Genomic DNA, 41,063 nt, shown 5'->3' with positions numbered 1-41,063 from the left:
CCACCGTCTCGCTGCTCCGCAGCGACCAGAATCCGCCTCAAGGCTGGACACCAACCGCCGCTGGTGTGCAGGCTTCAGCCCAATACCGCTAAGTTAAGCGTCGTTTCTTCAGATGAGGGCCCGTAGGCTCGCGCCAAACGGCTAATATTCGTTTGATATCAGCCGGTTCGCGCCAGCGTCCGGGCCCCCACATTCATGTTAACTTAGCGGTATTGGGCTTCAGCCGCCCAGTGTCGCTGCTCCGCAGCGAGCGGGAAACGCCTCAACGCTGCATACCAACGGTTGCTGAAGCCCGGCCCCTTGGTCCCTGCCCCTTTTTCGCTTCAAAAACGGCACGATCTGCAATTGGGAAGAAATTCGCGTTGCTACGGCCGACTATTCTTCCCTCAACGTGCGTTAATCACGCCTCTGGCTAAAGATTGATTCAACTGCCCTTTCGGCATCGCCGATATTCAACTATCGAGCACTTAGGAAAGATCGGAAACGTTCAATTTCGGTCTTCGAATGTGCAGATCTTCACGTGGTCATTCGCGTGAAAAGGATCGGTGAAGCGATGAGGTACCCTTACCTGATTGCATTGGCCATCTTGATGGCGGTGCCGACCGTGTCGACTCCTGCAGACGAGCCGACCGCCGATCAACGTCTCAAGGCGACAGGGCCGCCAGCACCTTGCCCCAAGAAACAGCGGGCCAGACGTCAACCGCCCGGCGTGTTTTCTGAATCTGGGCTTGCCCGATTTCGGCTTCGCTCCGGGCGTCTCGAAGTCGACCCGATGCGGTACCGAAAAGGCTCGCAACAGCACCAGACCGATCGGTTCCGCGAATCGATCACCGTTTCGTCATCGTCCGGTGTGCCCTCGGTCTATTACAGCTACGCGGACGATTACCAACGTGTCCAACTCGTTGCCGAGCACGGCAAGAGTTTGCGGATGGAATCGACGCTTGTCGCCACCGGGGAGCAAGCGGTCTTGGAGCAACAGGGGCGCGGTGCGATTCGGTGGCACGTTCGTCGCGACCCGGCTGCCGAAAGTGAACTGGATCGCCATGTCACCGGCCCGACGTTGCTGCACATCGTGGGGCAGGACGAAGCCGGGTTCGAGATTCATTTCGATCTTCTGATCGCGCGCATGCTGTTGGGCCGCAGCGTGATCGAATTGACCCACCGAACCGAAGCCTTCTTGCAAGACAACGCGACCACCCTGGCCGTCGTCTCATCGGACGAAGTCGACCGATTGATTGACCAGCTGGGTTCGGGAAAGCATTCCCAACGTCGCGGCGCAGCGGTCGCGTTGGCCGGTCTGGGGACCAGTGCGATCCCGTACTTGACCACCGCGCTGCAGCGCCGTGACTTGGATGTGGAGCAACGGGCACGGATTCGCATGCTGATTTCACGTTGCCCGCGGACCGACGAAGACACGCCTTCGTCGCTGGCTTGCCTGTTGTCGACCGACCGCGATCATTGGCAGATCATGGCTAAGAAAATGAACCAGACCCAGTGGATTGCGGCCAACGCGCACATCCGTCGCTGTGGCCTGGACGCATTGACACGATAGGCGGATTCGGGGCCGCCGATTCGGGGCCGCCGATTCGGGGCCGCCGATTCGGGGCCGTTGCCTGCCCGTGCCGGACAGCAGGCTGTTTTGGGCCTTGGTGGCAACGGGGCTTTGCCGTTAGAGTGGTTGCATCGATGGCGTCTCGGCGCGAAATCCGCGGCGAGCGGACTGTCGATTCAATTGACAGGCCGCGATCACCGTTCGGCACCCTTTCGTTCTCCCCCTCCAAAAAATATGGCACCTTCAAAATCTCGACGAGGTTGGGTTCTGCTGATCCCCGCACTGCTGGTGGGCACGGTCGCCTTCGCATCGGTGATGCGCAGCAAACCCGATGTCCGCCAGGACGTCGCACCGACCATCATGCAAGAACCGCCGGCCGACGAGACCGACCAAACGCCGCGGACCCGCCAGGCGTCGATCGCCGAAGTCCTGGAGCTTGCCGATCTAGCGTTGGCGTCGATGGATGATTCACTGCAAGACTACACCGCACGATTCATCAAACAGGATCGTAGCGAGTCGGGCGTCTTGAACGAGCGCAGCGAGATGGAGGTCAAGATCCAGACACGCCATCGAAACGAAACCAATGATGCGCCGATTCGAATCTATCTAAAATTCTTGGTCCCCGACGCCACCGCGGGTCGGGAAGTGATCTGGGGCAAAGATCTCTACGACGGGCAGATGGCCGTCCACGAAGTCACGATGTTGCTCAGTTGGAAAACCCTTTGGCTGGACCCGACCGGGATGCTCGCCATGGCCGGCCAGCGCTACCCGATCTACGAAATCGGGATCACCGGGCTGGTCGAGAAACTGATCGAACGCGGCCAAAAGGACTTGGACAATCCGGATGTCACCGTGACGATCACACGCGAATACGAATTCGACGGCCGGATGTGCGAATTGATCAAAGCCCAACGCAGCCAACCCGGCGGGGGCGAGGACGACTTTTCGCTCGCCGAGATCGTTTATGACCCCGAGCGGTTGTTGATCCTCAGCTATCGCAGCTTCGGTTGGCCCGATCCCGATTCTCCGGACGACCAACTGCCGCTGGTCGAATCGTACGAGTACCGCGATCTGGAAACCAACGTCGGCCTGACCGACAAGGACTTTGACATCGCCAACGAAAGTTACACGTTCCCGTAGCATTCCCTTGTTCCCGGGCTCCGCCCTACGCCGTGAACGATTTGTTAGCGGTAGGGCGCGAGCCCTCCGGTCTTTCACGCTGTTTTTGAACCGCGACCGGACGGCTCGCGCCGTTCCGCTAACAGCTTTCCTCGCGTTCCAAGGCGGAACCTTGGAACGAGTTGGCGGGATGTCGTCGGTCACTCAAAGTCGATGATTTGCAGCGACTCGTTTGCCTCTTCCAACTCATCGAGCGCGTTGTAGCTGATGTTGGTGTTGGCCACATTTAATTTTTTCAGGTTCGGCAGTTTACCCAACCGGACGAACCCTTCGTCGGTCATCTGTTGAACGCCGGCGACATTCAGATCCTTCAGTTTCTGGAACTTCAATATCGTCTCGACTGCGACATCGCTGATGTCGGTCGCTTTGACGTCCAGTATTTCCAAATTGACCAAACCATCGAGTGCGGCGAACGCTTCGTCGTTGAGCTTGGTTTCCCAGAAACCCAGGTCGGTCAAACCGGTCGCCACGCCGAGTTGCTTGATGCCATCGGGGGTGATCAAGCGGCATTCCCCGAGGTCCAGATACGTCAGTTTGGGATACTTGGCGATGATCGCCAAACCCTCGTCATCGATCGAGGTGTCACGGAGTTCCAACCGCGCCATTTCCTTCGCACCGGCGATCTGCTGGATCCCTTCGCCGGTCACATCGCAACCGCGGATGCGAAGACGTTTCAGTTTCTTCAGCCCCGCCAGCGATGCCATGCCTTCGTCGTTGATCTTGGTGTAGTCGAGCTGGATTTGCTCGAGCGTCGGGATCTTGGCAAAGACATTGAGGGTGGCGTTGGTCAACGACGTGCAATAGTTGGCGTTGAAGGATTTCAGAGGCAACCCGGCCAGCTGTTTGACTCCCGTGTCGGTCACCTTTGATTTTTCCAGCTGCACGTCTTGCAGCGATTTCAGCTTGGCGAGCGCCTTCATGCCTTCGTCGCTGATGTTGCTGTTGCGCAAATCGATCGCTCGTAGCTTTTGCAGCGGCGCCAGTTTTTGCAAGCCTTCGTCGGTCACGCCGACGCGGCGCAAAAACAGCACCTGCAATCCGGGCAGCTTGGCGACGACATCGAGAGTTTCGTCGGTGATCGCCGAATCGGTGAAATCCAGTCGCTCCAGGCGTTTCATTTCCGCGAGCACGCCCAAGCCCTCGTCGGTGATACCGGGACCGCTAAATCGGGCCTCCGTCACGTGGGGAAGCTCGGCCAGACTGGCGAACGTCTCGCTGACGTCGGTGTCGCTGACGACCGAAACGTAGGCGACCGCACCGTCGCTGTTCTTCTCCAGCAGGTAGCCGGCCGCTTCCAGTTTGGCCACCGCGGCCGGATCGTCTTTCTCCACCACCGGCTTTTGGGCGGCTGGGGCGGCGGCTGGCTTCTCTTCCGCCGCTGCCGTTGCTGCCACGTCCGGTTCTTGGGGCGGCATCACGTCGGGGCCGCATCCGATCAGGCCCAGGCTCGTCACCGCGAGTCCGAGCGTGCAAGACAGTCGGGAGGGAAGGCTGCGTTTCATGGTCTTCAAGGGGTTCGAAGGGCGGGGGGATGAGCGTGGCGGATTCCTGTTCGACCCTCCAATGTGACAAATGGAACGCAAATTGACAACGAAGCCACAGGGGTTCGCGTTCTTAGGGTGAGCCGAGACGATCCTTCTGCTGCATTTCCCTTGTTCCCGGGCTCCGCCCTCCGCCGTGAACGATTTATTTCCTGTGTTTGACGAGGTTTTAGCGGCAGGGCGCAAGCCCTCCGGCTTGCGCATCGTTGCCAACACACCGGAGGGCTCGCGCCCTACCGCTAAAAAGTCGTTCACGGCGTAGGGCGAAGCCTGGGAACACACTGTCTCGGAGGCTCCCGCCTCCTGAGCATGAACCGCGTGTGGCAGAGCCACACCGACCCCGCGTTCCAAGGCGGAGCCTTTGGAACGAGTTGAACGGGGCATGCCCCCCGAAACGGACTGGCGATCGTTGTTTGTTAGCGGGCTTCAGGTTATCCTTGCGGGGGTGTTAAGTCTTTCATTATGCGCATTCGTGAGCGTTGTGTCGGCGAGGATCCTTCTTCGCCCCCAGCGCCGATCGCTTTGTCGCTTCGCAATCAAGTCATTTCCAACTGAAGGAATTTTTGCATGACCAAACGGACCAATCGCCGTGGTTTCCTCGGTCGCACCGCTGCTGCCGGTGCGGTCGGTGTCGGGTACTGGACTGGCACCTCCCCCGTCCTCAAGGCACAAGAATCGGCTCTGCAGGGTCTCAGTGCCGGCTGCATCGGCGTGGGCGGAAAAGGCGGTAGCGACACCAGCCACATCGCCGAGAACGGGGTCAACATCGCAGCCTTGTGCGACATCGATGGCGACACCGTCAACAAGAAAGCCCGCGAGTTTCCCGATGCGGAAAAATTTAGCGACTTCCGCGAAATGCTCGACAAGGTCGGCGACAAGATCGACATCGTGACCGTCAGCACGCCCGACCACACCCATGCCGCAGCCGCCGTCCGTGCGATGCGGATGAAGAAGCACGTGTACTGCCAAAAACCGTTGACCTGGTCGATCAGCGAAGCCCGACTGATGCGTGAAACCGCCGAGCAGATGGGCGTCGTGACGCAAATGGGCAACCAAGGCACCAGCGAAGACGGGCTGCGAACCGCCGTCGAAGTGATCCAGAGCGGTGCGATCGGCGACGTTTCCGAAGTCCATGTCTGGTCCAACCGCCCCGTTTGGCCGCAAGGTCAGGGACGCCCCGAAGGCGAAGACCCGATCCCCGAAAACCTGAACTGGGATGCCTGGATCGGACCGGCACCGATGCGGCCGTTCAAGAGCGGCGTGTACCACTCGTTCAATTGGCGCGGCTGGGTCGATTTCGGAACCGGTGCCCTCGGCGACATGGCCTGTCACACTACCAACATGCCCGTCATGGCACTCAAGTTGTGGGACCCGGTCGCCGTCACCGCCATCAAGAACCCCGGGATCTTCGAAGGCGAAACCTTCCCGGCCAGCAGCGCGCTCATGTTCGAATTCCCCGAACGTGAAGGACTGCCGGCCTGCCAGTTCTATTGGTACGACGGCGGTGAATTGCCGCGTGAAGACCTGATCAGCAAGCTTCCCAAACGATTCCAGGAACGAATCGCCAAGCAGCGTGAAGGCGGTAGCAAGACCAGCGGCGCGTTGGTCGTCGGCAGCAAGGGCATGGTGTTCTCGGCCAACGACTACGGTGCCCAGTTCGACATCTTGCCCCAAGAAGATTTCAAGGATTACAAGAACCCCGAACCCTGGCTGCCGCGGATCCCCTTCAAGGCCGGAAACGATCAGCGTCAAAAGTGGGAGTTCGTCAGCACCATCAAGGGCGAATACGAACCCGGCACGATGTCCAACTTCGGTTACGCCGGACGTCTGACCGAAACGATCCTGGTCGGCAACCTGGCCCTGCGTGCCGGTGAAGGCAAACGCATCGAATGGGATGCGAAAAACCTGAAGAGCACCAACGTTCCCGAAGTCAACGAGTTCGTCGGCCGCGAGTATCGCAGCGGCTGGGAACTCTAACGGATCGCAGCACACGCTGCGTTTCTGATGATTGCTGTGCAACCCTCCCGCGCCCCGGGAGGGTTTGCCGTTTCAAGTCGCCCTCCCGTGTGCGGGAGGGTCGAGCGCAGCGAGGGGAGGGTTCCCGTCTTAAGTCACCCTCCCTGGCAGGGAGGGTCGAGCGCAGCGAGGGGAGGGTCGAACGGCGTCCGCGATTAACGGAATCGCGAATCGCGTACCGCCCGGGCGGCCGAGGCCCCGTTGCGAGCCACGATTTCTTTGAGCGTGGGCACCGCGACACCCCGCTTGGCGGCTTCGACACGCAGCGCCCGTTCGTAGACGGGCAGCGGGAAATACGGGCTCTTGCGGCGTGCGTAACGCTCCAACGCCAACACCAACCGTTTCTCGAGCTTGTTCTGGTCGACCAGTTTGACGATCTCCCGCACGTAGTTGCGTTGATCGTCCGTGGTCGCACGCAGACGGCTGATCAGGTAATCATCCAGCGCCGCCCCTTGCGTCGGCGCGACGATCGCGGTGTTGGTGATGCCGGTTTGCGCCGTGACGCCGGGCGCGAGTCCGGCGGTCGCGAGCAGCAGTGCCGCGGCGATCACGGTCATCCTGTGTGACAGTTTCATCAGTCTTGCTGGGGTTCAAGGAATCGGGTGGCCGGTGGTGGCTACCAGATTTGCCCCCTGCGACACAAGACAGACTCGACGCCGCGATGGCCTTGGAGCGGCTTTGGCGGGTGTCCAGGCACCGTATCTCAGATTGCTAGCAACACCTGGGTAATCTACGGGTTTTGTTCGTTTGCGATTTTGAAACCCTGGTACGGGTCGCAGGGATTGTGTGTACCGAGCCGATCGCAACGTCGATGGAAGACGTGTACCAGAGAATCCCGCTGTGGGCTGCAAGGGTGAAGCATCCGTCGATGGTTCACGAAAGCGGCCTGCGACTCTGGTCAAACACATCAGAGGGCGTCGTCAGATCTCGAATCACGTTTCGTGCGTTTGGCGCAGCCACACAAGCAAGATGCCCAAAAGGACTCGGCGATGAACCGTTGGCTATGGATTGGATCGTTGGCCGGTTTGCTCATGGTAAGCACCGGATGTTTACACAATCAAACACGCAAAGGTTGCTCGACCGGTGCCTGCGGCTCGGGCGCTTGCTCCAGCGGCACCGGCTTGCTCGGCAAGATGAATGTCGGCGGCTGCAATTCGTGCGGCACTGGCTGTCGAACCGGCTGTGTGCCTGGCAAACTCGGCTGGCAGCAGGGCGGGCTCGACTACAGCTCGCATCTGGGATCGGGCATGTTGGGCAATCGCGCCAACGCGACACAGACGTACACCCCCGGTCCACCGACCGGTCAAACGGCCTATCCGTACTACACCGTGCGAGGCCCCCGCGACTTTTTGCTGAACGATCCGCCGACGATCGGTCGCTAGGAAGCGAGCCGGACGCCAACGGCTGGGTCCATGCCACCTGCGATGACACCAAACGGGTGGCTTATTTGTTAGCGGAAGGGCGCGAGCCCTCCGGTGTTTCAAGGTGTCTTCAAGCTGAAACCGGTCGGCTCGCGCCGTTCCGCTGAACTCTTCCCCGCCAAACCAGGTGGAATGGGGGCGTCAGCCCACGGGCGCGGCGGTCACGAACGGGTCGCCGGTAAGCAACGGGTTGCCGTTCCGCAACAGGCATCGGGCGACGATCGGGACCTGCCCGGTCGATTCTGCCCGAGACATTCGCTACCGTACCACCTCGCGGGTCCAGCCACGATTGCCGCGAACCCGTTTGCCGCGAACCATGCGTCGCCGCGGGTCCTCCTGACCGATTGGCGTGGACCCTTTGATTCCAAGCACACGCGAGACAATGTTGTGGCATCCGACGTCCGATTGAAAGAACAGCTGCCGCGTTTGACGGAACGTATCGTCGCGACTTACACGCCCGACGATGCGATCAATCACCTCGGCCATTGTGCGCTTCCCAGTTATGAAGCGATCATTGCGATCCTGTTGGACATCAAGGACATTCTTTACCCGGGCTATCGGCGCAAGGTCGGATTGCATGCCGGCAACATCGCCTACCACGTCGGCAGCACGATCGATTCGCTGCACGACCAGCTGACGACACAGATCGCTCGGGCATTGCGTCACGAAGATCGCGTCCGCAACAAGCACAACGACTGCGAGAGCGAGACGGATTTCGAAGCCAAGGGCCAGACCATGGCGATCGAATTGCTGGAGCGGATCCCGTCCTTGCGGAAGACCTTGGCCACGGATGTCCAAGCAGCCTATGAAGGCGACCCGGCCTGCCAGACGACCGATGAAGTCGTTTTCTGTTACCCCGGCATTGAAGCGATCACGGTGTATCGGATCGCCCACGAGCTGGTGCGATTGGACGTGCCGTTTATCCCGCGGATGATGACCGAGTGGGCGCACAAGCAAACCGGGATCGACATTCATCCCGGTGCCACGATCGGTGAGTACTTTTTCATCGATCACGGGACAGGTGTCGTCGTCGGCGAAACCTGTCAAATCGGGAACCACGTCAAGCTCTATCAAGGGGTGACGTTGGGTGCGCTGAGTTTCAAGACCGATGACAGCGGCGAATTGATTCGCGGCCAAAAACGGCATCCGACGATCGAGGACGGTGTGGTGGTTTATGCCAACGCGACCATCCTGGGCGGTCGAACGGTCGTCGGGCACGATTCCGTGATCGGATCGAGCGTGTGGATCACCCGCAGTGTGTCCCCCAACACCACCGTGGTGCTTGAGCAACCGTCCTTGCGGGTTCGCGGCGGTCTTTCCGCCGACTCGGTGGACGAACACGCCAACTATCAGATTTAGCGTTGGCGGGTTGGCGTTGGCGGGTTGGCGTTGGCGTTGGCGGGGCAAACCCGGAAAAAGGCATCCCTCCGATGACAGCAAGCCGACACTCCGTGGGTTCGCGCTGCCATCGGCGGACTCAATCGACAGCCGCAACACGGAAAACCCTGAAGTTGACGCAGCGCCTGGGTTACCCCATCGACTAAAATCGTTCGTGCCGTTTTTTGCCGCCCTTTCGCCGATTCGCCTGAGATCGATGACCAAACTGCCCCCCTTCGACGCCACAACACGCACCCGCATTATTTTTGGGCAGGGCGTCTTTTCACGGATCGGTGAGCTGGCGGCGGGATTTCGGCCCAGATGTGTGTTGGTGGTCAGTGATTCCGGCTTGGTCGATGCCGGCCACTTTGGACACGCCGTCGATCACCTTCGTGCGGCGGGACTGCACGTGGAGTCGTTTCATGACTTCGCCGAGAATCCGACCTGCGCGATGGTCGATGCCGGTGTCGCCAAGGCGGCCGACGTGAATCCGGATCTGTTGATCGGGCTGGGCGGCGGCAGCAGCATGGATTGCTGCAAGGGCATCAATTTCGTGTATTCCGGTGGCGGCTCGATTCACGATTACCATGGGGTGGGCAAAGCGACCGCGGACATGTTGCCGATGATCGCCGTGCCGACGACCAGCGGCACCGGTAGCGAGGCGCAATCGTTTGCCTTGATCAGTGACACCGACACCCACGTCAAAATGGCCTGCGGCGATCCCAAGGCCGCGTGCAAGATCGCTTTGCTCGATCCGGAACTGACGCTCACGCTGCCCCGCAGCGTGACGGCGCTGACGGGCATCGACGCGATTTCGCACGCGATCGAAACCTATGTCACCAATCGACGCAATCCGATGTCGATCACCTATTCGCGACGTGCGTTCGGGTTATTGGCCGAAGGGTTTTCGCGAGTCCTGGAAGCCCCCGACGACATCGACGCCCGCAGCCAAATGCAACTCGGTGCCTGTTTCGCCGGAATGGCGATCGAAACGTCGATGCTCGGTGCCGCCCATGCGACTGCCAACCCACTGACCGCACGGCACGACATCACACACGGCCAGGCGGTCGGGTTGATGTTGCCCGCCGTCATCCGGCTCAACGGCCAGCAGCATCCCGACTGGTATGCCGAACTGTTGCGTGACGTGGACCCGACGGTGACCGAATCGGAGGCGCCCGATCGGCTGGCATCGATGGTCACCCGCTGGCTGGAACAGGCCGACTTGGCGACCAGCTTGAATGCGCTGAAAATCCCCGCCAGTGGGATCGAGAGTTTTGTCGAAGAAGCCCTTCAGCAATGGACCGGCACCTTCAATCCCGTGCCGCTGGACAAAACCAACGCCGAACTGCTGTATCGCTCCGTCGCGTGAGCCGCGTGGGGTAAGCATCCTGCGTGCCACCCTCGTCGGCAAGGTGTGGGGTAAGCATCCTGCTTGCCACCCTCGTCGGCTCCGCCGGCGACCCCCATTGCCCGCCAGGAGGCCGAAGCCTCCATGACAGCGTGTTCCCAGCCAGGAGCCCGTGAACAAGGGAGCGCTCGTTTACCGGCTTGTTGATTCAATCAGCCGTTTGGCGCGAGCCTACGGGCCTCGGTGCATTTACGTGGTGATCGATGCCCGTACGCTCGCGCGATACGGCTAATCCCGCGTGTGATCCGATACGTGTGATCCGATTCCACCAACAGCTTTCCCGCTGGAAGGCAATCCGTTCTAAGCGGCGTGGGTGGCAAAGGCCGGCGTCTCCTCGACGCCTGATTCGCGATGGATCAAACCGTCTTGCATCCGCCAACAGACATCGGCCGAGCCGGCGATCTCGTCATCGTGGGTGATCATCAGGATCGTCAGGTTGTCGCGTTCTTTCAGATCGGCCAACAAACGCAGGATCTCCTGACCGGTCTCGGTGTCCAGGTTGCCCGTCGGCTCGTCGGCCAACAACAACTTCGGATCGGTCATCAGGGCTCGAGCGATCGCGACCCGTTGCATCTCCCCGCCGCTCATCTCACACGGACGATGCTTGGCGCGGTGCAGCAAACCCACGCGATCGAGCATCGCTTCGGCACGGCGACGATTTTCCGATCGTGATTTGAAGTAGCTCCAAACGCTCTGCCCGATCATGGCCGGGGCGAGAACGTTTTCGATCGCCGAGAGTTCGGGCAACAGGTGATAGAACTGAAAGATGATGCCGATCTCGTGATTGCGATAGCGATCGCGGACGACACGTGGGGCGTTGTCGATTCGATTGCCACGAAAGAAAACTTCGCCTTCGTCGGGGCGGTCCAGCGTGGCCAACAAGTGCATCAGCGTACTCTTGCCGCTGCCGCTACGGCCGACCAACGCGGTGACCAGACCCTGTCGGACGTCAAGATCCACGCCCCGCAAAACAGGGACATCGATGCGGTCCTTGTGATAGCTCTTTTTCAATCCGCGCGCGGTCAGAACGATGGGGGTGGGCATCAAACGGTCTCAAGGCAGGGGAAGGGAGTGGGGCAACGCAAATTCGCCAGACTACCAAAAAGGTGTCGGACACCTTTTTTATTCGAAACGCAGCGCTTGCACGGGATGCATTCGCGCCGCCCGCATGGCCGGCAAGACGCTCGCGAGCACGGCGATGGCGACGGCGCCACACATCACCCAAACCAGTGTGAAGGGGTGCACGATCGTGGGGATTTCGGTGAAGTAGTAAACCGTCGGATCGAACACTTCTTGGCCGGTAAACATCTCCAGCAACTCGGCGATGTCATTGATGTAATGCACGAACACGAGCCCACCGATCAAACCGGCACCGCTGCCCACGAATCCGAGCAACAGTCCATAGGTCATGAAGATGCTGCTGACGCCGCGGCCGGACGCTCCCAATGCCTTGAGCGTTCCGATGTCACGCGTTTTTTCGACCACGATCATGAAGAACGTGGCCAAGATTCCGAAGCCGGCGACGGCGATGATCAGAAACAGCAGGATGTTCAAGATCGTGGTTTCCAAACGCACCGCCGACAACAGTGGGCCTTGCAGGTCGCGCCAGGTCTGGATGTTGTAGGCGTACAACTCGGGCGGAAAACGATCGCGCAAGGCGTCGCGAATGGCGTTCAGGTCCGTGCCTTCGGCCAGTTTTAATTGAATCGTGGTGACGCTGCGGACGCCGGTTTCCGGATCGATCATGCCGCGTGCCTCTTGCAGTTCATCCAAACGGACGAACGCGAACGTGCTGTCGTATTCACTCATTCCGGATTCATACAAATCGACGACGGTGAATTTCTGGTTGATGACCTTGGTTTCGCTCGCGGCGTTGGGAAACATCATGCGAACGTCGTCGCCCGGCTGGGCGTAATAGTGGTCTTGGACCTGGCCGTCGTCGTCGCGATGACGGACGCTGCAGGTTGAAATCCCCAAGATGATGCCGGAAAATTGATCCTCCATCGGATCGACGGACGGCTTCAACTGTCCGTCGGAACCTGGCATCAACGCCTGAGAGAAGGAGGGGCCGAAGGATGGTCCCTTGGCGGCGTTCGCGGCGGCTTCGTCTTGCTCGGACGGCTCGCTTTGGCCATTTGCCTTGCGATGCAACTCGGCCATCATCTGTCGCTCTTGGGCGACCATTTTTTCGATGCGACGTTCTTCGCTGACACGGTCACGGCGGTGACTCCAACCGGCCGCGGCGAGTTCCTTGCGGTCGGGGGCATAGCCCGAATCGCGGAGCTTGAAGCTGGCTGATTTCTGGTTTTCCGGATGCAACAGGTATTTGCCGAAGTCGCTGACACTGTCATAGGTCACCGGGTCCAGTCCGATCAAATTGACGTGTCGGCCGATTTGTTGGCCGCGGAAATCGATTCCCAGCATGGCCGGGACGCTGACGCTGACCGAGGAACCGACCAGTGCCGGGCCACAGATCCGCTCGATCTCACGCAGGTGGGCGTCGGGATCCGGCATGCCTCCGGTGGCATGACATTCGATCATGACATCCGATGCCAGCCCGTGCAGCCGTTCATGCATTTCGGTCGAGAATCCGCTCATCACGCTGTTGACGACGATCAACGTCGCCACGCCCAGGGTGACACTGATGATCGATGCCAGTGCGATGTAGCGTGTTTTGAGATAACGAAAGCAGAGTAACCAGCGATACATTTAGCCCATCCTTTGGCTCGTGTCGGTGCTGCGGCATCCGTTTGACCGTTTGCCGCCGGAGTCTAAGGGACCGACGGGTTCGGCGTAAAGATGAAGTCTAGAACCCGAATCCGCCCGTCGTCAGCCAAAACGTGACGATCATGCAGACCCAGACAAGATCGAGAAAGTGCCAGTAGTGGGCGGCGAAATCGACCGGCCAGTGCCGTTCATGGTCATACCTCCCGATTCCCGAGCGGGTGGTGACGATGCCGAGCGCGATGATCCCCCCCAGCACGTGCAGGGCGTGCAAGACGGCCAGCACCACGACCATCCCCGCCACGCCGCGACCGGGACCTTCAAACGTCGCCGGTCCGAGCAGGATCTCGGTCATCGCAAGGCACTGGACGACCGTAAAGACCACTGCCGCGGCGGTGCTGATCCCCAGCAACCAAGCCGTCGCATGAAACCGATCGCGACGCACCGTCCGCGTCGCGGCGTGGACCAGAAAACTGATCGCGATCAGGCAAACCGTGCTGACCAGAAAGGTCTTGGGAAGCGGCACCAGTTTCAGCGGATCGTCGCTTCGCGAGACCGCGTAAATGGCGTAAAGCAGCAGCGTGGCGCCGAAAAAAACGAAGAGCGAAAGCAAGAACAGCCACCCCCCCTGCTTGACCCGGCGGTCCACCGGTAGCAAGGGGCGAGAAAGACCAGCGTGGTCGTCGAGTGAGTCGGTCACACTAATTTCTGAGGCCATGTGTCTTGAACGCCGGTAACGTTTTTCTTGTGCAGGCGGTATGCTTGGCAATCATAGTCTGGCGGACACCGCTCCGCTGTTCGTTGTGTTTTAGCATCCCAGCGCTTTAGCATCCCACTTCCCGCGCCCCTTTCCAACCGCACCTTGCCTCCGGCAGACAACTCCCCCACGAGGCGCCGTTGCCCCCCATGAGCGAAGTACGCGACTTTTGCAATGCCGATTTACCCGGGCTGGCCAGGGTCTGGAGTGAGCATTGGACGGCCGCCCAGTCGCCGCCGCCGATCAGTTCGACCATCATCGAGCGCGCGATCCTGTCGCGTGCCTTTTTCTCGCCCAAAGACCTGTTGGTCGCGACCATCGACGGCCGCGTCGAGGCCTGGTGCCATTTCAGCCGACCGGGTGACCATGGTGATGAATGGTCGGGCATGCCTGCCAGTGACGTCGCGATCCTTTCGGCGATCTGCTTCACCCACGCGGGACTAAAATGCTGCGACGACCTGCTGACGGCGGCCGAGAAACGGATCCGACAAGAAGAGTGCCACTCGATCTTGGCCGGCCCGATGCGGGATCAGCAATGTGGTTACGTCGGCTTGGCCCCCATCGGTCACGGCATCGGGATCCCCGATGTCGATGTTCGCGCCGCATCGCTATTGAGTCGGCATGGCTATTCACCCGAACATAGCTTTCAGCGGATGGTGGTCACCACGGCACCCTATCGCCCGCCCGTCAGCCGCGAAATGATGCAGTTTCGTCGCACCACCCGGGCTGAACGGTCCGCGGTCGTTCCCCAACAAGGTCGCTATGCGTCGGCGATGGCCCACATGGACATCGAACACCATCAATTGATCAACCACCGCAACGGGGATCGTCTGGCCAACGTCCGGTTGTGGTTGAGTGACCCCGAAGCCCAGGTGATGAGCTGTTCGGAGGCGATCTTGGACTTGTCCGTCACCGAAACGCCGGGCGAATTAACTTCGGCCGAAACCTTTCTCGTCGCGGCGCTGATCCAGTCCATGGCGACGCGTTGTATCTTCCGGGTCGAAACGGCGATCAACGGCGAACATTCGGTGCTGAAAGAACAACTCACTTCACTTCATTTTGAAAACACACAGCGCGGCCAGCGGTGGACCAAGGAGCTTTAGGCGTGTCACGCAAAGAAAAGATTTTGGCGATGCTCCAGGACGACCCCAGGGACACGTTTTTGCGTTACAGCTTGGCGATGGAATTGCGGACCGAGGGGGATCACCCCGGCAGCCTGGAGAAGCTCGACGAGCTGTCGCGCGAGACGCCCCCCTACGTGCCGGCTTTTTTTATGGCCGCCCAACAACTCGTCGATTTGGGACGCGTCGATGAGGCGCGGACCCGCCTGCGGGATGGAATCGACCAGGCGCGAGCCCAGGGCGATGGCCACGCCGCGGCTGAAATGAGCGAATTGCTGGCAACGCTCGGCGAATTGGGCGAAGAAGACGACGAGCTCTAAATGGCCGCCGAGCAAACCACGGCGGTGGTCCTGCGGACGATCGAATTCAGCGAAACCAGCCTGGTCGTCACACTGCTGACCCGCGATTTTGGCCAAGTTTCCGCGCTAGCCAAAGGCGCTCGCCGTCCCAAGAGTTCCTTCGAAGGTTCGCTTGACCTGTTGGCCGTTTGTCGTGTAGTGCTGATTCGGAAATCCTCCGATGCGCTCGATTTGTTGACCGAGGCAAAGCTCCAGCGTCGTTTTCGCGGGGCGGAAAAGTCGTTGGATCGCGTTTATGCCGGATACTATATCGCCGAAATGCTTCGACTGTTGACGGACAACCACGATCCCCACCCCGGGCTCTACGACCTGACGCTCAGCGCGCTCGGGCAGATCGACGGGACGGGCAATTCCGCTCTGGCGCTACTCGGTTTTGACACCGCGGCGCTGCGATTGCTCGGCCACGCACCATCGACGCGCGGCTGTGTCGACTGCGGTGGCCCTGTCAGCGGTACCCCACGGGTCGCGTTCGCACCGATCGCCGGCGGCGTCGTGTGTCGCGATTGCCGCTCGCGTCAACACAGCCTGTTGACGGTCAGCCGCGGAACGATTGAACACTTGGAGCGTTTGCTCGCACCCCACACGCGGCTGCCGATCGAAGTTCCGTCGGAGGTTTATCGGGAGATGCGTGGCTTGATCAGCCGATATATCCAAACAATCCTCGGCTCGATTCCGAAAATGCAACCTTACCTGCCCGCCCGGATGGAACCGGTGGAATGAATAAAAAGAATCAACACATGGACCGATCCCGTCGCCTCTCCCTCTGGGTGTTGCAGCCGAGTTTAGGCGTAGGCCTGTTGGCAGGCACGTTGCTGGCAAGCACGACCGGATGCCAGACCTCCGGCGCCTCGGCGTCGCGCAGTTGGTTTCCCAAACTGCCGTTCCGCTCGGTGGCAACCAGCGAGACGGAGACGCCCGAACCGGTGCAGGCGGAGGAAACCCCTCGCGTGGCCTCCAACCCGGTCACCAACGCCGGCGGCAAGCTGGGATTGCCCAGCACCAATCGTCTGGTCGGTTACGTCACCGGGAAGAAGCATGAAGACATCCCGCGAGCCAAAGAATACTACCGTCGCGGAGACGAACGGTTTCGACAAGCAGCCCGGGCTCCCAAGGCGACTCGCACCGGCATGTTCGCCGAAGCGGCCGAGTTGTTCCAAAGCGCCGGCAAGGAAGCCCCCGGATCGGGCTTGCACCAAGACGCACTGTTCATGCAGGGCGAGTCGTTGTTCTTTGCCAATGATCTCAATGGCGCACGCGACGCATTCGAAAAACTGCAAAAGGACTTCCCCCGCAACCGTCACGGGGATCGCGCGGCGGCCAGATTGTTTTCGATCAGCAAGTACTGGATCGACGTTTCCAAGTCTGGCAGCGACGCCTGGTACTCACTCAACCTCTTCGACACCACGCGACCGCTGCGTGATGCCGACGGACACGCGGTCAGGGTGCTGGACCAAATCCGTTACGATGATCCCACCGGCAAACTCGCCGATGACGCCACGATGGCGGCCGCGGCGGAGCACATTCGCAACGAGCAGTACGAAAAGGCCGATGAATTCCTGACGGACTTGCGTGAGACATTCACCGACAGCGACCACCTGTTTTTGGCGCACCTGTTGGGAATTCGTTGCAAGCTGGAAATCTACGGCGGACCGGAGTACAGCGAATTGGTGTTGGACGAAGCCGACGAGTTGGTCAAGCAAACCCGGCGTCGCTTCCCCAACGAACTGCGTGAGGAGAAGTACAACCAATTGCTCGCCCGCGCGGCGGCGGAAATCGCCTACCACAAAGCCGAGAAGCTCGCCTTCCGCGCCAAGTATCGCGAACGCAAGAAAGAGTTCGGCGCCGCGGCGCAACTGTATCGCAAGATCCTACGCGATCATCCCACCACGCCCCAAGCCGATCGGGCCCGCGAAGTGCTGGCCGAAATCGAAAAACTGCCCGCGACACCGACGCAGAACGTCGCCATTCGCGCCATCGCCAAGGCGTTCCCCTCGTCCAAACGATCGACACCGCTGGTCACCGTCGACTCCCTGCAAACCGGCGACGAAACTCCGGCCGAGTCTCCCACCGCCCCCCCCACCGAAACCACCGGCAAGAAACTGCTTCGATAATGCACCGCCCGATGCCCCCCCAATCCAACACGAGTGTTGGTGTGCAGGCTTTGGCCGCTCACCCTCGCTGCGTCGCAGCGACCGGGAATCGCCTAACGCCACCCAAAAAGGTGTCCGACACCTTTTTGGTGGTTTGGGTAATGTTGCTGTTGGGCGGATGTTCGGCGTATCAGTTCGGAGCCGCGGCGCTTTATCCGCGCGACATTCGCACCGTTCATATCCCGGTCGTCCGGAATGATTCATTTCGCCACGACCTGGGTCCCCAATTGACCGACGCGTTGGTCAAAGAAGTCGAACGACGAACGCCCTACAAAGTGGTCAGCAATCCGAACGCCGATTCTGTTCTGCGCTGCAACATCACCGCACAGTCGAAAGTCGTACTGACGGAAACCAGCAGTGACGACCCACGAGCGCTCGACAGCGCGATCTCGGTCGGAGCCACCTGGACGGCACGCGATGGGCGTCGGTTGATGCAAAACAGCTTGGCCAGCATCGATAGCGACAGCACGGGCTTCAGCCAAAGCGTTCGCTTTGTCCCCGAAGCCGGTCAGTCGATCGATACGGCCAACCAAGAAGCCATCGATCAACTCGCCCGTCGGATCGTCTCCCAAATGGAATCTCGCTGGTAGCGTTCGAACACACGTCCGTCGAACGCTACGGCAGCACCCCGCCCCTTTCTCGTCGGAAGCATCCAGCCGTGTCAGAGAGCCAAGCCCGATCATCCAAGGTTTGGGACATCGGTCAGCGTGTCTTGACGTTCGAAGATCGGCCGCTGGTGATGGGGATCCTGAACGTGACGCCGGACAGTTTTTCAGACGGCGGACGACACAATGATCCCCATGCCGCGATCGAGTTGGCGTTGCAAATGCAGACCGATGGGGCGGACATCATCGACATCGGTGGCGAGAGCACGCGACCTTACAGCGATCCGGTTGCGGCGGACGAAGAACTCGAGCGCGTGTTGCCGGTCATCGCAGGGCTGGCCGGACGACTGTCGATTCCGATCAGTATCGACACGAGTAAAGCCGCGGTGGCCGAAGCAGCGATCGATGCCGGTGCGGAGATCATCAACGATGTCACCGGCTTGGAAGGCGATCCGGCGATGGCAACCCTAGCCGCCGATGCCCAAGTCGGCGTCTGCGTCATGCACATGAAAGGCACACCGCAGACGATGCAGAACGCCCCGACTTACGGCGACGTGGTCGAAGAGATTTACCAGTACCTGCAGCAACGGATGGAGTATTGCCTGGCTGCGGGATTGCGGCGCGAGCAAATCTGCCTGGACCCGGGAATCGGGTTTGGGAAAACGCACGAGCACAACGTGCGTCTGCTGCAGCGGACCGCGCGGTTTTGCGAACTGGATGCACCGATCCTGATCGGTCATTCCCGCAAAGGCTTCATCGGGAAACTGCTGGGCGACAAGACCGCCGATCGAACCGCGGCGACGCTCGGCGTGTCGCTCGCGGTGGCCGCGGCAGGCGCCGACATCATCCGTGTCCACGATGTGAAACCGACCGTCGATGCGCTCAAGCTGTTTCGAGCATGCGGCGGAATCGATTGATCGGGTCAGACGTTTGATTTGCCAGACACTTCGAAAGACCAAAGGTCTCGTGCTCGATGCCATCTACTTTGACGCCAAGCGGGGAGTTTTTTGTTAGCGGTAGGGCGCGAGGCCTCCGGTCTTTCACCGTGTTTTTGAAGCGTGACCGGACGGCTCGCGCCGTTCCGCTAACACCTTAAGGGGTCGTGCCGACGATCACTCGTCGGTGTCTTCGGGGGACTCATCACCGCCGGCTGGTTCGGGGCCAGCATCGACGTCTTCGGTGGCCCCGTCGGACTCAGCCGAATCGGCGGAGACCGCCGCGGGCTGTGGAGCGGTCGGCCCCGACACCGCTTCGCCTTCTTCGGCTTCTTCTTCTGGCGGGATGCGGACCGCAGCGATCAGCGTGTCGTCGGCGTCGACGTTCATGATACGAACGCCCTGGGTGTTGCGTCCGATCACGCTGATGTCACGAGCGGCGATGCGTTGCAGTTTCCCCTTGCCGGTCATCAGAAAGACTTCGTCTTCATTATCGACACGTGCGATGGCGATGACCTTGCCGTTTCGGCTGCTGGTCTTGATATCGCGTAGCCCTTTCCCGCCACGACGCTGGGTTCGATAGCGGGCCGATGAGGAACCGTTTTCAGTTTCGGTCTCTTCGGCACCGTCATCCACGATCGCGTTGGGACCAAATGGCGTCCGTTTCCCGTAGCCGTTTTCACAGACGGTCAACAACGTCGCCTCCGGCTCGGCGACGACCATGCCGACGACGGTGTCATCACCGACCAACGAGATGCCTTTGACGCCGGAGGTGTTGCGTCCCATCGGACGGGCATCGGATTCTTTGAATCGGATCGCCATCCCGGACGCGGTGACCAGGATCACTTCGTCGCCGGGGCCGATCACGTTGGCCGAAACCAGTTCGTCGCCATCGCGCAGTTTGATCGCGATGATGCCGCCGCGTTTGGGACGACTGTATTGCTCCAGCGGCGTTTTCTTGACCAAGCCGCTGCGGGTCGCCATCACGACATAGCAGCCTTCCTGATTGAAGTCACGGACGGCCAAACAGGAAGCGATCTTCTCACCCTCTTCGAGCGAGAGCAGGTTGACGATCGCACGGCCCTTGGCGTCACGCGGCAATTGGGGCAGGTCATAGACCTTTTGCCAGCGGACTTTCCCGGTCGTGGTCAAAAACAGCAGGTAGGCGTGGGTACTGGCGACGAACAGATGTTCGATCGGGTCTTCGGTGTCCGTTTTGGCACCCTTGAGCCCCTTGCCGCCGCGCCGCTGGGTGTTGTAGACGCTCGACGGCGTGCGTTTGATGTACCCTTCGTGACTGATCGAAACGACCATCGTCTCTTCGGTGATCAGATCTTCCAGGTCGATGTTGCCGAGTTCTTCATGGCTGATCTGGGTACGGCGGGGCGAACCGAATCGCCGCTTCATCTCTTCCAAGTCTTCCTTGATGATGCCGTAGACCCGCGTCTGGCTGCCCAGGATATCCAGGTAGTCGGTGATCTCTTCGAGCAACTGCTTGTGCTCGTCGGTCAACTTTTCCTGTTCCAAGTTGACCAACTGCCCCAACCGCATCTTCAAGATTTCGTCGGTCTGGACGCTGGTCAGGGTGTAGGTGTCCGCCTCGCCGCGTTCGAGCTGGAATTGACGAAACCCTTCGTCGCCGAGCGCCCGCTGCATCATCGATGCAGGACATTCGATGCCCATCAAACGTTGTTTGGCTTCCGGTTGCGTTCGGCTGGTGCGGATCGTTTTGATGATTTCGTCGATATTGGCCAATGCCAACAGCAGGCCTTCGACGGTGTGTTTTCGTCGTCGTGCTTTGGCCAACAGGAATTGGGTTCGCCGCCGGATCACGGTGATGCGGTGCCGGATAAATTCCTGCAGCATCTCCTTGAGCGTTAGTTCTCGCGGCTTGCCGTCGACGAGCGCCAAGAAGATCATCGAGATCGTGTCTTGCAACGGCGAGAATTGATACAGCTGGTTCAGGATGACATCGGGATCTTCATTGCGTTTGAGTTCGATCACCAAACGCACGGGTTCCTTGAGGTCCGATTCGTCGCGGATTCCCGAGATCCCCTTGATGCGGTCGTTGTTGACCAATCCGGCGATCCGCTCGACCACCCGGTCACGGTACTGTTGATAGGGGATTTCCGACACGATGATGCGGTGCCGATTGCCCTTCATCTCCTCGATGCGACATTTGGCACGGACGATGATCGTGCTGCGTCCGGTTTTGTAACCGCGGCGGATCCCGGCGCGGCCGCAGATGATTCCACCGGTGGGGAAGTCCGGACCGGGAACGATTTCGCACAGTTCATCGATCGTGGTTTCCGGTTCGTCGATCAGCTTGATGACCGCGTCGCAGATTTCGGTCGGGTTGTGTGGCGGAATGCTGGTCGCCATCCCGACCGCGATCCCGCCGGACCCGTTGATCAACAGGTTCGGATACTTGCTGGGCAGGACGGTCGGTTCGGTCCGCGCCTCGTCATAGGTCGGGATGAAATCGACCGTGTCCAGCTTCAGGTCGTCCAGCATCGCGGCGGCGACGGCCGACAAGCGGGCTTCGGTGTACCGCATCGCCGCCGGAGGCAGTCCGGCGATCGATCCGAAGTTTCCCTGTTTGTCGATCAACAACGATCGCATGTTCCATTCTTGGGCCATGCGAACGAGCGTCGGGTAGATCACCGATTCACCGTGGGGGTGATAGTTACCCGACGTGTCGCCAGAGATCTTGGCGCATTTGACCCGCTTGCTTCCCGGACCGAGGTTCAGGTCGTTCATGGCGACCAGAATACGCCGTTGGCTGGGTTTCAGCCCGTCGCGGACGTCCGGCAGGGCACGGCTGACGATCACGCTCATCGCGTACGTCAGGTAGCTCTCTCGCAATTCGTCTTCGATCGGCAGATCGATCATCCGCAGGGCGCCCTCGCCCCCGATGTCACCACCGGTGAGACCGCCATTCTCGCCGTCACCCTGAGGCTCCGGCGCCCCCCCGGAACCGTTCTCTTCGTCTTGGCCGTTTTCGTCGTTTTCGTCTGCCACGTGGTGTCCTAGCGGAGAGGTAGAAAACCGCGGAAATCCCGGTAAATCACGGGTTCGCGCAAGCCGGATAATCTACCACTTGGACGCCTGATTCACAACGGTGGCAAGGCCCACCGGGGAGTAGGCAGTGGGCATTAGGCAGTGGGCAATAGGCAGTGGGCAACTCGTTCCCAGGCTCCGCCTGGGAACGCGAGGTCGATGTGGCTCTGCCACACGCGGTGCGCGGTCGCGAGGCGGAGCCTCCGAGACAGTGTGTTCCCAAGCTCCGCCCTACGCCGTGAACGATTTATTTTCTGTTTTTGACGAGGGTTTAGCGGCAGGGCGCAAGCGGGCTGTCGGTTTAGTGAGCCGCGACGCGTAAGCGGCCGGGCATCCAGGCGCCCGTCCGAGGCCTTACGGCCTGCGGCTCACCATTGGCTCGACCAATCCCACTCAATCGACAGCCCGCGAACTCTTCGGTTCCGCGTTTTTGCCAACACACCGGAGGGCTCGCGCCCTACCGCTAAAAAGTCGTTCACGGCGTAGGGCGGAGCCGGGGAACAAGACGGCTCGTTGACGCCGTGCGTGACGATCCGGCTTACAGCTCGCGGATCGAGAGCCCACGGAACTGGACCGCGTCACCGTGACCGGCGAATCCGAAATGTCCCTTCTTTCGGTCCTTACCGGGATGGGCGCTGCCGGCCATGTAGTCGGTGATCTGCGACAGGTCCGTTTTCAAGATCACGGCGCCGTTGAGTTCGACCGTGATGGTGCTGCCATCGACGGTGACCTCTTGGAAATTCCACTCGCCGACCGGACGCAAGAACCCTCGCGCCGCCGCCGCCATGCCGTAGGCCGAACCGTGGTACTGGCGTTTGTCCAGCTTGGCGTACTTCGGATGCGTGTTGTCGAGCACTTGCAACTCACACATCGCCTGGTAGGCCGGGTTGCCTTCGAGCGGTGCGCGAATCGCCAGTCCGTTGTTGCCACCGGGCGGCAATCGAAACTCCAGTCGCGCGACGAAGTCGCCGTACTCTTTTTCGGTCAACAAGTTTCCGCCCTTGCCTTGTTTGCAGCCGATCGCCCCGTCGACGACTTCATAGTTGTCCGTCGCCCCCACCCAGCCGGTCAGATCGCGGCCGTTGAAAATCGATTCGAACTGCTCGGCGCTTTTCGCCGCAAGCGTGTTGTTGGCCTCTCGGGTACTCAATTCTCTGAGTTTCAGATTCCGCCAACGAATCTCACCGCCGTGCGTTTGCAATTCGATCGGACCGCTGACAAACAGCGGCGATTCGCGGTCCCAAAAATTCTCCATGATCGCATGGTCGACGACCAACTGTTCGTTCAGCCAAACCGTGGTCCGTGCACCGATCTGCAGGACGCGAACCGAGTTCCACTCGCCGAACGGTTTGTCGGCATGAACCAACGGATCCTTACCCGGTGCACCGGCGCTGTTGTTCCAAAGCCCACCGCTTCCCTTGTCGGCACCGAGTTTGAACTTGGCGGTTTCGGTGGAGTCCCAGATTTGAACTTGCGGGGTTCCTTTGAGATAGATTCCGCTGTCGGCCAGCGGGACGGTCTTGTACTCCAGATACAATTCGTAGTCCCGGTAGTCCTGATTGGTGACCAGGTAGGCGCCGTGTCCGTCGTTGACCAGTTCACCGTTTTCGACGCGCCAGTGTTTTTCGGCATCGGCTTGCCACTCGGCCAGCTTTGCGTTGCGTTCTTCCTCGGACATTTCGGCCAACTTGATCGGGCTGAAATGGGGACGCCCGTGCCAGCCCTCCAGGTTCTCGCCGTTGAACAGCGGTTGGAAGTCATCGGGAGATTCTGCCTGCGTGACCGAAGGCATCGTGACGAAGGCTGCGATCGCGGCAGCAAAGACCAGGCGGGTGAGTTTCATGGTGGGATTGATGTCTAGCGGGTAGAGAACTGGAAGGTCGATATAATAACCAAACTTCACGTCAACAGTCTGAGCTTCAACGAGACGGCGTTAAAAATCGCGTCGCGCGAAGTAAACGCACGAAAGCGTTAGCATAACGGCCAAAAACAGGCTGCAACTGACGACCGGCCGAACGATTTTCAACTGCACGACTTCCTGCTCCTCGTTCGCCACGTCGCCCATCACGAACGACGTCTTCCCACTCACCAACGCCGCAACCGTCTGGCTCAATTCCCCCGTCTGCGGTGTCAGCGTTCGCAACGGCGTGATGACGTATCGATCGACACTCCGCCAGCTGGTCAGGGAGGGGCGAACGGCCCGTTCGATTTTCGCGGAGGCGTTGGCGTCGGGGCCGAAGGCGACAAAGTCGATCGAATCGATGTGGTGCGCGATCGCCAAACGACCGGATTGCTCGTCGTACTGGATGGCCGTCACTTCGCTCTGAGGCAGGGTGACCCACTCCACCCGATCTCCGCTGCGAGTTGCGATCGTCACGCTGCCGTCGGTCGTCAACAAGGCGAATCGATCGGTCACGCCCAATCCCTCTGCGGCCACGACCGTTTGATCTTTCGGCGAGGGGAATTCGTCCAACAACGCCAGCGTGTCGGCCTGGTACCAACGGACCGGCTCGTCGTCACGGGCAAGCAACACCGACTGGCCGGCCGCAGCCATCGTCGTCCGCGCCGCGTCGTTGTCATCCAGCAGGAGATCCGCGGCCAACATCGCGGTCGCCCCCTTCGCATCGTCACCGTCACCGCCACCGGGCAACTCCATCCGCATCAGCCGCCCGCGGGCGTAGACGACCAGCGAACGGCCATCGGGAAGCACGTCCAGCCGCACCGGATCGGTCAGCGTGACTCCCTTCGGCAAGATCACGTGAAACGCTTCGGTCGCACCGCCCTGCATGCGAATCAAATCGGTGATCCAAGCCGTCACCCCGATGTTGGAAACCTCGATGTTCGGCGATACATCTTGGGCATCGGATTCAGTTTCCGATTCAGTTTCCGATTCAGTTTCCGATTCACTGCCCGATTCGGGGGTCCGGTCGGCGGACGAGTGCTCCGGTTCGTCATCGTCGAATCCCGATTCGTCCAACACTTGTTCGATGGTCGTCGCCATCAGCCCGGTGTTGTTGAATGCGAGCAGGCGGTTGCCGACAACCAGCAATCGACGCGTGCCGTTGGGCAGTCGCAATCCCGGGTTGGGTTTCCAGTCCTCCGATCGATCGAGCACCAACAAGTCCAGCGATCCGCTGCCGTAGAGGTTAAATCGCCCACCACGAATGCGCGCCGTCGCGATCTTTCCGGGGGCGATGCGAACCGGAGGCACGATCAAATCGCGACGTCGGAAGTCGCCTTCGATCACATCGGCCCATTGATTCGCTTCGTTGTCGAATCGTTTCAATTCGCCGCCACGCGTCGCGATCACGATGCCTTGACCGTCAAAGGACATCTGCGAGATACGGTCGGGTGAGCGAACGAGTGCGTCAAAATATCCGCCGATCAATCCGATCACCAGCACAAACGCGCCGAACATGCAGGTCACACCGATCGAGAGAATCGGGGAACGCCAGCGCAACCCGGCGAGCAAGGAGACACTGAAGAACACCGCAAACAAGAAGACCGCCACCGGGATGCACCACAACACCCGCGCGTTCCAAATGTCCAGCCGAAAACCGGAGATCAACCACAGGCCGATGACCAATTGGCTGACGCACAGAAAGACGAACGCACAACCGCCGATGAACTTTGACAACAGCAACATCGTTCGCGAAATCGGTTTGCTCAACAACAGGTGCAGCGACCCCGGTTGCAGCATGTCGGGAATGATCGACGCGGTGACCAGGATGCCTAAAAAGATCAATGCAAAACCGAGCAACCAATCCATCATGATCGGGACGACAAACTGATTGATCAAGGAAACGAATTGTTCCTTGCCGATCAAAAAGAACGCCGGAAAGTCGAAGCCCGCGTAGGAGAGGGTGATGGACCGCGCGGACATCGTGGTGAAGACCCCCGGCAACGCCGCTTCGATCCGCAACCGTGCCCGTCGGCGACGTTCCGGGTCGCTGATTTCATCGTCCGGGATCTCGTCCAACTCGCGAAGCTCGCGCAGTCTGACCGTCGTTCGCCAAGCTTCGGCATCGTACCAGTCTTCGTTGTCCAGGGACTCGTTGAGAGAATCGGCCAGCGCCCCCTTGTCGATCCGCACGTCTTCGCCACGGGCGACCTGGCGAAGTTTCCGTTTGATGTCGTCGGGAAAGGTGCGGGCAAGTCGTCCCAGGGCCGTTTCCGATTCCTTGGGATCGACCAACCCCCGCGCGAGCATCGCCTTCATCTGTGTCCCGTTGTCCAAGTCGAACCAACGAAACGTCGTCGTGTAATCCTCGTGGTATCCGATCGGTGCCAGCGCGGCCAAGAAGATCCAAATCGCCACCATCGCGATCCAGAGGATCCGTGACGAAAGTGCCGAATGAAACGAGTCTGCGATCACGGCCAAGTAAGGTTTGATCATGACAGCACCTCCTCGCCGGCGATAGCCTCCCCGGCAACATCCTCGACCGCGTCCGTTCCCACCAGACGCATGAACGTTTCTTCCAATGACTCACGCCGCACTTCCAATCGAGCGATCGATTGATCGGATCGCCGCAGTTGGTCCACGATCGCATTGATCTGACCCTGGTCAACGACCGCAAGCGACAATCGGAACGCGTCGCGAACTCGGGTCGATTCGATGTCGGCCGTCATAGAGTCGCCGAAGATCGCTTGCCAGTCCGGCTCCGCGTCGCCGAGCACTTCGACGATCAGCTTTTGTTGGTCGCGGTGGGCCAGTTCATCGATCGGTCCAATCGCTTTGATTTCGCCCTTGGCCAGGATCGCCACCCGCGTGCAAACCATTTCCACTTCCTGAAGGATGTGGCTGTTGAGGAAAATCGTCTTTCCGCTGTCGCGCAACCGATCGATCACCTTGCGGACTTCGTTGCGGCCGACCGGATCGAGCCCGTCGGTCGGTTCATCCAGGACCAACAGATCGGGATCGTGCAGCAGCGCCTGGGCGAGTCCGAGACGCTGGTACATGCCCTTGCTGAATCGACGGACCGACTCGCGATCACGTCCCTCGAGCCCGACCAGCTTCAGCAACTCGTCGCTGCGCGAGTGGATTTCGGCCGAGGTCATTCCGCTCATCCGGCCGTAGTAGCGGAGTGCCGATCGCGCCGAGTGATGGCGATCGACGCGTAACGATTCCGGCAGATAGCCGACACGCGAGCGGGCGGCGGAACTGCCGATCGGCTGCCCCAGCAACCTGGCATGGCCGCCGGAAGGTTTGACCACGCCCAACAGCATTTTGATCAGGGTCGTTTTCCCGGCGCCGTTGGGGCCGAGCAAACCGAACACCTCGCCCGGAAAAGCTTGCAGCGAAACGCTGCGAACGGCATCGATGCGGCGGCGTCCGGTCAGCGACAGACTGCGATACGTTTTTCGCAGCTGATGAACATCAACGATGGGGTCTGGCACGGCGGGTCTTGAATGTGTGGCGGCGTGCCGACCAGTATAACGCCGAGCCCCGAAATCCGCCCCGGGTAGTTTGCCAAGATCGGCAAGCGGGAACGGCGCGAGCGGGCTGTCGATTGAAGCCCGCACGCGTTAGCAAGGGGCCACGCGGCGCCCCTCGCTCACACGCCTGGCATGATCACGCTGATTTCGGAACATGCAGCTGCGGCGGAGGCGGAGTACTAGCCGGAAACCGAGCCGAACATCAGATAGCCCAGCCAAATGACTGATACGGCGATCACCGCGGCAGCCAACAAGCGGTGCCCCGGGTGACGCCAGTCCGGACGTTGGACCTCTCGCTCATACAGGCTGCGAAAACGCTCACGTTGATTTTCGGTCGTAAACACCCCGTCTTCGACCAACTCGTTCAAGCCGAATTGAGTCGAGTACTCCACCACTCCATAGACGCGGTGGCGGCGGTCCAGTTCGTCGACCCCGACACCCTCAAAGTACCAGAGTTGGTTACCGAATTCGGTCTCGGTCTCGGCGCGGTTGTCGATGCAACGCAACTGCAAGATCTCGCTGCGTCGGGGGCAAAAGCGAGCGCGGATCATGGCACGATTGCAATCGAGCCTGACCTGGCGGATGGTCGCTTCTGAAAACCGGATGACCTGCACGTGGCTATTCATAGATCCCTCTGTTCATTTCCCGCCTAGTGGAAACTAAATTCACTTAATCCGATTATTGCCGGGAACCTAAGTTCCGTCATGGCCAGAAAACCAAAAAAGCGGACCGAATCTTGTTTTTTGTGAGTTGGGCCGCTTCGGCGTCGGTCAAACTGGCGGATCCTCGTCGTCTTTGTCGGTTCGAAACCGCCAACCAATGAACACGCGCACAGATATTTTGCGGCCCCCCGAAATGGAGTGCGGTTAGCACAAAGACGTCGGGCGTTAAACTGGCCGGCGACTCCGGTTTCGTCTCCGCCCCTCCTTTCCGACTAGACATGCTCGAACGTCGTTCCCTGCGGGCGCCCGTCACACTGGGCGTCGTTCTGATCGTCCTGGTCGTGATCCTCGGTGCGATTTGGGCGATCTCCAGCTTCATCGGATCCGAACGCAGCGGGCTGTTCTGGACGCTGTTTATTCTGGGCAGCCTGTTGCTGCTCAGCATCCTGGCCGGCGTAATCGTCTACCTGACACTGACTATCAAAGCCGTCCGTTTGAATCAACGACAATCCAATTTCATCGACTCGGTCACCCATGAATTGAAGAGCCCGATCGCGTCGTTGAAGCTGTACCTGCAGACCATGTCCCGACACAGCGTCGATGAGTCGCAGCAACGCGATTTCCATCGCATCATGCTGGAAGACGTCGAGCGACTCGACGCCCTGATCAACCATCTGCTGGATGCGGCGCGGATCGATCGCGGCAATGAGCCCGAGGACGACGAGGTGTTCCGGCTTGACCAGCTGCTCGCCGAATGCGGCGAAGCGGCGTGCATGCGTTACCGGTTGCCGGTCGAAACGGTCCGAGTCGATTGCCCCCCGGTGACGATCCGCAGCCAATCAGTACAGCTGGAAATCCTGTTTCGAAACTTGATCGACAATGCCATCAAGTACGGTGGTTCGCCTGCCGAAGTCATCGTGTCGATTCGCCCCGTGGAAGGCAAAGAAGATCAAGTGGTCGTCTCGATCACCGACAACGGCGTGGGGATTCCTTATGACAAACGCCGCAAGATCTTCGGGCGTTTCGTGCGACTGGGCAACGAACTCGAACGCAGCACGCCCGGCACCGGACTGGGGCTCTACCTGGTGCGGACGGTCAGTAAAGCCGTCGGGGCGAGCGTGCGGATTCGCGGCCGCCGTGAAATCGATGGGGTCGCCGGAACCGTTTTTGAAGTCACAATGAAACAAGCTGTCTTTGACGAGCCGACGGAATGACCGGCACGAAATGCCCCGCACCAGGGTGGTCGTCCGGCCAGACACGTTTCCCTTTCTCGTTTCCACTTTGCCATTGCCGCCATGCGTCCGCATATCCTTGTCGTCGAAGATGAAAAGCACTTGGGGGTCGGGATCAAGTACAACCTTGAAGCCGATCACTATCGTGTCACGTTGGTCGAAGATGGGCCGACGGCGCTACGCTTGATCGATGCCTCCAACGAACCCATTCATCTGATCGTGTTGGATTTGATGCTGCCCGGGATGAGCGGCTACACGGTCTGCGAGACGATTCGAGACGCCGGCGTCACCACCCCGGTCCTGATGCTGTCGGCCCGTACCCTGGCCGAAGACCGCGCCCGGGGTTTTGACGTGGGGGCCAATCAGTACATGAACAAGCCGTTCGAGCTGGATGAATTACTCAGCCGGGTGAAGAACCTGCTCCAGCACTCCCAGGCATCGTCGGCAAACGCATCGCCGCGTCGCGTCCGCGAGTCGATCGAACAGATCGAGTTCGGCGATGTCTCGGCGCACTTTCTCAATCACGAAGTCACCGTCGGGGGCAAGTCGGTGCCGATGACGCCCAAGCAGTTGAAGCTGCTGAGGTACTTCGTGGAAAACCCCAACCGCGTGATCAGCCGCAGCGAACTGCTGAGCGAAGTTTGGGAGATCAGCGGGAATCTGCAAACCCGCGCGGTCGACCAAACCGTCGCGCAGCTACGCAAGATCATCGAACCCGATAGCAGCCAACCGGTGCACCTGCTGACCATCCGCGACGCGGGGTATCGGTTTGTCCTCGGGCCGGCGAGTAGCGACCGAAACGAAGAAGAAAAAGAAGAAGAAGAAGAAGTCGACGACTAACCGCGATCGGTGATGCGGTGCACCACGTGGGGTAAGCTTCCAGCTTGCCTTCCCCCGGAAGCGTCAGCTTCCAGCTTGCCTCCCCCGGAAGCGTCAGCTTCCAGCCGCTGCGACAAACCGACGGAGCGTGCCGGCGCAGAAAAAAAGCCCCCGGTCCAGTACGAGATCCTAGGGGGGCGGAGGATAACGCGCTATGGGACCGGGAGCCGGTGGTTTTTCGGGTGAGTGGATCGCCACTCGGTTCGGTTCGACGCGGTCCCTCGCATCCTTGCCGGGACCTGCCGAACGCTTGCCAGTTTCTCGCCGCCTTCACCGTCACACAAGATTCGATCCGTCGAATCCGTGCCGTACGATTTGTCCGCAGCTACCGAAGAATCAATCAATGATTTCCAAGGTGGCCAGTGCAGGATCACGCCAGCGAGTCGCTTCGATCACCGGGCTTGGCTTGGCTCAAGGCCAAGTGTCCCAGCGATGGGCGGAAGATACGCGCGCCCCTTCGCGGCGGTCAAGGCGGATCATGCGCGGATCAGAAATTGTTTTCATGAATGTATTTGCTAGCAATTTCTGGAATGTCCGTCCGCAGACACCGACGGCATCGCCTGCACGCGTCACGCCTGTCGCGATCGTTCCAGCAAGCGTTTGGAATGCAACAGCTGTTCTCGAAACGGCCTGAGCGATGAAGCATCGAATGCTCGAATTTAATCAAATTCCTGTAGGCAATTTCCCGGCGATGTGTGATATTTGACTATTCAGCCATTTACCACTGCCGACAGAATTCATTCATGACAACGATGCAAGCCCAAGAGATCGTCACGGCGGCTTCAGCGCTTCTTGCGAAAAGCTCGGTTCAAGAACTTCGTGCACTCCGCGTGGATGAGGATTCCAATGAGCTGCGGCTTCGCGGCAAGGTTCGCAGCTTCTATCACAAGCAGTTGGCCCAAGAGGCGGTGTTGCCCGTCGCCGGGTCGTTGCAAGTGGTCAACCACGTGGACGTTCACAACTAGGCGCTGTCCGAAACGAGGCGCTCTCCGAAACGAGGCGCTGTCCGAACGCCCGTTGGAGTTCCCGTCACCAGACGGTGGCTTTTCCGTTTCGTCTAATTGACGATCACGCGCTGTTCGAAACGTTCGACCTTCACCGCCCGGCCATCGGCGTCGGATTCGACGATCGCACCACACAGTCGGACATCACCGGTCGCGACGTGAAAGTGACAGGGTTCTGCGGTGCGAGTCGTGTGGGTGACCCGTTCAATGTCTCTTCCGATGATACTTTCGTAGGGACCGCACATCCCGACATCACATTGAAACGCGGTTCGACCGGGAAGGATGCAGGTATCCGCGGTGGGGACGTGGGTGTGCGTGCCAAGTACGGCGGTGACTTTGCCGTCCAGGTATCTGCCGAGGCACTGCTTGTCGCTGGTGGCTTCGGCGTGCACGTCGACCAAAATCTGATCGGTATGCGGTTCGATCTCGGCGAGCACTTCATCGAGTGCTTTGAAGGGACAGTCCACCGGCCGCATGAAAACGCGTCCCATGATGGAGACGATCGCCAGGGGTCGGCGCCCGCTTCGCTTGATCAGCGTCCAGCGGCGGCCGGAGGCTTCGTCGGGGTAGTTGGCCGGTTTGACGATGCGATCGCTTTTTTCCAGCGTGGTGACGATCTCTTTGCGGCGGAAGATATGATCGCCGAGGGTGACCCCGTCGATGCCGCTGTCGATCAACCGCTCAAATTGTTTCGGCATCAATCCCGAACCGTCTGAAGCGTTTTCGGCATTGGCGATCACGTAGTCCAGGTCCAACTCTTCGCGGATCCGCTGCGTGTTTTGCAGCACCGCATTCATGCCGGGTTTTCCTACGATGTCTCCAAGGAATAGGAATTTCATACCGGCCGAATCGCTGCGGGTTGGAGCTGCGGGTTGGAAAAGTGCGGACGTCGACTGCACGGCAGGGGGCCGCCCCTACCGGCAGGGTCAAACGGTATCGGTGTCGCCGCCAGTCGTCAACGAGCAAGACTCCAAGTGACAGCGGTGGCGTCCTGCGGCGAATCGACGTGCCGGCCAATGGAGGTTCCTTCTCGGCACAGTTTGGCTATGGTGATAGTGTTCCGACCCACGATCGCGTGATTCATTCCTTTCTTTCATCACATTTTCACGTCCATGAACACGGCCGCGCCAACTCTCGACCTCGCCGCGTACTGCCGCGACACCGCGCAACGCGCCAAACAAGCCTCTGCGGAACTGGCGACCCTGGATGCGGAGATCAAGAACCGCTGGTTAAATGAATCGGCCGACGCCTTGGTCGATTCGGCCGACCAGATCATCGCGGCCAACGCATTGGATCTGGCCACCGCGCCGGGATACGGATTGACCGATGCGGCCGTGGATCGGTTGAGACTGAATCCGGACCGCATCGGTGCGATCGCGACGGCGCTCCGCGAAATCAGCATGTTGGCCGATCCGGTGGGCGAGGTTCTAGACGGCTTCACCCGCCCCGGAGGGCTGCAAATACTGAAAAAACGGGTTCCGCTGGGCGTGGTGTTCTTCATCTATGAAAGCCGCCCCAACGTCACCGCCGACGCTGCGGCGATCTGCGTCAAGAGCGGAAACGCGGTGATCCTACGTGGCGGAAAAGAAGCGATCCACAGCAGCCGCGCCATCGTCGACCTGCTGACCGCCACGGCAGAAAACTGCGGCTTGCCCGCGGCGGCCGTCCAACTGGTTTCGACGACCGATCGGGCCGCGGTCGGCGAGTTCCTCTCGCTTCATGAGTCGATCGATGTGGCCATCCCACGCGGCGGCGAGGGGCTGATCCGCCGCGTCACCGCCGAAGCCACGATGCCCGTGATCAAGCACTTCGACGGAAACTGCCACGTTTACGTCGACCAGTCGGCCGACATCGAAATGGCCAGCAAGATCGTTCACAACGCGAAATGCCAACGGATGGGAGTTTGCAACGCCTGCGAATCGCTGTTGGTCCACGAATCGATTGCCCCCACGGCGCTGCCTGTCATTGCCAAGCGTCTGCAAGCCGAATCGGTGGAGATTCGCGCCGATCAGGCGGCCGCGGAGCTGATTCCCGGCAGCGTGCCCGCCAGCGAAGCCGACTGGGGGACGGAGTACCTGGGGCCGATCATCAGTGTTGCCGTGGTCAAATCCGTCGACGAGGCGATCGGACACATCAATCGGTACGGATCCCACCACACCGATGCCATCGTGACCAGCGATCTGGCAGCGGCCGAGGCGTTCACCGCAGGCGTGGACAGCTCCGCCGTGATGGTCAACGCGAGCACGCGTTTCAACGACGGCGGCGTTTTCGGGCTGGGAGCGGAAATCGGAATCTCCACCGACAAATTTCACGCCCGTGGCCCCTGTGGATTGCGCGAGTTGACGACCTACAAGTACATCGTCAAGGGTGACGGCCAGATCCGGACCTGAGACAAGCCGCCCTCTTGAGAGCCCGTGCAGTTTTCTTGTCGTTGAAATGAAAGCGTTCTCGTCACGCTCCCGCTGGGCATTGGTGTCTACACAAGTCGCAAGACTTGAAGTCACCCTCCCTCTGGACGTCGATTCTCTTACTGCAGGATGTGTAACCCATTTAGATTCTCTCCCTCTGGGAGAGACGGCGTTTGCGCAGCAAGCAAACACCAGAGAGGGCCGGCGCCGCGAAAGTCTTGGCGACTTCTGCTACGATCAACTCCGACAGTTATCCAATCGACGTCCCTGGGAGGGTCGATGTGGCTCGGAATCGCTCAGCGGCAACCAATCGCCCCTCCCCTCGCCCCGCTCGACCCTCCCTGCCAGGGAGGGTGACTGGGGAAAACGGCACGCCTGACGAGGCATCGAAGCGACGTTCTCGGCAAAATCTGCGCCATTCTGCCCCCGGAAACGGGTTGAAGTCGCGGGGAACTGTCGATATTCTCCTGGACCCCTAAAAAACTCAACGATTCAGGTCAATCAGATGGCACATAAGAAAGGTCAGGGATCCAGCCGCAACGGCCGTGATTCCAACGCGCAACGTCGTGGCGTCAAAAAATTCGGCGGCGAAGCGGTCAACGCAGGCAACATCCTGATCCGTCAGTGCGGCACCCGCTGGCGGGCCGGTCGCGGAGTCGGCCAGGGCAATGATTACACCCTGTTCGCGCTGGTCGACGGAAAAGTTGAATTCGATCAGAAAGGCCGTCGCATCAACGTCGTCTCGGCGTAGCCCAAGTGGGAGAGGCTTCCAGCCTGTCAGCGCCGAGCCGACAGGCTTCAACACCTATCTCACGATCACCTGATCTGATCCATCATCACCCGCGACATCGACCCATCGTCGCTCGCGGTGACTCTTCAAGATCGCTTCACAGAGCAAGATTTCGCGGTGCCCGTCCAGGAACGTCGGGTACGGCGCCGGTTCGGACACCTCGCCGTTGGCGATCGAACCGTAGAAGCAACGAAACAATTGCTTGAAGGTGTCGGGGAATCCTTCGTTGTGACCGCCGGGATAGCTTGAGATCGCCGCGGCCGAAGCATCCATCAGTGCCGGGTCACGGACCAGGCACGCGCTGGCCCCATCCCGGCTTCCGATCTCCAACAGATTGGGCGACTCACTGTTCCAGGCCAAGGATTGCTTGGCACCGGCCAGCTCGTAGCGGAGGCAATTCTTTTTGCCGGCCGTCGTTTGTGAGACCCAAAGGCAACCGTTTGCCCCGCCGGCGAACCGCAACAGGATCGCGCCGCAATCTTCGGTCGTGACCTCCACCGGTTCGCTTGCCGCCGCGGTTGGTGGGCCGTCGCTGTTCGCGCTACCGGAATAGGTTTCCACCGAGCCGGTCGGCCGCTGCCGAGTCGGATGGACCGTTCGAAGATCGGCGCAGACGGATGTGATGTATCGGCCGGTGATGAACTGGATCAAGTCCAGCCAGTGCGTGCCGATGTCAGCGACGGCTCTCAATTCCCCGCCGTCGGCAGCCAGCACGCGCCAATTGAAATCGGTTTCCTTGAGCAGCCAGTCTTGGACGTAGGAACCGGTGACGTGCAGCAGGTTTCCCAGCGTGTCGTTGCGGACCCGCGCAGCCGCTTCGTGGCACAACGGATAGAACCGGATGTTGTAGGCCACCGCCGCGGCGCGTCCGCTCTCCCTGGCGATGCGAACCAGTTCACCAGACTCGGTCGAGTTCATGGCCAGTGGCTTTTCGCAGACGACATGCTTGCCCGCCTGCAGCACCGCCTTGGCTTGGTCAAAGTGAAACCGGTTGGGAGTCGTCAGATGGATGCAATCGATCGACGGATCACCCAACGCGTCTTCAAAGGAGCTGAACTCCGTCGGCAGTCCCAGACGCTCGCAAGCTGACCGTGATTTTGCCGGCGTCGACCCCACGATGCCGGCAACCTGCACCCCGGCGCGCCGCAACGCTTCCACATGAACCGGCCCGATAAAGCCGGTCCCCACCACCACCGTTCGAAACTCAGCCATCGGTCATCCGCAACGCGTTGGAAATTGAAACCACGCCACACAGTGTGTCGCGTTCGCGCCGGCGGTTCCAGGTGTGGGGACGGCAGAAAAATGGGCGGCTGAATACATCGGTACTCGGTACTCCCCGCTCCCCGCTCCGTCGCCAGGTGAATATTGCGCCGTTTGCGGCGACCCACATGCGTGGATCACGCATGCGTGTTTGACACTGCGTGATGTGCGCGTGTGCCAAATAACACCCGCGTATGACACGCCCTCGCGGTGGGTGAGGGCGAACACTCATACAAGCCGATGCAACTGGTGATGAGCAAATTCCTTACGCGGTTGTGAATGTTTTCCGCCGCCACCAACGACGCCAACGCACGAAGGCGAATTGATGATGAACCAACACGAAACACCGATGGGCCTGCCCCCCGCTCCCCGCCCGGCTGTGTACGCGGCCAGCAAGGACGCCGGCTGGCTCTCGAAGGTCGGACAGGCGGCCCAAGCAGAGAACTGTCGTTTCCAAACCTCTTCTTCCATCACCTCACTGATCAATCAGGCCGCCGCCGATAGCGACGTCGCTTGCGTGCTCTTGGACTACGACCCGCGTATTCAGCAATGGACCAGCATCGAGCAGTTGTTGTTCGAAAAGAACGTGGTCGCGCCGGTCGTCTTGGTTTTGGATGAAGCGAGCGGCATGGCGGCTTCGGAAGCCGTCGCGCGGATCGCACACGTCGTTGCGATCAACACGATGGAACTGCCCGAGATCATCGAAACGATCCAGCATGCGATCGGACTCAGCACGCTCGTCGAGCATCAGTTCGATGTCTTGCGTTGCCATCGGCTTTATCAAGGATTGCCGGATCGTCAGCGACAGATCGTCGACTATGTCGTGGAAGGCGCACCGAACAAACAAATCGCGACGAAGCTGAAGGTGTCGGTCAAGACGATCGAGCGTGAGCGACAAAAAGCGTACCGTCAGCTGAATGTGCGCAGCACCGCCGAGATGACCCGCGTCGTGATCTTGGGCAGCCTCCATGACGTGGTCTTCCCCGCGGGCAAGCCGGCTAAGCCCGCCGGAGGACTTCGGCTCGACTCACGCAGCGACAGCGTTGGCCCCGTCGCCCCGATCACAACCAAGCCGACGAACGTCTTCAATTCGCAGATCCCGCGCTGACGCGCGGGATCGCAAGCTGGAAGCTTGCGCCACTGGGTATCACGTGGGGTAAGCTTCCAGCTTGCCTCCCGGGAAGCGACAGCTTCCCGCCTTCTGCGAAACACATACCTAACCGCAAGCTGGAAGCTTGCGCCACTGGGATCGACAGGCTGAAAGCCTGTTCCACCGGATCGCAAGCTGGAAGCTTACGCCACTCCCTAGAGCCTGGTGGGATTGACGGGGACGCTGGGGATCTTGCCGCTGGCCTTCTTTCGCAGCTCCGCTTGCAACGCTTCGATCACGGCTCGGTGCCTTGCATCGGGCTTGATGGCCAGGTTCTCAAATTCCATCGGGTCGGCCCGATGATCGTAGAGTTCGACGCCGGCGGAACCTTCGGCCCATTCGGTGTAGCGATAGCGGCTGGTGCGAATGCTGCACCCCATCACTTGTGTTGCCAACCGGTCATCCGCAGGACGCAGGACCTGAGTGATCGCTTGGCCGTTCCATGTCGCCAGCGGATCGCCCAGCAACGTGGCCAGATCTCGGCCGGCCAGTTTGGGCGGCGCCTCGATTCCCGCGGCGGAGACAACCGTCGGGTAGATGTCCACAAACTCGACGATGCGTCGGCACGGTTGGCCATTGCCCGCCGCTCCGGGAACGCGAATGATCAACGGTGATCGAGCCGATTGTTCGAACAAGGTTCGCTTCTGCCAAATCCCGCCGTGCTCGCCGAGGTGATACCCGTGGTCGCTCCAAAACACCACGATCGTGTTCTCGGCCAATCCCAATCGCTCGACCGCATCGAGCAGCCGTCCCACTTGCGCGTCGACAAACGAGACGCACGCATAATACGCTTGAGTGGCTTTGCGGAGCGTCAAGGGATCGAGGTTGTAGTTCGGGATCGGGCAATTGTGTGCGAAGGCGGCGGTCGGGATGTCGTCGCGATCACCGGGAGGTGCATACGGCAGTGACACCGTGTCGAGCGGATACAAGTCGAAGTATTTTTTCGGCGCAACGTAGGGCGTGTGGGGCCGAAAGAAGCCGACGCCCAGAAAGAACGGCGTGTCACGATTGGCCTCCATCAACCGAATCGCTTCGCTGGCGATCATGCCGTCGGTTTGCTCTTCATCGCGGCCGTCGGCGGCAAGCCATGAAAGTGCGGCGCTGATCTTGCGATGCGGTTCGGCATTGAAGATCAACGCTTCGTCGCTCTTGTCACGTCCCTTCGGATTGACGGTCTGGTTCCACGAGGGCGGATCATCGAAGCCGTCGGTGCCGATCGATGCGGGAACGTTGTAGTGATAGATCTTGCCGACGCGCGCGGCGAAGTAGTTCTGTTGCTGGAACGCTTGCGGCAACGTCACGACATCGGGCAACTGATCGCGGAAGTGGCGGTCCAAATCATAGACGCCGATCTCGTCGGGTCGCCGCCCCGTCATGATCGACGCCCGCGTCGGATTGCACAGCGGCAGTTGGTTGTACGCGTTCAAAAAGCACACACCCGATGCGGCCAGCCGATCGATGTTCGGCGTCTTCGCCAGCGGATCACCATAACACCCCAGTGTCGATGCCAAGTCATCGACCGCGATGAACAGAACGTTAGGCGGGTCGGCGGCGGACCGCGTCGCGAAACCAACGAACAGCAGAACAAGGATTGCAGCGCGGAGAGCGCGGCCGATCAGGGCGTCGGTGGGCATGATGGAAGGCAGAATGATGAGCGGTTGGATAGTGGGGGGGCAAAACAATGGGGGCAAAACAATGGGGTGGCAGGATGATGGGGTGGCAGCACGTCTTGTCCCGATCGCTCCGTTCCTTGTCTCCTTGTCTCGATCATTCTGCCAAACCTTCTCTTCATCGTTTTGCCCCCATCGTCTTGCCCCCACCAACTAAAACCGCCCCTGCCGTTGCGTCAGATACTCCGTCAACGCGGTATCAAACGGCATGCTGGTATCCAGCGGGACGTAATCGATTTGCAGTTTGTTGCAACCTTCGCGGTAGGCCTCGCGAAATTCGGCGAGGGCGGCTAAATAGTCTTCACGGAACCCGGTCGCGTCGACGGAGACCGATTGCCCCGATTCAGAATCGGTGAATTGAACCGGACCATCATAAGGAAACTCGACTTCGGCCGCGTCCAGGACGTGGAAGACGATGACGTCGTGTCCGGCGTGCCGCAGCCGCGCCAGCGCCGAGACGACGTCTGCGATTTGTTCTTGCCACGATTTTTCCTCGTCGTCACTGGGCCACAAATCACTGAACAGCATCACCAGCGAGTGTTGTTTCAGCATCGCGGCGACTTGCGTCAACGATGCCGGGACATCAGTGGCACCGGCGGGCTTGAGGTTAGAAAGTCTGGCGATGACGTCGCCCATGTGTCCGCGGCGAGACCGAGCCGGCAGCGACGCGTGGACTTTCTCGTCAAACGTAATCAGCCCGACGGGGTCTTGCTGCATGATCATCAAGTACGTCAGCGCCGCGGCCAAGCAGGTCACGTACTCGAATTTGGTCATCGACTGGTTTTCGGTAAACCCCATCGACTTGGACAGATCGATGACCAGGTACCCGATCAGGTTGGTTTCTGATTCAAAGCGTTTGACAAAATACTTGTCGGTCTTGGCGTAGACCAACCAGTCGATCAGCTTGGGGTCGTCGCCGCGGTTGTAGCGTCGGTGTTCGCTAAACTGGACCGAGAAGCCGTGAAAGGGGCTGCTGTGCAAGCCTTGCAGAAAGCCCCGCACGACCATCCGGGCGCGCAAGTCCAGCCGTTTGATACTCTGCAACGCTTCGGGCGAGAGCAGGGAGCTCATTTGGCCAGCTTTTCGGGTTGCGGCGGTTGGATATCATCGAGCAATCGTGTCACGAGCGAATCGCTGTCCATGCCTTCGGCGGTCGCTTGGAAATTGGTCCCGATCCGGTGTCGCAGAACCGGCAGCGCAATCCGCCGGACGTCATTGACGTCGACACTGAACCGGCCTTCCATCGCCGCCATCGCTTTGGCACCGGCGATCAGGTTTTGGCCGGCACGAGGTCCCGCGCCGAAATCGACCAACTCGCGGATGTAGTCCGGTGACGTTTCATCCGACGGCCGGGTCGCCCGAACGATGCTGGCGACATATTTGATCACAAACGGGTTGACCGCCACGCTGGTGACGAGCTGCTGAACATTCAAGATTGCTCGTGCGGACAAGACCTTGTTGACCGTCGCCGTTTCGCCCCGGGTCGTCGTGGTCAGGATTTGCTCTTCTTCGGCCGCCGAGGGGTAGTCCAATTTGATGTTGAACATGAACCGGTCGAGCTGGGCTTCGGGCAGCGGATAGGTGCCTTCTTGCTCGATCGGGTTTTGGGTGGCGATGGTGAAGAACGGCTTGGGCAGGGCAAACGTTTCGCGTCCCACGGTGACCTGGCGTTCCTGCATCGCTTCGAGCAGTGCGGCCTGGGTCTTGGGCGGGGTACGGTTGATCTCGTCGGCCAGCAAGATGTTGGCAAAGATCGGGCCTTCGACAAAACGGAAACTGCGTTTACCGTGTTCGTCTTCTTCCAGGACTTGCGTGCCGGTGATGTCCGACGGCATCAGGTCGGGTGTGAACTGAATCCGTTTAAACGACACATCCAGAATGCTGGCCAGCGTGCTGACGATCAGGGTCTTGGCCAATCCCGGCACGCCTTCCAGCAGGCAGTGACCGCGGGTGTAAATCGCGGCCAACAATTGCTCGATGGTTTCGGTTTGTCCGACGATGACCTTGGAGAGCTCGCTGCGGATCGTCGCTTGATGGTCGGAAAACTCACGCAGGACGTCGCCGAGGTTGCGTCCGGGCTGGCCGCCAGGTTTGCCGGCCGGCGGATGGGGTGGAGTCGGGGCGCTCACGATAGGGCAGCTACCTTGCAATGTGATTTGGAAGAACGTCTCGGCACGAACCGAAAGCTGAAAAACGCCAGCGATGGGCAGTTCCTACCGGATCGAATGATATCAGCCGGATCGCACCGGCGTACGGCTACGCTTTGAAGCATTTTTTAGCGGTAGGGCGCAAGCCCTTCGGTGTTTTGGCAGAGAGGAAGAACCGGAGGGCTCGCGCCCTGCCGCTAAAACCTCAAGAAACACATGG

The 41,063-nt window shown here is 60.1% G+C and carries 33 protein-coding genes; 18 read left to right on the top strand and 15 right to left on the bottom strand.

Translation table 11 applies throughout. The features are described 5' to 3' along the window. Positions 1 to 553 precede the first annotated feature (553 nt). Positions 554 to 1,552 carry a hypothetical protein gene (locus tag NZK35_RS15990; RefSeq protein WP_259633530.1) on the top strand — a complete coding sequence of 333 codons (999 nt, stop codon included), beginning with the start codon at positions 554 to 556 and terminating at the stop codon, positions 1,550 to 1,552. 234 nt (positions 1,553 to 1,786) lie between these two features. Next, positions 1,787 to 2,692 carry a DUF1571 domain-containing protein gene (locus NZK35_RS15985; RefSeq protein WP_259633529.1) on the top strand — a complete coding sequence of 302 codons (906 nt, stop codon included), beginning with the start codon at positions 1,787 to 1,789 and terminating at the stop codon, positions 2,690 to 2,692. Positions 2,693 to 2,871: 179 nt separating this feature from the next. Here the strand turns inward: NZK35_RS15985 and NZK35_RS15980 are convergent, their stop codons facing one another. Beyond that, a complete protein-coding gene (locus tag NZK35_RS15980; protein ID WP_259633528.1) occupies positions 2,872 to 4,233 on the bottom strand; it encodes a leucine-rich repeat domain-containing protein in 1,362 nt (453 codons plus the stop codon). 606 nt (positions 4,234 to 4,839) lie between these two features. Here NZK35_RS15980 and NZK35_RS15975 point away from each other — a divergent pair. Next, positions 4,840 to 6,249, top strand: a complete 1,410-nt coding sequence (locus tag NZK35_RS15975) for a Gfo/Idh/MocA family protein (protein WP_259633527.1) — start codon at positions 4,840 to 4,842, stop codon at positions 6,247 to 6,249. Positions 6,250 to 6,443: 194 nt separating this feature from the next. On the opposite strand, the gene NZK35_RS15970 is transcribed toward NZK35_RS15975, so the two are convergent. Further along, the gene (locus NZK35_RS15970) at positions 6,444 to 6,863 is read right to left on the bottom strand and encodes a hypothetical protein (protein ID WP_259633526.1); all 420 of its coding nucleotides are present in this window, start codon (positions 6,861 to 6,863) and stop codon (positions 6,444 to 6,446) included. A 609-nt stretch (positions 6,864 to 7,472) separates the two neighbouring features. On the opposite strand from NZK35_RS15970, the gene NZK35_RS15965 reads away from it, so the two are divergent. The 3 genes from NZK35_RS15965 (at position 7,473) to NZK35_RS15955 (ending at position 10,455) form a co-directional block, all read left to right on the top strand. After that, positions 7,473 to 7,670, top strand: a complete 198-nt coding sequence (locus tag NZK35_RS15965) for a hypothetical protein (protein ID WP_236649293.1) — start codon at positions 7,473 to 7,475, stop codon at positions 7,668 to 7,670. A 426-nt stretch (positions 7,671 to 8,096) separates the two neighbouring features. Then, positions 8,097 to 9,068, top strand: coding sequence for a serine O-acetyltransferase EpsC (epsC, locus tag NZK35_RS15960; protein WP_259633525.1), 972 nt, complete (start codon positions 8,097 to 8,099; stop codon positions 9,066 to 9,068). 244 nt (positions 9,069 to 9,312) lie between these two features. Beyond that, complete coding sequence (locus NZK35_RS15955; protein WP_259633536.1) at positions 9,313 to 10,455, top strand: iron-containing alcohol dehydrogenase; 1,143 nt, start codon at positions 9,313 to 9,315, stop codon at positions 10,453 to 10,455. 339 nt (positions 10,456 to 10,794) lie between these two features. Here NZK35_RS15955 and NZK35_RS15950 read toward each other — a convergent pair whose 3' ends face one another. The 3 genes from NZK35_RS15950 to NZK35_RS15940 all read right to left on the bottom strand — a co-directional run bounded on the left by NZK35_RS15950 (position 10,795) and on the right by NZK35_RS15940 (position 13,936). Next, the gene (locus NZK35_RS15950; RefSeq protein WP_259633524.1) at positions 10,795 to 11,538 is read right to left on the bottom strand and encodes an ABC transporter ATP-binding protein; all 744 of its coding nucleotides are present in this window, start codon (positions 11,536 to 11,538) and stop codon (positions 10,795 to 10,797) included. Positions 11,539 to 11,616: 78 nt separating this feature from the next. Further along, a complete protein-coding gene (locus NZK35_RS15945; protein WP_259633523.1) occupies positions 11,617 to 13,203 on the bottom strand; it encodes an ABC transporter permease in 1,587 nt (528 codons plus the stop codon). Between the two features lie 97 nt (positions 13,204 to 13,300). Continuing rightward, positions 13,301 to 13,936, bottom strand: coding sequence for a cytochrome c oxidase subunit 3 (locus tag NZK35_RS15940; protein ID WP_259633522.1), 636 nt, complete (start codon positions 13,934 to 13,936; stop codon positions 13,301 to 13,303). Between the two features lie 188 nt (positions 13,937 to 14,124). On the opposite strand from NZK35_RS15940, the gene NZK35_RS15935 reads away from it, so the two are divergent. The 6 genes from NZK35_RS15935 to folP all read left to right on the top strand — a co-directional run bounded on the left by NZK35_RS15935 (position 14,125) and on the right by folP (position 19,127). Beyond that, positions 14,125 to 15,078 carry a hypothetical protein gene (locus NZK35_RS15935; protein WP_259633521.1) on the top strand — a complete coding sequence of 318 codons (954 nt, stop codon included), beginning with the start codon at positions 14,125 to 14,127 and terminating at the stop codon, positions 15,076 to 15,078. Positions 15,079 to 15,080: 2 nt separating this feature from the next. After that, complete coding sequence (locus tag NZK35_RS15930) at positions 15,081 to 15,416, top strand: tetratricopeptide repeat protein (protein WP_259633520.1); 336 nt, start codon at positions 15,081 to 15,083, stop codon at positions 15,414 to 15,416. Then, positions 15,417 to 16,175 carry a DNA repair protein RecO gene (recO, locus tag NZK35_RS15925; RefSeq protein ID WP_259633519.1) on the top strand — a complete coding sequence of 253 codons (759 nt, stop codon included), beginning with the start codon at positions 15,417 to 15,419 and terminating at the stop codon, positions 16,173 to 16,175. After that, a complete protein-coding gene (locus NZK35_RS15920; protein WP_259633518.1) occupies positions 16,172 to 17,566 on the top strand; it encodes a tetratricopeptide repeat protein in 1,395 nt (464 codons plus the stop codon). Before recO ends, NZK35_RS15920 begins: the two co-directional genes overlap by 4 nt. Positions 17,567 to 17,676: 110 nt before the next feature. Next, complete coding sequence (gene lptE, locus NZK35_RS15915; protein ID WP_259633517.1) at positions 17,677 to 18,195, top strand: LPS assembly lipoprotein LptE; 519 nt, start codon at positions 17,677 to 17,679, stop codon at positions 18,193 to 18,195. Positions 18,196 to 18,263: 68 nt separating this feature from the next. Further along, the gene (folP, locus tag NZK35_RS15910) at positions 18,264 to 19,127 is read left to right on the top strand and encodes a dihydropteroate synthase (protein WP_456115275.1); all 864 of its coding nucleotides are present in this window, start codon (positions 18,264 to 18,266) and stop codon (positions 19,125 to 19,127) included. A gap of 195 nt (positions 19,128 to 19,322) precedes the next feature. Here folP and gyrA read toward each other — a convergent pair whose 3' ends face one another. From gyrA to NZK35_RS15885, 5 genes are all read right to left on the bottom strand, one after another. Beyond that, the gene (gene gyrA / locus NZK35_RS15905; RefSeq protein ID WP_407699799.1) at positions 19,323 to 22,166 is read right to left on the bottom strand and encodes a DNA gyrase subunit A; all 2,844 of its coding nucleotides are present in this window, start codon (positions 22,164 to 22,166) and stop codon (positions 19,323 to 19,325) included. A gap of 577 nt (positions 22,167 to 22,743) precedes the next feature. Next, entirely contained in the window at positions 22,744 to 24,048 is a 1,305-nt protein-coding gene (locus tag NZK35_RS15900; RefSeq protein ID WP_407699798.1) for a 3-keto-disaccharide hydrolase, read from the bottom strand. A 90-nt stretch (positions 24,049 to 24,138) separates the two neighbouring features. Next, complete coding sequence (locus tag NZK35_RS15895) at positions 24,139 to 26,601, bottom strand: ABC transporter permease (RefSeq protein WP_259633516.1); 2,463 nt, start codon at positions 26,599 to 26,601, stop codon at positions 24,139 to 24,141. Beyond that, positions 26,598 to 27,602, bottom strand: coding sequence for an ABC transporter ATP-binding protein (locus NZK35_RS15890; RefSeq protein WP_407699797.1), 1,005 nt, complete (start codon positions 27,600 to 27,602; stop codon positions 26,598 to 26,600). Before NZK35_RS15890 ends, NZK35_RS15895 begins: the two co-directional genes overlap by 4 nt. 218 nt (positions 27,603 to 27,820) lie before the next feature. Further along, positions 27,821 to 28,267, bottom strand: a complete 447-nt coding sequence (locus tag NZK35_RS15885) for a hypothetical protein (protein ID WP_259633515.1) — start codon at positions 28,265 to 28,267, stop codon at positions 27,821 to 27,823. Positions 28,268 to 28,581: 314 nt separating this feature from the next. Between NZK35_RS15885 and NZK35_RS15880 the strand changes: the two genes are divergently transcribed. The 3 genes from NZK35_RS15880 to NZK35_RS15870 all read left to right on the top strand — a co-directional run bounded on the left by NZK35_RS15880 (position 28,582) and on the right by NZK35_RS15870 (position 31,379). Beyond that, positions 28,582 to 29,517 (top strand): sensor histidine kinase, encoded by a 936-nt coding sequence (locus tag NZK35_RS15880; protein WP_259633514.1) that lies wholly within the window; start codon positions 28,582 to 28,584, stop codon positions 29,515 to 29,517. A gap of 81 nt (positions 29,518 to 29,598) precedes the next feature. Next, entirely contained in the window at positions 29,599 to 30,375 is a 777-nt protein-coding gene (locus tag NZK35_RS15875; protein ID WP_259633513.1) for a response regulator transcription factor, read from the top strand. A 782-nt stretch (positions 30,376 to 31,157) separates the two neighbouring features. Beyond that, the gene (locus NZK35_RS15870; protein WP_259633512.1) at positions 31,158 to 31,379 is read left to right on the top strand and encodes a BON domain-containing protein; all 222 of its coding nucleotides are present in this window, start codon (positions 31,158 to 31,160) and stop codon (positions 31,377 to 31,379) included. Positions 31,380 to 31,471: 92 nt separating this feature from the next. Here the strand turns inward: NZK35_RS15870 and NZK35_RS15865 are convergent, their stop codons facing one another. Beyond that, on the bottom strand, positions 31,472 to 32,257 hold the full coding sequence (locus NZK35_RS15865; RefSeq protein ID WP_259633511.1) for a TIGR00282 family metallophosphoesterase: 786 nt from the start codon (positions 32,255 to 32,257) through the stop codon (positions 31,472 to 31,474). Between the two features lie 273 nt (positions 32,258 to 32,530). On the opposite strand from NZK35_RS15865, the gene NZK35_RS15860 reads away from it, so the two are divergent. Together NZK35_RS15860 and rpmA are read left to right on the top strand one after the other, a co-directional pair. After that, positions 32,531 to 33,808, top strand: coding sequence for a glutamate-5-semialdehyde dehydrogenase (locus tag NZK35_RS15860; RefSeq protein WP_259633510.1), 1,278 nt, complete (start codon positions 32,531 to 32,533; stop codon positions 33,806 to 33,808). 523 nt (positions 33,809 to 34,331) lie between these two features. Continuing rightward, positions 34,332 to 34,577, top strand: coding sequence for a 50S ribosomal protein L27 (gene rpmA, locus NZK35_RS15855; protein ID WP_095738091.1), 246 nt, complete (start codon positions 34,332 to 34,334; stop codon positions 34,575 to 34,577). Between the two features lie 54 nt (positions 34,578 to 34,631). Here the strand turns inward: rpmA and NZK35_RS15850 are convergent, their stop codons facing one another. Then, the gene (locus tag NZK35_RS15850) at positions 34,632 to 35,828 is read right to left on the bottom strand and encodes a Gfo/Idh/MocA family protein (protein WP_259633509.1); all 1,197 of its coding nucleotides are present in this window, start codon (positions 35,826 to 35,828) and stop codon (positions 34,632 to 34,634) included. 373 nt (positions 35,829 to 36,201) lie between these two features. Between NZK35_RS15850 and NZK35_RS15845 the strand changes: the two genes are divergently transcribed. Further along, the gene (locus tag NZK35_RS15845; protein ID WP_259633508.1) at positions 36,202 to 36,984 is read left to right on the top strand and encodes a LuxR C-terminal-related transcriptional regulator; all 783 of its coding nucleotides are present in this window, start codon (positions 36,202 to 36,204) and stop codon (positions 36,982 to 36,984) included. 197 nt (positions 36,985 to 37,181) lie between these two features. Here NZK35_RS15845 and NZK35_RS15840 read toward each other — a convergent pair whose 3' ends face one another. The 3 genes from NZK35_RS15840 to NZK35_RS15830 form a co-directional block, all read right to left on the bottom strand. Beyond that, positions 37,182 to 38,660, bottom strand: coding sequence for a sulfatase (locus tag NZK35_RS15840; protein ID WP_259633507.1), 1,479 nt, complete (start codon positions 38,658 to 38,660; stop codon positions 37,182 to 37,184). Positions 38,661 to 38,849: 189 nt separating this feature from the next. Further along, a complete protein-coding gene (locus NZK35_RS15835; protein WP_259633506.1) occupies positions 38,850 to 39,767 on the bottom strand; it encodes a DUF58 domain-containing protein in 918 nt (305 codons plus the stop codon). Further along, positions 39,764 to 40,750, bottom strand: a complete 987-nt coding sequence (locus tag NZK35_RS15830; RefSeq protein WP_259633531.1) for an AAA family ATPase — start codon at positions 40,748 to 40,750, stop codon at positions 39,764 to 39,766. The genes NZK35_RS15835 and NZK35_RS15830 overlap by 4 nt, the downstream gene beginning before the upstream one ends. Between the last annotated feature and the right edge of the window lie 313 nt (positions 40,751 to 41,063).

It is taken from the genome of Stieleria sedimenti (assembly GCF_025060895.1).
GTDB classification, from domain to species: domain Bacteria; phylum Planctomycetota; class Planctomycetia; order Pirellulales; family Pirellulaceae; genus Stieleria; species Stieleria sedimenti.
This window is presented reverse-complemented; position numbering and strand designations above follow the sequence as displayed.

Bases quoted from the DNA above. Each gene is read 5' to 3' on its own strand.
- NZK35_RS15990 (WP_259633530.1), top strand. From the start codon at position 554: ATGAGGTACCCTTACCTGATTGCATTGGCCATCTTGATGGCGGTGCCG.
- NZK35_RS15985 (WP_259633529.1), top strand. From the start codon at position 1,787: ATGGCACCTTCAAAATCTCGACGAGGTTGGGTTCTGCTGATCCCCGCA.
- NZK35_RS15980 (WP_259633528.1), bottom strand. From the start codon at position 4,233: ATGAAACGCAGCCTTCCCTCCCGACTGTCTTGCACGCTCGGACTCGCG.
- NZK35_RS15975 (WP_259633527.1), top strand. From the start codon at position 4,840: ATGACCAAACGGACCAATCGCCGTGGTTTCCTCGGTCGCACCGCTGCT.
- NZK35_RS15970 (WP_259633526.1), bottom strand. From the start codon at position 6,863: ATGAAACTGTCACACAGGATGACCGTGATCGCCGCGGCACTGCTGCTC.
- NZK35_RS15950 (WP_259633524.1), bottom strand. From the start codon at position 11,538: ATGCCCACCCCCATCGTTCTGACCGCGCGCGGATTGAAAAAGAGCTAT.
- NZK35_RS15945 (WP_259633523.1), bottom strand. From the start codon at position 13,203: ATGTATCGCTGGTTACTCTGCTTTCGTTATCTCAAAACACGCTACATC.
- NZK35_RS15940 (WP_259633522.1), bottom strand. From the start codon at position 13,936: ATGGCCTCAGAAATTAGTGTGACCGACTCACTCGACGACCACGCTGGT.
- NZK35_RS15935 (WP_259633521.1), top strand. From the start codon at position 14,125: ATGAGCGAAGTACGCGACTTTTGCAATGCCGATTTACCCGGGCTGGCC.
- recO (WP_259633519.1), top strand. From the start codon at position 15,417: ATGGCCGCCGAGCAAACCACGGCGGTGGTCCTGCGGACGATCGAATTC.
- NZK35_RS15920 (WP_259633518.1), top strand. From the start codon at position 16,172: ATGAATAAAAAGAATCAACACATGGACCGATCCCGTCGCCTCTCCCTC.
- NZK35_RS15900 (WP_407699798.1), bottom strand. From the start codon at position 24,048: ATGAAACTCACCCGCCTGGTCTTTGCTGCCGCGATCGCAGCCTTCGTC.
- NZK35_RS15895 (WP_259633516.1), bottom strand. From the start codon at position 26,601: ATGATCAAACCTTACTTGGCCGTGATCGCAGACTCGTTTCATTCGGCA.
- NZK35_RS15885 (WP_259633515.1), bottom strand. From the start codon at position 28,267: ATGAATAGCCACGTGCAGGTCATCCGGTTTTCAGAAGCGACCATCCGC.
- NZK35_RS15880 (WP_259633514.1), top strand. From the start codon at position 28,582: ATGCTCGAACGTCGTTCCCTGCGGGCGCCCGTCACACTGGGCGTCGTT.
- NZK35_RS15875 (WP_259633513.1), top strand. From the start codon at position 29,599: ATGCGTCCGCATATCCTTGTCGTCGAAGATGAAAAGCACTTGGGGGTC.
- NZK35_RS15870 (WP_259633512.1), top strand. From the start codon at position 31,158: ATGACAACGATGCAAGCCCAAGAGATCGTCACGGCGGCTTCAGCGCTT.
- NZK35_RS15865 (WP_259633511.1), bottom strand. From the start codon at position 32,257: ATGAAATTCCTATTCCTTGGAGACATCGTAGGAAAACCCGGCATGAAT.
- NZK35_RS15860 (WP_259633510.1), top strand. From the start codon at position 32,531: ATGAACACGGCCGCGCCAACTCTCGACCTCGCCGCGTACTGCCGCGAC.
- rpmA (WP_095738091.1), top strand. From the start codon at position 34,332: ATGGCACATAAGAAAGGTCAGGGATCCAGCCGCAACGGCCGTGATTCC.
- NZK35_RS15850 (WP_259633509.1), bottom strand. From the start codon at position 35,828: ATGGCTGAGTTTCGAACGGTGGTGGTGGGGACCGGCTTTATCGGGCCG.
- NZK35_RS15845 (WP_259633508.1), top strand. From the start codon at position 36,202: ATGATGAACCAACACGAAACACCGATGGGCCTGCCCCCCGCTCCCCGC.
- NZK35_RS15840 (WP_259633507.1), bottom strand. From the start codon at position 38,660: ATGCCCACCGACGCCCTGATCGGCCGCGCTCTCCGCGCTGCAATCCTT.
- NZK35_RS15835 (WP_259633506.1), bottom strand. From the start codon at position 39,767: ATGAGCTCCCTGCTCTCGCCCGAAGCGTTGCAGAGTATCAAACGGCTG.